Annotated in this window: 58 protein-coding genes (1 of these 58 cut by a window edge); 29 read left to right on the top strand and 29 right to left on the bottom strand. The window is 71.6% G+C overall.

From position 1 onward, the window contains the following. Positions 1–571 carry the 5' end (the start) of a sensor histidine kinase gene (locus KR546_RS19590; protein WP_238443842.1) on the bottom strand. It extends 686 nt beyond the left edge of the window, so the window shows 571 of its 1,257 coding nt (coding positions 1–571); the start codon lies at positions 569–571; the stop codon falls past the left edge of the window. A 245-nt stretch (positions 572–816) separates the two neighbouring features. On the opposite strand from KR546_RS19590, the gene KR546_RS06215 reads away from it, so the two are divergent. The 9 genes from KR546_RS06215 to KR546_RS06175 all read left to right on the top strand — a co-directional run bounded on the left by KR546_RS06215 (position 817) and on the right by KR546_RS06175 (position 7,244). After that, positions 817–3,018, top strand: coding sequence for an MMPL family transporter (locus tag KR546_RS06215; RefSeq protein ID WP_238443841.1), 2,202 nt, complete (start codon positions 817–819; stop codon positions 3,016–3,018). 118 nt (positions 3,019–3,136) lie between these two features. Further along, positions 3,137–4,129, top strand: a complete 993-nt coding sequence (locus tag KR546_RS06210; protein WP_238443840.1) for an NAD(P)-dependent alcohol dehydrogenase — start codon at positions 3,137–3,139, stop codon at positions 4,127–4,129. Positions 4,130–4,179: 50 nt separating this feature from the next. After that, on the top strand, positions 4,180–4,413 hold the full coding sequence (locus tag KR546_RS06205; RefSeq protein ID WP_238443839.1) for a FitA-like ribbon-helix-helix domain-containing protein: 234 nt from the start codon (positions 4,180–4,182) through the stop codon (positions 4,411–4,413). Continuing rightward, positions 4,410–4,811 carry a type II toxin-antitoxin system VapC family toxin gene (locus KR546_RS06200; RefSeq protein ID WP_274387683.1) on the top strand — a complete coding sequence of 134 codons (402 nt, stop codon included), beginning with the start codon at positions 4,410–4,412 and terminating at the stop codon, positions 4,809–4,811. Before KR546_RS06205 ends, KR546_RS06200 begins: the two co-directional genes overlap by 4 nt. A 184-nt stretch (positions 4,812–4,995) precedes the next feature. Further along, complete coding sequence (locus tag KR546_RS06195) at positions 4,996–5,250, top strand: AbrB/MazE/SpoVT family DNA-binding domain-containing protein (RefSeq protein ID WP_238443837.1); 255 nt, start codon at positions 4,996–4,998, stop codon at positions 5,248–5,250. Further along, the gene (locus tag KR546_RS06190; protein WP_238443836.1) at positions 5,247–5,654 is read left to right on the top strand and encodes a type II toxin-antitoxin system VapC family toxin; all 408 of its coding nucleotides are present in this window, start codon (positions 5,247–5,249) and stop codon (positions 5,652–5,654) included. Before KR546_RS06195 ends, KR546_RS06190 begins: the two co-directional genes overlap by 4 nt. Before the next feature lie 101 nt (positions 5,655–5,755). Then, the gene (locus tag KR546_RS06185; RefSeq protein ID WP_238443835.1) at positions 5,756–6,175 is read left to right on the top strand and encodes a hypothetical protein; all 420 of its coding nucleotides are present in this window, start codon (positions 5,756–5,758) and stop codon (positions 6,173–6,175) included. Next, the gene (locus tag KR546_RS06180; protein ID WP_238443834.1) at positions 6,172–6,501 is read left to right on the top strand and encodes a DUF5615 family PIN-like protein; all 330 of its coding nucleotides are present in this window, start codon (positions 6,172–6,174) and stop codon (positions 6,499–6,501) included. The genes KR546_RS06185 and KR546_RS06180 overlap by 4 nt, the downstream gene beginning before the upstream one ends. Continuing rightward, the gene (locus KR546_RS06175; protein WP_238443833.1) at positions 6,498–7,244 is read left to right on the top strand and encodes a DNA alkylation repair protein; all 747 of its coding nucleotides are present in this window, start codon (positions 6,498–6,500) and stop codon (positions 7,242–7,244) included. The genes KR546_RS06180 and KR546_RS06175 overlap by 4 nt, the downstream gene beginning before the upstream one ends. Before the next feature lie 80 nt (positions 7,245–7,324). Here the strand turns inward: KR546_RS06175 and KR546_RS06170 are convergent, their stop codons facing one another. Next, complete coding sequence (locus tag KR546_RS06170) at positions 7,325–7,498, bottom strand: hypothetical protein (RefSeq protein ID WP_238443832.1); 174 nt, start codon at positions 7,496–7,498, stop codon at positions 7,325–7,327. A 293-nt stretch (positions 7,499–7,791) separates the two neighbouring features. On the opposite strand from KR546_RS06170, the gene KR546_RS06165 reads away from it, so the two are divergent. Next, entirely contained in the window at positions 7,792–8,154 is a 363-nt protein-coding gene (locus KR546_RS06165; protein ID WP_238443831.1) for a type II toxin-antitoxin system Phd/YefM family antitoxin, read from the top strand. Next, a complete protein-coding gene (locus tag KR546_RS06160; protein ID WP_238443830.1) occupies positions 8,151–8,579 on the top strand; it encodes a type II toxin-antitoxin system VapC family toxin in 429 nt (142 codons plus the stop codon). Before KR546_RS06165 ends, KR546_RS06160 begins: the two co-directional genes overlap by 4 nt. An 83-nt stretch (positions 8,580–8,662) precedes the next feature. Here the strand turns inward: KR546_RS06160 and KR546_RS06155 are convergent, their stop codons facing one another. The 3 genes from KR546_RS06155 to KR546_RS06145 form a co-directional block, all read right to left on the bottom strand. Next, positions 8,663–9,178, bottom strand: coding sequence for a LysM peptidoglycan-binding domain-containing protein (locus KR546_RS06155; RefSeq protein ID WP_238443829.1), 516 nt, complete (start codon positions 9,176–9,178; stop codon positions 8,663–8,665). 202 nt (positions 9,179–9,380) lie between these two features. Next, positions 9,381–10,055: a phospholipase D family protein gene (locus KR546_RS06150; protein ID WP_238443828.1), complete on the bottom strand. Its 675-nt coding sequence runs from the start codon at positions 10,053–10,055 to the stop codon at positions 9,381–9,383. Positions 10,056–10,353: 298 nt separating this feature from the next. After that, complete coding sequence (locus KR546_RS06145) at positions 10,354–13,581, bottom strand: DEAD/DEAH box helicase (RefSeq protein WP_238443827.1); 3,228 nt, start codon at positions 13,579–13,581, stop codon at positions 10,354–10,356. A gap of 560 nt (positions 13,582–14,141) precedes the next feature. Between KR546_RS06145 and KR546_RS06140 the strand changes: the two genes are divergently transcribed. The 5 genes from KR546_RS06140 (at position 14,142) to KR546_RS06120 (ending at position 19,162) form a co-directional block, all read left to right on the top strand. Continuing rightward, on the top strand, positions 14,142–14,936 hold the full coding sequence (locus tag KR546_RS06140; protein WP_238443826.1) for a lamin tail domain-containing protein: 795 nt from the start codon (positions 14,142–14,144) through the stop codon (positions 14,934–14,936). Positions 14,937–15,069: 133 nt separating this feature from the next. Next, positions 15,070–15,606: an RDD family protein gene (locus tag KR546_RS06135; RefSeq protein ID WP_238443825.1), complete on the top strand. Its 537-nt coding sequence runs from the start codon at positions 15,070–15,072 to the stop codon at positions 15,604–15,606. A 192-nt stretch (positions 15,607–15,798) separates the two neighbouring features. Beyond that, positions 15,799–16,605, top strand: coding sequence for a hypothetical protein (locus KR546_RS06130; protein WP_238443824.1), 807 nt, complete (start codon positions 15,799–15,801; stop codon positions 16,603–16,605). Between the two features lie 267 nt (positions 16,606–16,872). After that, on the top strand, positions 16,873–18,528 hold the full coding sequence (locus KR546_RS06125; RefSeq protein ID WP_238443823.1) for a M14 family zinc carboxypeptidase: 1,656 nt from the start codon (positions 16,873–16,875) through the stop codon (positions 18,526–18,528). A 190-nt stretch (positions 18,529–18,718) separates the two neighbouring features. Next, a complete protein-coding gene (locus tag KR546_RS06120) occupies positions 18,719–19,162 on the top strand; it encodes a hypothetical protein (protein ID WP_238443822.1) in 444 nt (147 codons plus the stop codon). Positions 19,163–19,185: 23 nt separating this feature from the next. Here the strand turns inward: KR546_RS06120 and KR546_RS06115 are convergent, their stop codons facing one another. After that, positions 19,186–19,566, bottom strand: a complete 381-nt coding sequence (locus KR546_RS06115) for a VOC family protein (RefSeq protein ID WP_238443821.1) — start codon at positions 19,564–19,566, stop codon at positions 19,186–19,188. 167 nt (positions 19,567–19,733) lie between these two features. On the opposite strand from KR546_RS06115, the gene KR546_RS06110 reads away from it, so the two are divergent. Further along, a complete protein-coding gene (locus KR546_RS06110; RefSeq protein WP_238443820.1) occupies positions 19,734–20,168 on the top strand; it encodes a hypothetical protein in 435 nt (144 codons plus the stop codon). Between the two features lie 37 nt (positions 20,169–20,205). Further along, positions 20,206–20,733: a hemerythrin domain-containing protein gene (locus KR546_RS06105; protein ID WP_238443819.1), complete on the top strand. Its 528-nt coding sequence runs from the start codon at positions 20,206–20,208 to the stop codon at positions 20,731–20,733. A gap of 62 nt (positions 20,734–20,795) precedes the next feature. On the opposite strand, the gene KR546_RS06100 is transcribed toward KR546_RS06105, so the two are convergent. Continuing rightward, a complete protein-coding gene (locus KR546_RS06100; RefSeq protein WP_238443818.1) occupies positions 20,796–21,167 on the bottom strand; it encodes a VOC family protein in 372 nt (123 codons plus the stop codon). A gap of 67 nt (positions 21,168–21,234) precedes the next feature. Next, positions 21,235–21,879: a TetR/AcrR family transcriptional regulator gene (locus tag KR546_RS06095; protein ID WP_238443817.1), complete on the bottom strand. Its 645-nt coding sequence runs from the start codon at positions 21,877–21,879 to the stop codon at positions 21,235–21,237. A gap of 137 nt (positions 21,880–22,016) precedes the next feature. Between KR546_RS06095 and KR546_RS06090 the strand changes: the two genes are divergently transcribed. Then, entirely contained in the window at positions 22,017–24,746 is a 2,730-nt protein-coding gene (locus KR546_RS06090; RefSeq protein ID WP_238443816.1) for an efflux RND transporter permease subunit, read from the top strand. A 48-nt stretch (positions 24,747–24,794) separates the two neighbouring features. Then, complete coding sequence (locus KR546_RS06085; RefSeq protein ID WP_238443815.1) at positions 24,795–25,496, top strand: DUF8091 domain-containing protein; 702 nt, start codon at positions 24,795–24,797, stop codon at positions 25,494–25,496. A gap of 45 nt (positions 25,497–25,541) precedes the next feature. Here the strand turns inward: KR546_RS06085 and KR546_RS06080 are convergent, their stop codons facing one another. The 9 genes from KR546_RS06080 to KR546_RS06040 form a co-directional block, all read right to left on the bottom strand. Continuing rightward, positions 25,542–25,955: a hypothetical protein gene (locus tag KR546_RS06080; protein ID WP_238443814.1), complete on the bottom strand. Its 414-nt coding sequence runs from the start codon at positions 25,953–25,955 to the stop codon at positions 25,542–25,544. A gap of 205 nt (positions 25,956–26,160) precedes the next feature. After that, positions 26,161–27,090: a hypothetical protein gene (locus KR546_RS06075; protein WP_238443813.1), complete on the bottom strand. Its 930-nt coding sequence runs from the start codon at positions 27,088–27,090 to the stop codon at positions 26,161–26,163. Between the two features lie 90 nt (positions 27,091–27,180). Continuing rightward, complete coding sequence (locus tag KR546_RS06070) at positions 27,181–27,870, bottom strand: DUF6345 domain-containing protein (protein WP_238443812.1); 690 nt, start codon at positions 27,868–27,870, stop codon at positions 27,181–27,183. Between the two features lie 104 nt (positions 27,871–27,974). Beyond that, positions 27,975–28,649 (bottom strand): BON domain-containing protein, encoded by a 675-nt coding sequence (locus tag KR546_RS06065; RefSeq protein WP_238443811.1) that lies wholly within the window; start codon positions 28,647–28,649, stop codon positions 27,975–27,977. A gap of 122 nt (positions 28,650–28,771) precedes the next feature. After that, positions 28,772–29,209 (bottom strand): Hsp20/alpha crystallin family protein, encoded by a 438-nt coding sequence (locus KR546_RS06060; RefSeq protein ID WP_238443810.1) that lies wholly within the window; start codon positions 29,207–29,209, stop codon positions 28,772–28,774. A gap of 110 nt (positions 29,210–29,319) precedes the next feature. Beyond that, entirely contained in the window at positions 29,320–30,162 is an 843-nt protein-coding gene (locus KR546_RS06055; RefSeq protein ID WP_238443809.1) for an ABC transporter permease subunit, read from the bottom strand. Continuing rightward, a complete protein-coding gene (locus KR546_RS06050; RefSeq protein ID WP_238443808.1) occupies positions 30,159–31,151 on the bottom strand; it encodes an ABC transporter ATP-binding protein in 993 nt (330 codons plus the stop codon). The genes KR546_RS06055 and KR546_RS06050 overlap by 4 nt, the downstream gene beginning before the upstream one ends. A 26-nt stretch (positions 31,152–31,177) precedes the next feature. Then, positions 31,178–32,023, bottom strand: a complete 846-nt coding sequence (locus KR546_RS06045; RefSeq protein WP_238443807.1) for an NAD-dependent epimerase/dehydratase family protein — start codon at positions 32,021–32,023, stop codon at positions 31,178–31,180. 110 nt (positions 32,024–32,133) lie between these two features. Beyond that, positions 32,134–33,387, bottom strand: a complete 1,254-nt coding sequence (locus tag KR546_RS06040) for a DUF2231 domain-containing protein (protein ID WP_238443806.1) — start codon at positions 33,385–33,387, stop codon at positions 32,134–32,136. Positions 33,388–33,610: 223 nt separating this feature from the next. On the opposite strand from KR546_RS06040, the gene KR546_RS06035 reads away from it, so the two are divergent. Beyond that, a complete protein-coding gene (locus tag KR546_RS06035) occupies positions 33,611–35,038 on the top strand; it encodes a pyridoxal phosphate-dependent decarboxylase family protein (protein WP_238443805.1) in 1,428 nt (475 codons plus the stop codon). A gap of 40 nt (positions 35,039–35,078) precedes the next feature. On the opposite strand, the gene KR546_RS06030 is transcribed toward KR546_RS06035, so the two are convergent. The 3 genes from KR546_RS06030 to KR546_RS06020 are packed head-to-tail and all read right to left on the bottom strand — an operon-like array spanning position 35,079 to position 36,896. Further along, positions 35,079–35,987, bottom strand: a complete 909-nt coding sequence (locus KR546_RS06030) for an alpha/beta fold hydrolase (protein ID WP_238443804.1) — start codon at positions 35,985–35,987, stop codon at positions 35,079–35,081. Positions 35,988–36,030: 43 nt separating this feature from the next. Next, a complete protein-coding gene (locus KR546_RS06025; RefSeq protein WP_238443803.1) occupies positions 36,031–36,543 on the bottom strand; it encodes an SRPBCC family protein in 513 nt (170 codons plus the stop codon). Beyond that, complete coding sequence (locus tag KR546_RS06020) at positions 36,540–36,896, bottom strand: ArsR/SmtB family transcription factor (RefSeq protein ID WP_238443802.1); 357 nt, start codon at positions 36,894–36,896, stop codon at positions 36,540–36,542. Before KR546_RS06020 ends, KR546_RS06025 begins: the two co-directional genes overlap by 4 nt. Positions 36,897–37,063: 167 nt before the next feature. Between KR546_RS06020 and KR546_RS06015 the strand changes: the two genes are divergently transcribed. Further along, positions 37,064–37,621 carry a dihydrofolate reductase family protein gene (locus tag KR546_RS06015; protein WP_238443801.1) on the top strand — a complete coding sequence of 186 codons (558 nt, stop codon included), beginning with the start codon at positions 37,064–37,066 and terminating at the stop codon, positions 37,619–37,621. 50 nt (positions 37,622–37,671) lie between these two features. Here KR546_RS06015 and KR546_RS06010 read toward each other — a convergent pair whose 3' ends face one another. The 3 genes from KR546_RS06010 to KR546_RS06000 form a co-directional block, all read right to left on the bottom strand. Further along, the gene (locus tag KR546_RS06010) at positions 37,672–38,565 is read right to left on the bottom strand and encodes a YwqG family protein (RefSeq protein ID WP_238443800.1); all 894 of its coding nucleotides are present in this window, start codon (positions 38,563–38,565) and stop codon (positions 37,672–37,674) included. 24 nt (positions 38,566–38,589) lie between these two features. Then, positions 38,590–39,021, bottom strand: a complete 432-nt coding sequence (locus tag KR546_RS06005) for a VOC family protein (protein ID WP_238443799.1) — start codon at positions 39,019–39,021, stop codon at positions 38,590–38,592. An 85-nt stretch (positions 39,022–39,106) separates the two neighbouring features. Then, a complete protein-coding gene (locus KR546_RS06000) occupies positions 39,107–39,544 on the bottom strand; it encodes a VOC family protein (RefSeq protein WP_238443798.1) in 438 nt (145 codons plus the stop codon). 119 nt (positions 39,545–39,663) lie between these two features. On the opposite strand from KR546_RS06000, the gene KR546_RS05995 reads away from it, so the two are divergent. Next, positions 39,664–40,929, top strand: coding sequence for an amidohydrolase family protein (locus tag KR546_RS05995; RefSeq protein ID WP_238443797.1), 1,266 nt, complete (start codon positions 39,664–39,666; stop codon positions 40,927–40,929). 12 nt (positions 40,930–40,941) lie between these two features. Here KR546_RS05995 and KR546_RS05990 read toward each other — a convergent pair whose 3' ends face one another. Beyond that, the gene (locus tag KR546_RS05990) at positions 40,942–41,541 is read right to left on the bottom strand and encodes a GNAT family N-acetyltransferase (protein ID WP_238443796.1); all 600 of its coding nucleotides are present in this window, start codon (positions 41,539–41,541) and stop codon (positions 40,942–40,944) included. Positions 41,542–41,848: 307 nt separating this feature from the next. Between KR546_RS05990 and KR546_RS05985 the strand changes: the two genes are divergently transcribed. Next, the gene (locus KR546_RS05985) at positions 41,849–42,655 is read left to right on the top strand and encodes a DUF6544 family protein (protein WP_238443914.1); all 807 of its coding nucleotides are present in this window, start codon (positions 41,849–41,851) and stop codon (positions 42,653–42,655) included. Positions 42,656–42,704: 49 nt separating this feature from the next. On the opposite strand, the gene KR546_RS05980 is transcribed toward KR546_RS05985, so the two are convergent. After that, a complete protein-coding gene (locus tag KR546_RS05980) occupies positions 42,705–44,096 on the bottom strand; it encodes an MBL fold metallo-hydrolase RNA specificity domain-containing protein (RefSeq protein WP_238443795.1) in 1,392 nt (463 codons plus the stop codon). Between the two features lie 200 nt (positions 44,097–44,296). Between KR546_RS05980 and KR546_RS05975 the strand changes: the two genes are divergently transcribed. The 4 genes from KR546_RS05975 to KR546_RS05960 all read left to right on the top strand — a co-directional run bounded on the left by KR546_RS05975 (position 44,297) and on the right by KR546_RS05960 (position 50,071). Further along, complete coding sequence (locus tag KR546_RS05975) at positions 44,297–46,012, top strand: SulP family inorganic anion transporter (RefSeq protein WP_238443794.1); 1,716 nt, start codon at positions 44,297–44,299, stop codon at positions 46,010–46,012. 27 nt (positions 46,013–46,039) lie between these two features. Continuing rightward, complete coding sequence (locus KR546_RS19585; protein WP_238443793.1) at positions 46,040–48,253, top strand: molybdopterin-dependent oxidoreductase; 2,214 nt, start codon at positions 46,040–46,042, stop codon at positions 48,251–48,253. 143 nt (positions 48,254–48,396) lie between these two features. Next, positions 48,397–48,816: a nuclear transport factor 2 family protein gene (locus KR546_RS05965; RefSeq protein WP_238443792.1), complete on the top strand. Its 420-nt coding sequence runs from the start codon at positions 48,397–48,399 to the stop codon at positions 48,814–48,816. A 412-nt stretch (positions 48,817–49,228) separates the two neighbouring features. Next, the gene (locus tag KR546_RS05960) at positions 49,229–50,071 is read left to right on the top strand and encodes a thermonuclease family protein (RefSeq protein WP_238443791.1); all 843 of its coding nucleotides are present in this window, start codon (positions 49,229–49,231) and stop codon (positions 50,069–50,071) included. 59 nt (positions 50,072–50,130) lie between these two features. Here the strand turns inward: KR546_RS05960 and KR546_RS05955 are convergent, their stop codons facing one another. The 3 genes from KR546_RS05955 to KR546_RS05945 all read right to left on the bottom strand — a co-directional run bounded on the left by KR546_RS05955 (position 50,131) and on the right by KR546_RS05945 (position 53,731). Beyond that, positions 50,131–52,152, bottom strand: coding sequence for a hypothetical protein (locus tag KR546_RS05955; protein WP_238443790.1), 2,022 nt, complete (start codon positions 52,150–52,152; stop codon positions 50,131–50,133). Next, on the bottom strand, positions 52,149–52,511 hold the full coding sequence (locus KR546_RS05950; protein WP_238443789.1) for a hypothetical protein: 363 nt from the start codon (positions 52,509–52,511) through the stop codon (positions 52,149–52,151). Before KR546_RS05950 ends, KR546_RS05955 begins: the two co-directional genes overlap by 4 nt. Before the next feature lie 134 nt (positions 52,512–52,645). Continuing rightward, complete coding sequence (locus tag KR546_RS05945) at positions 52,646–53,731, bottom strand: methyltransferase domain-containing protein (RefSeq protein WP_238443788.1); 1,086 nt, start codon at positions 53,729–53,731, stop codon at positions 52,646–52,648. 279 nt (positions 53,732–54,010) lie between these two features. On the opposite strand from KR546_RS05945, the gene KR546_RS05940 reads away from it, so the two are divergent. Beyond that, on the top strand, positions 54,011–54,718 hold the full coding sequence (locus tag KR546_RS05940; protein WP_238443787.1) for a winged helix-turn-helix transcriptional regulator: 708 nt from the start codon (positions 54,011–54,013) through the stop codon (positions 54,716–54,718). A gap of 42 nt (positions 54,719–54,760) precedes the next feature. On the opposite strand, the gene KR546_RS05935 is transcribed toward KR546_RS05940, so the two are convergent. Beyond that, positions 54,761–55,576 (bottom strand): DUF4097 family beta strand repeat-containing protein (locus tag KR546_RS05935; RefSeq protein WP_238443786.1); only part of this gene is annotated, 816 nt, incomplete at its 5' end.

The following is a 55,576-nucleotide window of genomic DNA, read 5'->3' as shown; positions in this document are numbered from 1 at the left end:
CGACGGCACGACGGGCCTCGGCCTCCTGCTGGCGGAGGAACTGCGCGGCCCGCTCGGCCCGCATCCGGCGCCACCGCCCGACGAACCACGAGGCCAGCATCACGACCACCGCGAAGGCGACCTCGCCCCACGGCAGGTCGTCGGTCAGCCCGTCCAGCACGATCACGATGCTGGCGGCGACCGCGGCGGCCCGGCCCCACAGGTCGGCGTCGTGGTAGCGCCCGACGCTGTACAGCGCGACGATCACGGACAGTCCGGTGTCGGCGTAGCCACTGCCCAGCAGCACCAGCAACGACGCGATCGCCACCGCCACGACCCGCACGGGGTACGCGCGGCGCCAGTAGACGGCCGCCGCGGCGATCGCGAAGACGACCAGCACCGGTACGGGGGTGCCGCCCAGGTCGCGCAGGACCATCGTGTCGCCCGGGCCCTCGGTCAACAGCAGCGAGAACAGGAACAGGACCACGGCGAGCGTGGCGTCCGCGACCCGCGGCCAGCGCGAGAACGGCCCTCGGACCCGCTGCGTCAGCTCGCGCGGCGGGCGGGGTCGGGTCGGGGCGGCGGTGTCCACGGTGCTCCGGGGTCGACGACGGACCGGTCCGGTCACGTGTCGAACCCTACGCCCTGGCCACCGCGGGATCGTCCCACGCACGGCGGATCCTGCCTCCTCCCCAGGACGGAGGTCGACCACGGAGGAATCCCGTCGCGCGACGGGAGCACGACCAACCCGGCGCCGGACGACGTTGGCGACGTCCCGGCCGAGCATGGGGACCAGTGCACGAACCACCCCTGCCACCTCCACTGGGAGCCTCCACCATGTCAACCTTCGTCCGCCGTCTCGGGGCCACCAGCGCCCGCCGACCCTGGGTCACCATCGGCGCCTGGGCGCTGCTGGTCGCCCTGATCCTCGCACTCGCCGGCAGCATCGGTGGCGCGTTCACCGACGACCTGTCCGCACCGGGCAGCCAGTCCGCCCGCGCCATGGAGCTGCTCGAGGAGCGCTTCCCCGAAGCCGCCGGTGGCAGCGCCCTGGCCGTGTTCGCCGCACCCGACGGCACCACCGTCGAGGAAGGGCGCGACGCCATCGACACGGCGCTCGACGAGGTCCGTGCCACCGAGCACGTCACCGCCGTCGCCGACCCGTTCGCGGCCGGCACCGTCTCGGCCGACGGCCGGGTCGCGTTCGCCGAGATCACCTTCGACGAGCCCGCGACCGAGCTCGGCCCCGACCCGCCGGCCGCGGCGTACGACGCGCTCGCGGCCGCCCGTGATGCCGGGCTGCAGGCCGAGCTGGGCGGTGACGCCGCCTTCATCAACGCCGAGGCCGAACCGGCCGCGGCCGAGGCGATCGGCCTGGTCGTCGCCCTGGTCGTGCTGGTCGTGGCGTTCGGCACGGTCGTCGCGGCACTCGTGCCGATCTCGCTGGCACTGGTCGCCGTCGCGTCCGGGCTCGGCGGGATCGCGCTGCTGGCCAACGCCATGGACGTGTCCACGTCGGCACCGACCATCGCCGCGATGATCGGCCTGGGTGTCGGGATCGACTACGCCCTGTTCGTCGTCGCCCGCTACCAGGAGCTGCGCCGGTCCGGGACACCCAACGACGCCGCACTGGTCACCGCGATGTCGACGTCGGGCTCGGCGGTGCTGTTCGCCGGCGGGACGGTCGTCATCGCGATGCTGGCACTGGTCCTGACCGGGCTGGGCTTCCTCGCCTCGATCGGGATCGCCACGTCGCTGGTCGTGCTGCTGGCCGTCGCCGCGGCGCTGACCCTGCTGCCCGCCATCCTCACCCTGCTCGGCGACCGGATCGACCGGCTGCGCGTGCGTGGTCGCCACGCCGGGTACCGCGACGTGCACGACACCGGCTGGTGGCGCTTCGCCCACCGCGTGTCGGCCCGGCCGCTGCCGTACCTGGTGGTCGCCAGCGCCGTGCTGGTCGCGCTGGCCCTGCCGGCGCTGTCGATGGAGACCGGCTTTCCCGACGCCGGGGACGACCCGACCACGATGACCCACCGCCGGGCCTACGACCTGTTGTCCGACGGGTTCGGCCCGGGCTTCAACGCGCCGCTGCTGCTGGTCGCCGACCTGCAGGAGGACGGGGTCGACGAGGCGGGGCTGGACGCGCTGGCCGCCGATGTCGTCGCCGACCCCGGCGTCGCGTTCGTGGGGGCGCCGATGGTGTCGCCGGCCGGTGACACGGTCGTGCTGCCGACCATCCCGACGACCGCCCCGGCCGACCCCGCCACCGCGGACACGCTCGCACGGGTCCGCGCCGACCTCCCCGACAACGTCGCCGTGGCCGGGCTGACCGCGATGACCGACGACCTCACCACCCAGCTGGACGACACCCTGCCGCTGTTCATCGGGGCGATCCTGCTGGTGTCGATCCTGCTGCTGATGATCGTGTTCCGCTCGATCGCGGTGCCGTTGAAGGCCGCGCTGATGAACCTGCTGTCGATCGGCGGCGCGTACGGCGTGGTGGTCGCGGTGTTCCAGTGGGGGTGGGGCGCGAGCCTGCTGGGGCTGGAGGGCACCGTCGTCGTCGCCTCGCCACTGCCGGTGATGTTCTTCGCCGTGCTGTTCGGGCTGTCGATGGACTACGAGGTGTTCCTGCTGTCACGCATCCGCGAGGAGTACACGGCGACCGGCGACAACGCCGAGTCGGTGGCGCGCGGCATCTCGGCGACCGGCCGGGTCATCACCTCGGCCGCGCTGATCATGACGGCGGTGTTCGGCGCGTTCTTCCTCGACCCGTCGCCCCTGGTCCGCATGGTCGGGCTGGGCCTGGCGACCGCGATCCTGCTGGACGCCACGATCGTGCGGATGGTGATCGTGCCGGCGTCGATGGCGCTGATGGGCCGCGCCAACTGGTGGCTGCCCGGCTGGCTCGACCGGATCCTGCCGCACGCGTCGATCGAGGGCGCACCGGTCGACGTCACCGTCCCCGCGACCCCGGCGGGTCTCGGCGGCCCGAGCGAGCCCACCGAACCCGGCGTCCTGACCGGCAGCCGCCGCTGACCCACGTACCCGGCGGTCGGGGACGACCCCGGCCGCCCACACACCTGCAAGGATGACGATGATGAGTACCGACACGACACCCCGCCCGACGATCGAACCGACCTCGAGGAGCGCGACCATGCAGGCGATCGTGCAAGACCGGTACGGGCCACCCGAGCAGGTCATGCACCTCGCGGAGGTGGAGCGTCCCACGCCCGCGGCCGACGAGGTGCTGGTGGAGGTGCGCGCGACCAGCGTCAACACCCCGGACTGGCTGGGCACGGTCGGTGAGCCCTGGGTCTTGCGGGTGCAAGCCGGCCTGCGGCGCCCGAGGACGCCGACCCGTGGCAGCGACCTCGCCGGTGTGGTCGTCGAGGTCGGTCGTGACGTCACCGACCTCGAACCGGGCGACGAGGTGTTCGGCTCGTCCTGGGCCGACTCGCTGGCCACCCCGGGCACCTTCTGCGAGTACGCGGCCGCACCGGCTGACACCCTGGTCCGGAAGCCCGACGGCGTGGGCTGGGTCGACGCCGCCGCCAGCGTGATGTCGGGGCTGACGGCACTGGTCGGCGTCCGCGACGTCGCCGACATCGGGCCCGGGACGACCGTGCTGGTCAACGGGGCGTCCGGCGGGGTCGGCACGTTCATGGTCCAGCTCGCCCACCGGCTGGGTGCCGAGGTGACCGGGGTGTGCTCGGGGCGCAATGTCGAGCTCGTGCGGTCGCTGGGCGCCGACCACGTCATCGACTACACCGAGCAGGACGTGACGGAGGTGGACGCGCGCTACGACGTCGTGTTCGACAACGTGGCGAACCACGCGCCGAAGGCGATGGTGCGGTTGCTGGCCGAGGACGGGCTGTTCGTGCCGAACTCGGTCGGCCAGGGCACGCGGTTGCTGCGTGGCCTGCCACGGATGGCGAGGGCGATGCTGCTCGGCCTGGGCTCGACCAACGTCGCGACGATCCGTGCTGAGGTGAACCGCGTCGACCTCACCGAACTGGCCGACCTGTTGGCGGCGGGGGAGGTGGAGACCGTCATCGACCGGACCTACCGACTGGCCGAGACACCGGCCGCCGTTGCCCAGATGCTGTCCCACCACGCCCGCGGCAACGTCGCCATCGAGGTCCCGTGACCAATGTGACAGTGGCTGCATTCTGCAGCTAACCGCTGTAGGATGCAGCCATGGTTGCCATCACGATCCGTGACGTTCCCGACGCCGCTCGGGACGAGCTCGCCGCCCGCGCTGCCAGGTCCGGCCAGTCACTCCAGGAATATCTCCGAGCCCATTTGGTCGCGGTGTCGGCGCGTCCTGATCCCTCCGAGGTGATTCGTCGTGCCCGTCGACGGGTCGAGTCCACTGGGACCGCGCTTTCCACCCAGGAGATCATCGAGCACCGGGACATCGATCGTCGATGACCGTCGTGGCCGATGCATCGATCGTCGTGGCCGCGCTCGTGGACTCCGGATCCGCTGGGCAGTGGGCGGCTGACGTTGTGGCCGCTGAACCCTTGGTCGCTCCACACCTGTTGCCGGTCGAGGCGGCGAACATCCTGCGTCGGGCCGAACGCCATGGCCAGCTGTCGCCCGATACAGCATCACTGGCCCATGCCGACCTCGTCGAGCTCGCCATGGACCTGCTTCCCTTCGAGCCCTTCGCTGAGCGGGCGTGGGAACTGCGAGCGAACGTCACGTCCTACGACGCCTGGTACGTCGCGATCGCCGAACAACTTGACGTGCCGCTGGCCACGCTCGACCTCCGCCTGGTCGGCGCCCCCGGCACCACCTGCCAGTTCCTGTCCGCCCCGGTTCCCTGACCCCTGGACGACAGTCCGGTGCCTCGTCGACCAGATCCGGGCGTCCCCGGCACGTCCAGGGCCGCTGCCACCGTGGACGGCTCGACGGGCACCGCCTCGTTCGTCACGCGATGATCGGCACGGTCCCATCGGAACCCATCGCAATGGTGTTAGGATGGCATCGACGTGGAAGGAGGGCGCCCCGATGGGAACAACCGTCAAGGTGGACCGCCAAGGCCGGATCGTCATTCCGCAACACGAGCGGGAACGACTCGGGCTGCACGACGGCGGGGTCCTCGAGTTGATCCCGACCCCCGAGGGGATCGCCCTGGAGCACCTGCGCCCGGCGATCGTCAGGCAGGCCCGAGACGGCCTGCCGGTGGTGGCATTCGGGACGTCCGACACGATCCCCAACGACGACGCCGTCGCGGCGATCCACCGGCACCGGGACCAGCGGTGATCGACACCTCGGTCCTGGTGGCCGGTCTGGTCGAGGCCCACGAGTTCCACGACCGCGCTCGGCCGCACGTGGTCGCGGCGTCCACCGGCACCGTCCCGGGCATCGTCGTCGCAGAGGCATGGGCGGTCCTCCGCGCCGGACCGTTCAACCTCGACGTGGACACCGTCCAGCAGGCGCTGGCTCCCTGGGCCGACGTCGAACGCCTGGCCGTCACCCCGGCCGACGCCTACCGCACCGTCCTGCGCAACGGCAGCGCCTGGCAGTTGGGCGGCAACGTCCACGACCTGTTGATCGCGCTGACCTGCCGGTCCCACGGGCTGGAGCTGGCCACGCTGGACCGGCGACAGGCCCACCTGGCGCGTCGCCACCTCGGCCTGGAGGTCACGCTCCTTCTCGATGCGTGAGGCGGAGCGGTCCGATGGCAGCCCGCCACCACGACTGAACGCTCTGCGCCACGTCGGGATGGTGCGCTACGTTGTGGTATCGAGCGCTACGAGGAGCCCGCATGCCGAGCAGCACGTCGTTTCGCTTCGAGGACGCGACGAGGGAGCAGTTGGCGTCGTTGGCCAAGGATCACGGGGTCAGCGCCACGGACGTGCTGTCGCGGCTGATCCACGAGGCACACGCAACCCGTGACCACCCCATGGTGGTGTTTCGTGGCCCCGCTCACCGTCGGCGGGCCGGCCTGGCCGGCGGACCGGATGTCTGGGAGGTCGTGGCCCGCATGCGCGAGTTGTCCGGGTCGGAGGACGAACGGATCGGGCAGCTGACGACCGAGGCTCCACTCCAGCCTGTCCAGGTCGAACAGGCACTTGCCTATGCCGCGGCACATCGCGACGAGGTCATGGCCATGGTCGAGGCCAACGAGGCCGCGGTCGAGGCCAGCCAGCAGTTGGCCGCGGAACGGCGAGCCCTGTACCGGTGAAGGTGCTGTTGGACGAGATGTGGCCCCTGGCGGCTGCAGCACGACTTCGGGACAAACACGCGATCGAGGCCCACCACGTGCAGGAGTTGGGGCTGGGTGGTGCACCCGACAGCCTGGTCGCCGAGCATGCGCGCAGCCACGGGATGGTCGTCGTGACCGAGAACGTCCGAGACTTTGCCGGCGAGCACGAGCTCACCATCGTGTTCGTCCTCACGCGGCAGCTTCCCGTCGGTGGTGCGATGGCGGCGTCGTTGGCGGACCTGCTCGCGCACTGGGCCGAGCGGGTGCCCGAGCCGGCTCGACGCCCCTACTGGCCACGACGATGAGCTCGCGGACCTCCCAAGCTGACCACCACGCCGGCGACACGGCCGTGGCGCGCGAGGTCGTGTCGGCGGTCCGGTCGGGGCTGGCCGACCATGCCGATCCCGAGCGGGCGGCTGGCCAGCAGCGCTACATGAAGTCGACCATGCCGTTCCACGGCGTGACGATGGGGGAGATGCGGCGGATCGTCGGTCCGATCGTGCGCGACCCGGCCCACGAGCTGACGGATCGTGACCAGTGGGAGGTCGCTGTCCTGCGGCTGTGGGACGACGCCACCCATCGCGAGGAGCGCTACGCCGCGATCGAGCTGGCGCTGGCACGGCGCTACCACCGCTGGCACGACCTCGACGTGCTGCCGCTGGCCGCCCACCTGGTGACGACCGGGGCGTGGTGGGACCTGGTCGACGCCACCGCGAAGCTGGTCGGCGAGGTCCTGGCCACCCACCCGGAGGAGGTCGCGCCGACGATCCGCGACTGGGCACGCGCCGACGACCTGTGGCTGCGGCGGGTCGCGATCATCTCGCAACTGGGGGCGAAGGCCGACACGGACCTGGACCTGCTCACCGACGTCATCGACGCCAACCTCGAGGGGTCGACCTTCGGTGACGAGTTCTTCGTCCGCAAGGCGATCGGCTGGGCCCTGCGCCAGTACGCGCGCGTCGACCCCGACTGGGTCCGAACCTTCGTCGCCGACCGCGAGGACCGGCTGTCGGGCCTGTCGCGCCGGGAAGCCCGCAAGCACCTGTGATCCGTGGGGACCGGGCCGTCGTGCCGTGCCCGAGCTCGGTCAGCCGGGCGTGGTCACGAGTCGCAAGAAGTCACCCCTGGTCATCGGGCCGCGTCACGGTCGCGCATGGACTGGATCGTCTCCGTCGTCGAGGCGTCCGCCTCGCGACGTGGGGGTGGCTGCTCCCATCCATTGACGGCTCGCGTGACACGTCCGGCCCGCTCCATCTCGGCCAGGGGGTCGTCGCCGGCGCTCGCCGGCGAAAGCATGGCCACCAGCCGTCCGCGTTTGGTGATCTCGATCCGGTGGCCCTGCTCGGCACGACTCACCCCCAGCGGGAAGCGTGATTCCGCAGTTCACTGATCCCGATGCGTTCGTTGGCCACCAGATCCACCTCCCACGTGGACGGTGTAGCACACGCCTGGCGACCGGTGGGTATGGATCAACCATCTGAAACCGCCTGGGCGTGGGCCGAGCCTGCCTCGCGCTTTCGGTTCGTCGCCACCTGGTTGTCCACACACGGTTGGAACGTCGAGCCGCGGGGCCTCGTCATGGTCCACCATGGGCCGTGGCCTGCAGTCAGGATTCCGAATGCGGTTTCTGTACAGTTGATCAGAAGGTAGATGTACAGGAGGCAACCGTGGGTGAGGTTGGCGTCTCGGCGTTCCGGCGGGACCTGAAGGACTGGCTTCGGCGGCTCGAGGACGGTGAGGAGGTGGTCGTGACAGATCGCGGGCGTCCCGTTGCGAGGCTCGTCGGGGTGGACACGGTGACGCAGCTCGACCGGCTGGTTGCCGACGGTGTGGTCAGCCCACCGACCGGCCAACGTCCGCGAGCGGTGAACGGCCCCCGGGTGGCCCTGACGGGCGATGGGTCCGAGCAGCCCGTCTCGGAGGCCGTCGTCGAGGACCGCGACGACCACCGGACGTGATCGCCTACTTCGATGCGAGTGCACTCGTCAAGCTGTTCGTCGACGAGCAGCGAAGTGACGACGTCGCGGCGCTCTGGGACGGCGCCGACGCGGTCGTTGCCAGCCGCGTGGTCCATCCCGAGGTGTGTGCTGCCCTGGCCTCCGCCACGAGGGCCGGACGCCTCGTCGGGGACGACCACGACCGTGCCCTCCAGCACTGGGACTCGTATCGAGCTGCGCTGCGCCTCGTCGAACTGAACGCCGAGGTCGAACGGCGTGCGGGGATGCTGGCACCGCGTCATGCCCTTGGTGCGCTCGATGCCATCCACCTGGCGAGTGCACTCGTCCTCGGCGCCGACGTCACCGTCATGGCGACCTGGGACCGCCGCCTGCACGCTGGGGCCAGCGAGGTCGGACTCGGGACACTGCCGGCCCAGCTCTGGTGAGCCCGCGATGCTCGACCCGGGTGGCGACGAGGCCGATCCACTTGGCCAGTCACCCGCCGCGGTGACGTCGACACCCGCTCTGCTCAGAAGGCCGAGGGGATGCGCAGCACCATGCCGGGACGGATCTTGTTCGGGTCGTGAATGATGTGGGAGTTGGCGCGGTGGATGGGGTGCCAGCTCTCGCTGTCGTCGAACAGCCCGCCGGCTGCCTCCGAGGCCGCGATGGCGCCGAGGGTGTCACCTGGCTGCACGGTGTAGAGGTAGAAGCCCGAGTACTCGTGCACCAGCGCGATGCCGAAGATCACCGGGATCGAGACCCACGCCGGGACCTCGTCGGCGCCCGTGCCCGGACCGACCTCGACCAGGCCGTTCGCCGTGGCCGGCACGTGCATCAGCCCGACGGTGTCCTGCCACTGGCTGGCGAGGTTGGAGTTCGTCGTGTGCGTCGTGACGATCGCGTCACCGTTGCCGTCGATGACCCGGATGCCGATGTTGGCCTCGAAACCCCCGCCGAGTCCCGCGATCTGGAGCGGGTTGTCCACGATGTCGTGCGGTCGCGGCTGGTCGACGCGGAAGTGCTCGTCCATCAGGCTGGCCATGTGGTGCTCCTCGGGTCGCGTGTGTCGTGTTGGCGTCCGGACGCGCGAGGTCGTCGCGGAGTGGCCGGTCCACCACACGCGAGGCCCTGACGGGTGATCGTGATACGAGGAGCCGGGCCCGGTCTGTGCGACCCGCGGTACGTAAGCGTGTCGCGGAGCTGTCGTGACGACGGTCGCGGCTCTGCTCGACCGCGAAGTGCGGCTACGAGTCTCCGACGTCGTAACCACCATCGAGGTCGGCTGCGACGCCCGGCCATACGGGGTTCGTCCGGGAGACCGCCGTGTCCAGCACAAGCCTGATGGGGCGGCGACTCGCGACCTCCACGCCTGGCAACTCCGACAGGACGGCGCAGACAAACGACGATCGATGCACTCGCAGGTCGTTCAACAGTCGCGTGTTGGAGAGTTCACCGTCTGCCACGAGGGCTGCCCAGGCCACGTCCAGCATCCAGGGCTCCACGAGTTCTGGTTCCCGCCCAAGGCGTCGCGAGCGTTCCGTCTCGACCCACAGCCCGGCGCGGTTGAGCTGGGCGATCCGGTTGGGCTTGCGGCTCGAAACGGTGTGGACGACGGACTCGGGTCGCAGGGCGGCGCGCAGCAGTGCCCACAGCTCCACGCTGATGACGTCCTGCACCTGACCGCCGGGATGCTCCCAGGTCTTGGCCTCAGGACTCTCCCACCAAGACCTGACTCGCTCTTCGACGTCCAACGCGAGGGACCCGCCGACGACGACGTCGGCCTCGACATTCCTGACCAAGCCGGCGGTGATGTTTGCGGATCCGACCATCGCGAAGGCCTCTCCATCCCGGCGCACCAGGGTGACCTTCGGGTGGAAGGTGCCGCGTGAGGGGTTGAAGAGTCGGCAGTCGACGTCCATCTGGGTAGCGGCCTCCATCGCTGCATGGGTCCGGTCGCCCCCGAAGACGGATGTCGCGAGCAACCGACACGAGGAGCCGAGCCGCTCGAGTTCGTCACCGAGGAGGTGGATCCCGCGGGTGTCGACGAAGGCCGAGGCGATCGTGGCTTCGTCGGCGCACCGCAGCATGTCCCGCAGTTCGGGAAGCAGGTCTCCCCGGGGACGGGTGGATACTGCTCGGGGCTCGGTCACTGCCGCTGCCGCCTTCCTGGACGACGCACCGCGGGTGGCCAGGTCAGTCGCGTCTTGGCGCCCGTCATCAGCCGCCGGCCGCCTTGGCGGTCCGGAAGAGCGTCTCGGGCATGGGGGTTTGCAGCTTCCAGGTGATCTGGATCGGTTTCTCGCCCTTGTCGCTGACATGCGAGACCGGACCGAGGAACGTGTACGCCGGCGCCCGTCCGCCCACCTTGTTCGTCCGGCGGACGAACAGCAGGACGGTTGACGAACCATCGAGGTAGCGCTGGCCAGTGGGGGAGGTCCGGGTTTGGTTGGACTGCGACTCCCAGTGGAACAGGTCGCGGGAAATTGCGTAGTCGTGGTAGCGAGTCGTCGGGGAGTAGTCCCGCTCGGACTTCTCCAAGGTCACCATGAACACGTCGATGTTGTACGGCCTGATGTACTTGACGCCCTCGCGGTGCGAGATCCTGTCCCCCAGCGCGCGGTCACCCAGCGCGACGAGGACTTCCTCTCGCCGGTAGGTCCCATGCACGTGCAACGGCACTTCGGCGGGCAGTGGACTTGGCCGAGTGATGTGGTCGGCTCGGGCATCCAGTTCGACGGCGAGTTCCCGCAGTTCCTGCACGATGGCTGGCTCACGCGAAAGTGCCGCTGCAACGCCTTCCAGGGTGTCGGGCGCCTTGCCGTCGTCGAAGAGGGGGAAGGCAACCATGGACGCCAACCGCTGCGCCCGGGCGTCGGCAGGAATCTCGATTCCTTCGGCCAGGAGTTCGATGACTCCGATGCGTTCCCGATCATCGACCTCAAGCAGGCGACGAACGCCCTTGGTGAGTTCGGTCTCGCGAGGACCAGGAGGCGCGAGGTCGTAGCCGGCGAGGCGCTGGACCTGGGTCCAACTGGACTTGGCGTAGAGGTCGTGGAGGTCCAGCGCCGCATGGTCCAGGAAGTCGCGGAGCGTGAGCTCCCGGCCGACCACGTCGGTCAATTCCCGGAGGTCCTTCGACAGGGCCAGGGTCGTCGTCGAGATCACCTGCTCGAGGTTCGCCCTGACCAACTCCTCGGCGACCGCGTCGAGCTGGAGGTGGCAACCCGCCGGGAGCCGCGGGAAGCCATGTTCGAGGTCATCGACCAGCTCGCCCTTCGACCTGCCGGTGAGGGCACGCAGGCGCAGGTCGGAGCGGAAGCGACGGTGCTGTTGTCCGATGAAGTCCAGGACCAGGCAGACGTCCTTGTCCCGGTGAAGTCGGAGTCCCCGGCCGATCTGCTGCAGGAAGACCGTGGCGGACTCGGTGGGACGGAGCAACAGGATGGTGTCCACGCTCGGGACGTCGACGCCTTCGGTCAGGACGTCGACGGCGAAGATGACGCTGAGCTCGCCGGACCGGAGGGCGTGCAGTTGGCGCTCCCGCTCGTCCCGTGGCGTCTCACCGCTCATGGCCTCCGCGGCAATGCCTGCCTGTCGGAAGCGCTCGGCCATGTATGTGGCATGGGCCACGGAGACGCAGAATCCGAAGGCGCGCATCGACGCAACGTCCACCGTGTCATGCAGGGCCGCGAGGACCTTTGACGTGCGCTGTTCGTTCTCGTCCAGGAAGTACACGTTCTCGAGGTCGGACGTCCGATAGCCGCCTCGCTTCCACTCCAGGCTCGAAAGGTCGGTTCCGTCGGCCACGCCGTAGTAGTGGAACGGGACCAACAACTGCTGGTCGAGTGCGTCCCACAGTCGCATCTCGAAGGCGTATCGGTCGTCGAACAACTCCTTGACGTTGATCCCGTCGGCCCGCTCGGGTGTCGCCGTGAGCCCGACGACCTCGCGTGGTTGCAGGTGGTTGAGCAGCCGCTCGTACGTCGGCGCGCTGGCATGGTGGAACTCGTCGACGTAGACGACGTCGAAGTGCCCCGGGTCCAGTTCTTCGACGTCGCGGGCGTTGAGGGACTGGATCGACGCAAAGACGTGCCGCCACGCCTTCGGCCGCTGGCCACCCACGAAGAGTTCACCGAAGTCGCCTCGCTTGAGGACATCACGGAAGGTCTGCAGCGACTGGCTGAGGATCTTCTCGCGGTGTGCGACGAACAGCAGGGTCGGGTCGCGCGGGAGCTCGTTGCCTCCGTCGCCCTCGAGCAGTGCCCGGTAGTCGAGTGCCGCGAACACGGTCTTGCCCGTGCCGGTGGGTGCCACGACGAGGTTGCGGTGCCGATCGAAGCGCAGCCGTTCCGTCACGACGGCTTCGAGCATCTCCCGTTGGTAGGACCACGGCCGGATCTCGAGGCCGGAGACCCCGGTGATCGGGGTGCCGCTCCGCCCGGCGTCGATCGCCTGTGTGAATCGCTCACCATCTCGTTGCGGGTCGTAGGCCTCGAAGGTGTCGTCGTTCCACAGTGACTCGAACGTCGCAGTGAGCTTGTCGAAGACGTCCGGAGCGGCCGCTTGTGCCAGCCGGACGTTCCACTCCAGCCCCTCGACCAGGGCGGAGTGCGACAGGTTCGACGAGCCCACGTACGCCGTGGAGAAGCCGGTGTCACGGTGGATGATCCACGACTTCGCATGGAGCCGTGTCGTCCTGGTGTCGTAGGACACCTGGACCTCGACGCCGTTGTCCGCCAGCCAGTCGATCGCCGCACGTTGGGTCGACCCCGTGTACGTCGTCGTCAGCACCCTGATGGGGACACCGCGATCACGAGCGTCCTTCACGCCGTTGCGGATGAGGTTGAGCCCGGTCCTGCGGATGAAGGCGACGACGGCGTCAATGCGATCCGCCGTGGCGAACTCACTCAGCAGCGCGTTGACGAAGCGAGGCTCGTCGGGCGAGTTCGCCAGCAGGTCATGGTCGAGGAGCGGGATGGATGGAAGCTCCGCCGGCTGGTTGCTCCAGCCTGCTGGCGGGTCAATGGCCCGCAGCACCTGCCCCGGCACTTGGATGGGATCGGCTGCGCTGCCATCCTGGTTGGCGAGCCAGTCGAGGACTTGGTTGGCGAGTTCGACTTGCGCAGTTGTTCGACGGCTCTTGGGGATGCCCTCGAAGGCGGCGACGAGGGCTTGCTCCACGACTCCGGCCAGTCGCCTCGAGGCCTCCGCGGGATCAAGGTCTTCCCTCCGTGCGCGCCCGTCCAGGGTGGCAAGGCGAGCTGCCAGCGAGCGACTGATGAGTCGCTCGTAGGCGCCAACGATCGGATCAGGTGGTGTCGTCATGGTCGCCAGGTTGCCAGGCAAGCCTTGCGAGCGAGTGCGACTGCAGTCGCAAGATTCCGACGGGTCGGCATGCTGGGTACCGAGTCCTACGGTCGAAGGACGGGAGACCCACGCGGGCACACGTCTCCCTTCATCATGCTGGATTCGAGGTGAATGCAATGTCACGAGTCCCGCCAGCCCCCGACATCCGTCGAGGGTGGCCCGTCGTCGCGAGCCGTTCCTGGACGTGGTTCCGTCGCTTGCCGACGTGGGTGCAGGTATTCGCGTGGCTGGTGGGATGGTGGATCCTCCCCGCCTGGTGGCTCATCGCCCGAGCCCGGGGCCCGGTGGGTGTCGGTGCGGCTGCGCTCGCGGCCCTTGTCGGTGTGGGCGTGGCCGGTGCGGCCATGTCCGGCCAAGACCCGCCCCCGCCACCTTCCGCGGTCGAGGCGACCGATTCCATGACGCCGTCGACTTCCATGGAGCGTCCGCCGGAAGCGACCAGACAAGCCGAACCCCCGCAGACGGTGGCTCCTACTCCCTCGATGACGCCGCCGCCGTCGTCGACGGCGGATGGGACGACCACCACTCCATCGCCTCGTGCCAGGTCGCGCTCGCCATTGGCTGAGTCGCCCTCGACGTCGCCCTCCCCGCGCGAGCAGTCCGAACAGCCTCGGGATCGCACGACCGTGGAGCGAATCGTGGACGGGGACACCCTCTACCTCGCCGGACTGCCAGAACGAGCGCGGCTCATCGGGATCGACACACCCGAGACGGTCGCGCCCGGGAGGCCGGTCGAGTGTTTCGGGCCGGAGGCAAGTGCGGCCCTGGCCGAACTGGTGCCGCCCGGCGCGGAGGTTTGGATCGAGTACGACGTCGAACGGACCGACCAGTACGACCGTCCCCTTGTCTACCTCTACCGAGCCTCGGACGACCTGTTCGTCAATGAAGCCATGGTGGCGCGAGGATTCGCCCAGTTGGCCACATTTCCCCCGAACGTGGCGCATGTCGGGGACTTCCGGTCGGCCCAGCGCACGGCCCGGGAGACGTCGCGAGGGCTCTGGGGGCGCGACTGCGAGGACGGCACGAAGGCGGGGGACGACTCGCCGTCGCCGCGCGACCAAGGGAGCACTGGCGGGACCGGCCCGGAGCATGACGCGGAAGTCGTCATTGCCAGGGTTGAATGGGATGGACCCGGAAACGACGTCGAACGCAACACCAGCGAGCACGTGGTGATCCAGAACAACTCCTCGAACGTGGTCGACGTCGGCGGCTGGAGCGTCACGGACCTCAAGGACCATCGCATCACCATCCCGCAGGGCTATCGCATCCCGCCAGGTGGCGCACTCAGGGTTCACACCGGGCCGGGTGACGACAGCGAAGCGGCCTACTTCGAGGGAGCTGGCCAGGCGATCTGGAACAACTCGGGAGGCGACACCGCCACGCTTCGTGATGCTGGTGGGTCGGTGGTCGACGAGTTCAGCTACTCGTCGTGAGGACCTGGCGGTCGGACGGGACACGGATCCGGCGCGACCGGGACGCGGTTCCGGTGAAGACGGGTCGGCTGGCGTCTAGGGTCACGCCGTCGTCCGACGTCGTGTCGGCGCAGCCGGGGCAGAGGAGTCACTCGTGACCAACAGCCAACCGCCCGGTCCTCCGTGGCAGGGCCAGCCCGCGCCCCCACCGCCGGCGTCGGCAACCCAGCCCATGCCGCCGGTGCGCCAGGACGCCGCCGTCGTCCCGGCCCCACGGGCGCCGCTCGTCGCGCCGGCTCCGGCCGACCGAAATGTCGTCGTCCCGGCGGGCACCCACCTCACCTCGGTCGGCAAGAAGTTCGTGTCCTACCTCCTCGACGGCCTGCTGAGCTTCGTCACCCTGGGGATCGGGTGGCTGATCTGGGGTGCGATCGTGGCCGGGGGAGGCCAGACGCCGGCCCGACAGCTGCTGGGGATGCGGGTGATCTCGCAGCAGACCCTCCGCCCGCTCGGCTGGGCCCAGATGGTCTTCATGCGCGGGATCGTTGGCTCGATCATCCAGGGGTTCGCCTTCCTCTTCACGTTCTTCATCCTCGTCTTCATGCCGCTGTGGGACCGGCGCAACCAGACGGTCTGCGACAAGGTCTCGTCGTCGATCGTCGTCGATGACCCCCACGGCGTCCTCCGCTGACGGTCGGGGCAGGGACCACCGTCGGTGCTTGACAGGACGTCGAGGGGATCGATACGCATGGAAGGAGCGGGCAGCGCCGCGTGTCGCAACCCGGCACGCGCAGTCGCCCGCATCCGACCTGGGGCACAACGGGGGTCGTGATCGTTGATCGGTCACCCCTGCGCCTCGACACTCGAAGCAAGGACACACGCTTTGCGCACCAAGACGACATTCACGACCGGCATCGCGGTCGCCGCAACCCTCGCACTGGCCGGAACGGCCAGCGCCGCCACCGTCGAGCAGGTCGACGACATCGGCGCGGAACCCTACGTCGACGCCGGGGAGTGGGCCACGGATGCCACCTCCGACGGCACGCCGGTCATCGACGACGAGTTCGGGGCCCCGGACGGCTTCGGCCAGGACTCGGTCGTGCTGCGGACACCCGAGAGCGGTGACAAGGCAGCGACCCTGTTGAACCTCGCCGAGCCCGTCGACGCGGACGCGATCACCGACATCTCCTACCACGTCTTCCGTGACGCCGACTCGACCGCGGCTGACCACCTCACCCCGTCGATCCAGATGATCGTCGACTTCAACGGCGGCACGCTGGAGGACGGTGGCTTCGCGACGATGGTCTTCGAGCCGACCTACAACGGCTACCCGGTGGCCGACCCGATCGCGTCCGACGAGTGGGTCTTCCTCGACGCCTTCGACGACGGCCAGGCCACGTGGTGGTCCACCCGCGCCGTCGGCAGCGTCGACGCGTACTCGTTCGTGTCGCTGCAGACCTACCTCGACGCGAACCCGGACATGGAGGTGCTGCGCATCGGCATCGGCCAGGGCTCGGGCAACCCGGGACTGACCGCGGCCGTGGACGGCTTCACCTTCAACGACACCACCTACGACTTCGAGGTGACGGCCGAGACGTGCAAGGACGGCGGCTGGGAGACCGCGTTCGCCGAGGGCACCTACCGCAACCAGGGTCAGTGCATCGCGGACCAGGTCAGCGAGGCCAGCTGACCCCGCACGCCTGACCACGCAACACGCCGCCCGCTGCCGTCCGCAGCGGGCGGCGTTCGTGTGCGGAGGACCGTCGAAGACGAGACCTCGGGCCCCGACCAGCCGACGCCCAGGCGCGCAGGGCGCACGACTTCGGACGGGTTCCGGCCAATCCGACTCGGTGTTTGACACGGGCAAACACCACCTGGCTAGCGTCGACAGCGTCGCCACTCCGGCGGCTCCCCGGTGATCGCGCAGATCACACCCCCCACGAGGAGCTCTCCCCCCATGAAGACGACCGTTTCCACCGTGCACCCCACCGTGCCCCGACGAGCCAGGCGCATCGCCATCCCGCTGGTGCTGGCCATGCTGGCCACCCTCGTCACCCTCACCAGTGCCACCGACGCGGTGGCCGACAGTCCCAACTCGGCCTGCGGCAACCTCGACGACCCGTCCGCCGCGGGCTGGACCAGCCACGAAGAGCTCGGCAAGAAGCTCGCGACGCTCGACGCCAACAGCAAGGGCCGGGTCGACGTCGAGGTGATCGGCCACTCCAACCGCGGGCGCGAGATCTGGTCCGCCCGGGTCGGCACCGGTGACCGCGTGATGCTGGTCACCAGCGAGATCCACGGCAACGAGAAGACCGGCACCGAGGCGCTGCTGCAGATGCTGCGGACCGTGGCCTCCGGTGGCAACGCCGAGGTCGAGGAACTGCTCGAGGGCGTCACCATCGTCGCCGTCCCGAAGTTCAACCCCGACGGTGGCGAGCTGAACCGTCGCCAGAGTGACTACCCGTGGTCGGAGGTCATGGAGGACTACGGCTTCGACGCCCAGCCGGACGCCTGGTACTACAGCGCGTTCAACCAGGGCTTCGACGTCAACCGCGACTTCGCCGCGGACCTGACCTACGAGCCCGACCAGGCCGACATGCCCGGTGAGCAGGAGCTGGCCGGCTTCTACATCACCCCCGAGGCCCGTGCCCTGCGCGACCTCTACGTCGACCTGACCGAGGAGTTCGGGATCGTCGACACCTACCTCGACCTGCACCACAAGGGCCCGTGCGACCAGGTCAACGACGAGTTCCCTGCCCTGGTCACCGTCGACGAGCCTTCGTCGGCAGCCGGCATCTACGAGGTCGCCGGTGCGTCGTTCGGACCCGACCCGACCAAGCAGGGGATCAGCGGTGACGCCGTGCTGGCCGACGATGGCAGCGCCGCGCCCACCGAGGCCTGCGGACCGCTGGTCGACTTCCCGGCCGGCTCGATCGCCGTGGTCGACCGCGGGACCTGCGGCTTCACCACCAAGGTCGCCAACGCCCAGGCGGCGGGCGCGATCGGCGTCATCGTCGTCAACGACCGTCCGGGACTGCCCACCAACCTCGGTGGCAACGACGACACCATCACCATCCCGGCCGTGCAGATCGGCCAGGACGCGGGCGAGGCATTGAAGGACGGGCTGCCGGCGACGGTCAGCATCGAGAGCAACCTGGGCCAGTACGTCACGGTCGCGCTGGACCACCCGCCGCTGGGCTCCGACGCCGCGGGCAACCCCCGCTACGCCGAGTACCCACTGCTGGACCAGGACGCCTCGAAGCGTGCCGCACTCGCGGCCGCGCTGGGGATCCAGGACCACGCCGGCCACGGCCAGGCCGAGTCGTCGCCGTTCTACGGTGGCGTCGCGCAGTACCTGCACCCGCAGACCGCGGACGGCTACTCGTTCGACCGGGACTACGCCGGGCAGGCACGATCGGCGTTCGCGCTGAACGGGTCGGCGACCGTGCTGTTCGAGGTGCGGGGCCAGTCGAACTCGTGGGGCCAGAAGAAGATGGGCCAGCTGACCCAGATCGTGGAGGCAGGCCTGTTCGGTGTCGCCGAGCGGATGGCGGACGGGTCGATCGACGACCTGGACCCGGACGACTTCTACCTGCTGCCCAAGTACTGGTGAGGTCGGACTGAAGCGGGCGCGCGGGCGTGACGACGACGTCATGCCCGCGCCGCCCCTCGCAGCCGACGACCCTCCTGCAGAACGGACAGCACCCCGCAACCATTCGCCGTGTCCGCGCGTCGGACGGGGCACGGTCCGCACCACCCCCAGCGGCGGGTGGGAACGGGCTGTCCACGACGGGGAGGCCAGCATGGTCCGACGCCACCGCGCCACGGGCATCGTCGTCGCAGTGCTCCTCGTTGCGGCCTGCGCTTCGACGCCCGATGTGCTGCCGTCACCCACACCCACTTCCTCCATCACAACGGGCACCGAGGGCATCTCGCTCGAGGAGGCGTCCGAACTCGGGGTCCTCACCGGCGACCACGATGCGTTGTTGGACGGCCCGGTCGACGTGCGGGAAGAGGACGGGTGCGTCGTCGCCGACGTCGAACTCCGCAACGTGGGCACCGCCGACGACCACTACGAGATCGAGGTGACGCCCGGCGACGCGACGGTTCAGCCGTCGGCCGTGGCGGTCCCCGCCGGCGAGCAGGCCCTCCTGGAGGTCACGATGTGTGCCGACGAGCCGGTCGTCCTCACCGCCACCAGCCGCGGCCGCGCCGAGCCCGTGGCCCAGCTCGACCTGGATTCCTGACGACGCCGGGCCGGGGTGTCGGGTCAGGGGCCGCTGCCGTAGGGGCGGGTGATGATCTCGAGGACGTGGCCGTCGGGGTCGTCCCAGTAGACGCCGCGGCCACCGTCGTGGCGGTTGATCTGGCCCGGCCGGCGCTTGCCCGGGTCGGCCCAGTGGTCCAGGCCTCGGTCGACGATCCGTCCGAACACCTCGTCGAACTCGTCCTCGCTGACCAGGAAGGCGTAGTGCTGCGCGTGGACCTCGCCGTGGTCGTCGGCGAAGTCCAGCGACACGCCGTTGGCCACCTCGACCACCAGGAACGGGCCGAACGGGACCGGGTCGTCCAGCCCGAGCAGCTCGGTGTAGAACCGCGCCGATGCCTGCTTGTCGCGCACGTGCACGATCGTGTGGTTCAACTCGACCATGGGTCGCCTCCGTCGGTCGCCCTCGCTGCACGATCGCGCGCCCCGGCCCACCTGTCAACGGGGTCGACGTGCCGTGGGATCCGTTCGTCCACACGCGACGGGACGGTGGGCAGGACTCCGGCACGGGCGTGGCACCCTCGGGGCATTCCCGTCAGCAGGGTGGCATCATGGCAGTCGACGAACGGGCTCGGCACGAGCTGTACGGACAGCTCGAACGCACGCTGGGACCCGAGGCCACGGGAACGCTCATGGAGCTGCTGCCACCGGTGGGATGGGCGGACGTCGCCACGAAGCAGGACCTCGACGCCCTCGGTCACCGCGTCGACGCGCAGATCTCCGGTGTCCGCGCCGAGATGGCCGACCTTCGCACCGATCTCCGGACCGGGATGGCCGAACTCCAGACCGAGATGGCTGACTTCTGCACCGATCTCCGGACCGAGATGGCCGACCTCCGAACGGACGTCGGGACCGAGGTGGCCACGCTGGGCGGCGAGCTGCGGCGGGAGATGGCCGACGGACAGCGGCTCCTGATCTTCGCCGTGCTGGGGGCGATGTTCACCCTGACGGGCCTGGTCTGGGCCGTGTTGACGCTCGCACAGTGAGCCCAGCGACTCCTTGGTCCACCCATCCGGTCGCCCCGTGGTGACCGGCCACGCCGACGACCGGGTCCGTCGGTTCGGACGCGAGCTGGTCGAGGTGCACGACGAGTTGCGGGATCGTCTCGACGACCTCCGTGCCGCCGTGCGCGGCGACGGCCCCGCGACGCCGGCGGGCATGACGCCCCGGGCGCACTGCCTCACGTTCTGCCGGGCGCTGCGGGCCCACCACGAGGGCGAGGACGCCGGGATGTTCCGGGTCCTGCTCGACGTCGACCCCGGCCTGGCCGACACGGTCGACAAGCTCGTGCAGGACCACGACTTCATCGCGTCGCTCGTCGTCCGGCTCGAGGCACTCGCGGCCGAATGGGACGCCGACCAGGTCGACGACGTGGCCGCGTTCGAGCGCGAGCTGGACGGGCTCGGTGCCATCCTCACCAGCCATCTCGCGTGGGAGGAACGTGCCTTGGTCGACCTGCTCGACGGGCTCGACCTGGCTGCGGGGTCGATCGAGGAGCAGGCGGTGGCGCAGGCCCTGGACGGCGTGCTGGACCAGCCGCCGGCCACCTGACCGGGTCGGCGTCCCGGCCCGGAGCACGTCGCCGTCGGCCCCGAGCACAGCCCAGGCGCGGATCAGGTGACCTCGAGGACCGACAGGATGTTGCCCGCCGGGTCAGTGAACCAGGCGATCGGCGGCCCCTCGCCACGCGAGATCCCCCGCGCGTCCTGGTCGAAGCCGTCGTAGCGGAGGAACGCCGCCCCCCGCTCGGCAAGCTCGTCCACCGCCCGGTCGATGTCGTCCACCGGGAAGTTCAGGATGGTGAACACGGCCGGCTCGTGGTCCGGCTTCGGATACACCACCACCATGCCGTCCGGCCCCAGGTGCAGGGTCAGCAGGCCGTCCTCCTCGGAAACCTCCACACCCAGCGTCTCGCTGTAGAACCGCTTCGCCGCGGCGAGGTCGGGCACCGCGAATCCGCTGAACGTCCTGGTCGTGTCGAACATGGTTCGTCCCGTCGTCGATGGGTCGTGGTCGTCGTTCACCGGGGCAGACGGACCGGGACCGGCCGACTCATCGGTCCGATGCATCTCGTCCTGCGCCCGCTCCACCCTGCAGCAGCCCGCGGATGACGCCCATCACGCCGTCGAGGACCTCGTCGAAGGTGTGGTCCTCGTAGAAGTGGGGGAGCTTGTCGTCGTTCCACAGCACGGCGATGCCGTGGCAGGTGCCCCACAGCATCGTCGCGACGTAGCGGGCGTTGGCCTCGGTCACCCGGCCGTCGCGCACCAGCGACCCGACGGCCTGGGCCAGGCGCTCGAAGCAGGCGTCGGCCGCGACCGCGAGGTCCGAGCCCATGTACTCGTCGTGGGACTTCTGGTGGTTGAACATCACCGAGTAGTGGGCCGGGTCCTCCACGGCGAACGACAGGTAGGCGCGCCCCAGTGACTCCAGCACCGCGACCGAGTCGACGCGGTCGACCCCGGCGGCGGCACGGTCGAAGCGCTCGGTCAGCAACTCGAAGCCCTCGATCGCGTAGGCGTCGAGCAGGCCGTCCTTGTCCCCGAAGTGGTGCGCCGGGGCCGAGTGCGACACGCCCGCTCGGCGAGCCGCCTCACGCAGGCTGAGGTCCTGGAACCCCTTCTCGGAGACGATCTCGTCCACCGCGCCCAGCAGGGCCCGGTGGAGGTCGCCGTGGTGGTAGGTGTCGGTCGTCATGCGTATCAGCGTAGCCGTTCCGGCCTCCAGACTTGACACCGTCAACATCGTCGGGCAAGATCTGGACACCGTCAACTTGACGATGGCAAGATAGACGCCCGGGCGCTCAGCTCGACGACAGCCGACAGGACCATCCGATGCAGCAGTTCGTGGAACGACTCGACCGCCACCGGGTCGGGGTGCTCGTGCTCCTCGCCGTGATCACCGGGGTGCTGGCGATCCCGATGATCACCATGGCCCCGACCGAGACCGCCTCGACCGAGCCGGGTGGCCCGGTGTTCGACGCCCGCGACGCGGTCGACGAGCGCTTCCCGGCCCCGGTCTACGCGATGAACTTCATCGTGGTCGACCCGGACGGCGACGTGCTGGACGCCGCGAGCCTGCGACGGCTCCACGCCGCCGGTGACGCGGTCCGCACCGACCCGGAGATCGGCCCGACCCTGCTGTCGACGGTCGACCCGGCCACCGGCACGCCGATCGAGGGCCTGCTGACCATCGCCGACCTGGTGGACGCAAACCTCCCCGATGGGATCGACGACACCCCCGACGCGCAGGTCGAGGCCACGGTCGCGACGGTGATCGGCCAGCTCGGCGCCGACGCCCCGGGCCTGGGCCTGTCGACCCAGGCCACCGCGACCGGTGACGGCTGGACCAGCCCCGCGGTCGTCCTGCAGGTCCTCGGTGACAACGACGCGCTGGGCTACGGGGCCAACGCGGTCAACCTCGGTGGGGACACCGCGCCGGAGGAGTACGCCCGCGACGTGCAGTCGGTGCTGGCCGACGCCACCGGGATGGAGGTCAACGGGGTCGCGATCGACGTCAACCTCACCTCCCAGGAGCAGGGCCAGCTGGCCGGCCCGTTCATCGGCCTGACCGTCCTGGCCGTGCTGCTGATCGTCGGGCTGACCTTCCGCAGCTACTGGGTCCTGGCCGTGGTCGGGGTCGCGCTGGGTGCGCTGATGATCTGGCTCAAGGGCCTGACCCACATGGTCGGCTTCGACGACGACCTGGTGCTGTCGCTGATCGTCCCGATCGCGATGATCTCGTTCGGGGTCGACTTCGCCTTCCACGCCGTCGGTCGGTACCGCGAGGAGCGCCTGGCCGGCAACCCGCCCCGCCGCGCGCTGGTCACCGGGATGGCCGCGGTGGGCGCCGCCCTGCTGCTGGCGCTGTCGTCGGACATGGCCGCCTTCCTGTCCAACGTCACCTCGGGGATCGAGTCGATCGTCAACTTCGGCCTGGGTGCCGCGATCGCACTGGCTGCCGCGTTCGTGCTGCTGGGCGTCGCCACCCCGCTCGCGGTGTCGCTGCTGGACGACCGGCTCGGTCGTCCGCCGGAGGGTCGCCGGGCCGGGATCGTGCGGGTCGTCGGCTCCGTGGCTGCCGCGTCGATGGTGATGGGGGCGGTCCTGTTGATGGTGTTCGTCGCCCCGCTGGCGGGCGTGGCGCTGTTCGTGGTGACCGTGCTCGCCACGCTGGTCGGGCCGGCGTGGTGGCGGATGCGGTCCGTCGACGAGCCCGACCGGACGATGCGGGTGTCGACCGGCGACCGGTTGGCCGCCCCCATGGGGAGGTGGATCGCCGCCGTCGCGTCGCGGCCCGTGGTGGTCGTCGTGGTGGCGCTGGCGGTCACGGCCGGCGCCACCGTGCTGGCGCTGCAGGTCCCGACCCGGTTCGACGTCGAGGACTACTTCTCGGCCGACTCCGACTTCGTCGTGGGCCTCGACCGGCTCGACGAGCACGTCGGGTCGCGCCAGGGCGAGCCCACCCTGCTCTACGTCGAGGCCGACCTCACCGACCCGACGGTCCAGGCCCACCTCCACGACGCCGTGGCCGAGATCCGGGCGCTCGACAGCGACGTGCTGGCCCGGTCCACCGATGGGGTCGTGGTGGACGGCGGCTCCGTCGCGGTGGTGGAGGCCACGATGGCGTCGACCACCGCCCGGAGCCTGGTCGCCGAGCGCACCGGGGTGGAGGTCGTCGACGCGGACGGCGACGGCGTGCCCGACGGGCGCGACCAGCTGGAGGCCCTGCTGGACGTGGCGGCCACCGACGGGGTGGCCGGGGACGACCAGCGGCTGGTGCTGCCACCGGAGACCGTGGCCTCGACCGTCGACCTCGACGGGCAGCCGGCCGCGACCGTGCTGGCGATGGGGATGACCAACAGCCGCAGCCAGGAGTCCATCGGCGCGGCCCGGGCCGACCTCCAACCGATCATCGACGACCTCCGCGCGGACCTCGAGGCCGACGGAGCCGCGGTCGTGGTCGAGCTGACCGGCAGCTCGTTCGTGCGCGACGCGTCCCTGCAGGCGACCAGCCGTGCGCTGGCGGTGTCGCTGCCGATCGCGGTGCTGCTGTGCCTGCTGATCGCGGCCGCGTTCCTGCGCAGCATCCGCTACGCGGTCGCGTCGATCCTGCCGATCCTCATGACGGTCGCGTGGCTGTACGCCGTCATGGAGCTGATCGGGGGAGCACTCAACATCGTCACCGCGACGATCGGGGCCGTGTCGATCGGCATCGGCATCGACTTCGCGGTGCACTACATCGTCCGGTTCCGCGAGGAGCTCGGCCGGCGTGGCGACGCCCGTGCCGCCGTGCAGGCCGCGGGGGAGGGGACCGGCACGGCGCTGGTCGCCTCGGCGGTCAGCTCCGCGGTCGGCTTCGGGATCCTGGCGTTCGCACCGATGCCGCTGTTCGCCACCTACGGCCTGCTGACCGCGGTGATGATCGTGCTCGCGCTGGTCGCGACCCTGGTCGTGCTGCCCAGCGTGTTGGTGCTGCTGACCCCGTCCCGTGCCGACGACCAGGAACCGGACCTGGCCACCGAGGACCCGCGGGCGCGTCCGGCCCCGGCACCGGTCGGCTGAGTCGGCTCCCATTAGCCTCGTCGGCGGCGACGACGAGTGGCGGACCCGGTGGCACCCGAGCAGGCGACCCGGTCCCCGCACGTCGGGACGCTGGGGGAGGGGTCGCTCCACCGGGCGTTGAAGCGCTGGTACGCACGACCCGGCGACCGTGTCGAGGTGGCGGTCGACGGGTTCGTGGCCGACCTCGTCCGGGGGGACACCCTGGTCGAGATCCAGACCAGCGGCTTTTCGTCCATGGGACGCAAGTTCGACCACCTGCTGGACCATCATGACGTCCGACTGGTCCACCCGATCCCGGTCGACACCACGATCGTCAAGGTCGGTGACGGGGGCGAGGTCCTGTCGCGACGGCTGTCGCCCAAGCACGGCACCCCGGCCCACGTGTTCGCCGAGCTGGTCAGCTTCCCCAACCTGCTCGACCACCCCAACCTCACCCTCGAGGTCGTCATGACCCGCGAGGACCAGGTCCGCACGCACGACCCGGACCGGGCGTGGCGACGCAGGGGCTGGGTCGTCGAGGAACGACGGCTGGTCGAGGTGGTCGACCACCTGGTGTTCGACACGCCGGCCGACCTGCTCGACCTGCTGCCCGACGACCTCCCGGTCGACTTCACGACCGCGGACCTGGCCGGTGGCCTGGGGTCTCGGCGCCGCCTGGCCCAGCAGATGGCCTACTGCCTGCGCCACCTCGGCCTGGTCCGGATGGTCGACAGGCGGGGCAACACGATCGTCTACCGCCGAACGCCCTGAGCCCGTCCGGTCGTGGCCTCCGGGGTCAGCTGCCGGGGCCGGGAGTCAGGGGCCGACGTACTCGGTGACGCGAACGGACACGGTGTAGGCGTCCGGGGTCGTGTCGGTGACGGTGGCGCGGACGGCGACGTCGTCGCGCCGGGCACGCAGGCTGCAGCCGGCTTCCGGCGCCACCCCGCACCCCTGCAGGGGGGGCTCGGTCACCTCCAGGTCGTCACCCGCCACCAGGACCCGGGACGTGGCCGCGAAGTCGATGTCGCCCGGCACGGAGTAGCTGCGCACGACCCGGGGACAGCTCTCGGTGGGGTCGTCGCAGTCCGCGACCGCCTCGTCGCCGGTCTGGTCCCAGCCGGGTGGGGTGGCGAGGTCCCCGGCCACTGCCTCCAGGTCCGCCAGCGTCGGCCCGCGACACCCGGCCAGCGCAGTCGCGACCAGCACGGAGACCGCGCACACCGCCACGCGGGCCGGTCGCCCCCGTCCGTCTCTGCGTCCGTGGGTCATCCGGCGGCCAGGTCGTGCGCGGGGGCGAACAGGATCGCCATGGCGCTGCGGACCCGGGTGCGCAGGGAGGTGGTCATCGGTCAGCCCCCCGGGGGTGGGGCGAAGCCGTGGACGCGCGTCGACCCGACGGGGCGGCGACCGGGATCGTGCCGTCGCGGCGTGGTCAGGCCACGACGCGGTGGTCGAAGATGCCCTGGTCGCGAAAGCGCTGCGGCGACGCGGCACGGTGGTGGCGAGCGAACTCGAAGTACTCGAGCCGGTCGTCGGGCAGGCTCACCCGGCCCTGCACGTCGACGGTCGGCAGCAGCGTCGCCTGCTGGTCCATCGCCGGCAGCGCGAGGTAGCCGACCTCCAGGTGGGTGATGACGATGTCGCTGCCCGCCTCGTGGTACCGCTGGAGCTCGACGTCGTCGAGCAGCCCGGCCGCGAGCACGTCCTTGATGGTGCCCAGCTCGACGTCGACGGTCTCGGTCGGGCGGCGCCACACGTGCAGCGCCCCCGTGACCCGGAGCCCACGTCGGCCCGCCGGCTCGACCGTGACCCGGGTCTTGGCACCCGCGCCGAGCACGGGGAGCCCCTCGAACTCGTACCCGATGCGGACCGTGGCACGACCGGCGCCGGCCTGCAGCACCGTGCCCTCCTCGTCGAGTTGGGTGACCTGCTCGAGCTCGACCGTCGGGCGCAGCTGGTGGTCCTCCCGCAGGCGGGCTGCCTCGAGCACCTCGCCGACCTGGTCGATCACCTCGCCGGCCGCTCGTCGGCCCAGCGTGAAGGTCGTCGAGCCGTCCTCCCCGCGCTCCTCCTCCAGGTCGTCCCAGCGACGCAACTCGTCGTCGGCGGGGTCCGAGGCGGTCATCGCCAGCACACCGCCGCTCGCGCGGAAGTACTCGACGTGGCCCTGCCCGGTGGCCAGGGCCATGCCGTGCGGCGTCTCCAGCCGGCGGGTCTCGCGCAGCGACAGTCGCTCGGCGAAGGTCTCGAGTGCCGGCCGGCGCTCGTCGAGGTCGACGCGGGCGAGCTTGGCGACCGGCACGGTCGTCGGCAGGTCGGGCAGGTCGGTCTCGAACCTGAGGTCAGTGGTGGAAAGTGCCATGGTGGTTCCCCGTGGTCTCGTGGTGGAATGCGTGGTGGTCGTGCAGGGCAGGTCGGTGGCCCCGATCGGGGGTGCCGAGCCTGCAGCGGCTCAGCAGGAGCCGTGGTTGGTCCAGAAGGTCCGGCCGTGGGTCGGGTCGTTGGGCTCGGAGCTGGTGAGCTTCTCGTTGTAGGTGTTGGCCGAGGCCCCGGACGACGTCGTGCCGGTGGCGCGGAGGTAGGCCCACTCGACGTTGGAGCCCTCGACCAGCTCGTTGGCGATCCGCCACGCGTCGCGGATCGTGTAGTGCGGGAAGAAGCCCAACACCTCGTGCAGCCATGCCCCGTACATCGCGAAGTACTGGCCGCGGGCGTTCTGGCCGCCACCGCTGTAGCTGGAGTTGTGGAACCCGCACATGTAGTGGAGACGCTCGAACGCCGGGATCCACCGGCCGACCGAGTTGGACCCGGTGTGTTCGAGCAGCTTGCAGGCGTGGGTGGCGAAGACCTCGAGGTCGGACTTGCCGAAGTCGACGTCGTCGGCCGTCGTGACCGACCCGTCGGACACCGAGAACCCGTTCGGGTTGCCGTGTGACGACATCATGATCGCGTCGACCGTGTCGGTCTTCTCCGTGTGGTTGGGCGTGTCGACGAAGTCCTTCTCGAGGACGTTGCCGTCACCGTGGTCCTGGGTCCAGGCGAAGCCGCCGAGCGAGCCGAGCGTCGAGCCGAAGCCCTGTGCCTCGATGCGGCGCCCGTCGATGCCGTCCTTGATCCACCACGTGCCGATGTTGCGAGCCATGTCGGTGCCTTCCGGGAGCGCCGGCCCCTCCGGCAGGTCCCGTCAGACCCGAGGGCTGGCACCACCGGGTTGATACGTGGAGGTTCGGGACGGGTCTCGGCCGGTCACGACCCAGGACGGTCTCGCACGGCGAGCTTGTCGACGATCTCGGTCACGCCCTCGGTGTGGCGGGCGGCGTCGAGGACCTGCTCGCGGGTCGTGTCGTCCGCGATCGGACCGCCGACCGTCACCTCGCCGCCGTCGACCGACACGTCGAGGTCGGTCAGGTCCACGTGGCGGTTGCGGCGCAGCGCGTCCACGATCGCCCGCGCGATCTCGGCGTCGCCGCGGTCGGGATCCGGCACCACCACCAGCTCGTTGGTGCAGCCACGGACCCCCGGCAGCGTGGTGGTGACGACCTTCGCGAGCTCGCGTTCCCAGAACGTCGGGACCGTGCCGGACAGCGTGACGTGGCCGTCGACCACGGTCACGTCGACGGCGGTCGCTGCCAGGTCGGGGTCGCTCGACAGCACCTCCTCCAGGGCGTCGCGCAACTGCGCGTCGGTGGGTGTGTCGAGCTCGGCGGAGATCTCCACCTCGACGTGGTTGGCGACCGATCGCACGCCCGTGATCACCCGGGCGTCCTCGCGGGCCGCTGCCCACGAGCGGTAGGTCGTCACCGACCCGGTCAGCCGTACGTGCCCGTCCTCGACGAACACGCCGATCCGGGCCGCGTCCACCCGGACGTCCCAGTACAGGGAGGCGATGATGTCCTGCTTGATGTCCTCGTCGGTCCTCACGGTGCACCTCCGATCGGGTTCGCGCGCCCGGCCCGAGCACGCGGTCGTTCCTTGCAGGGAGCCGAGACGACGGGCGACGGCGCGCCCGACCCGCCACGGGCCGTCGCCCGTGGCGGGAGCCGTCAGGACGCCACGACCGGGACCCGTCGGGGGCGCGACTCCTGGGACTTCGGGATGGTGATCGTCAGGACCCCGTCGGCGAAGCGCGCCGACACGTGCTCACCGTCGAGTCGTGCCGGGAGGCGGACGGCGCGCTGGAACCGGCCCACGTGGCGCTCGATCCGGCGGAACGTGCCGTCCTCGATCTCCGCGCCCGTGGAGCGTTCGCCCCGGATCGCCAGGACGTTCTCCTCGAGGGTGATCTCCACGTCGTCCGGGGACACCCCGGCCAGCTCGACGTGGAGGGTGAAGGCGTCCTCGGTCTCGCGCACGTCCAGCGCCGGTGCGAATGGCCGGACCGTGCCGCCGCGGTCGCCGCGCTCCATCAGCCGCGACCGCGACGTCGTCGTCTCGTCGCGGGTGCCGCTGGACTCGGATCCTTCGATGTCGTGGGTGACCATGGTGATTCCTCCTCCGTGGTGCGTCGGGACAGGTTCGCACCCTCGATCGTGGCGTAGGCGCGGCGGCGCGACAAGGCCCGAGCGGGCCATGCCGCGCAGGAACCTCGCCCCTAGCCGACCTCCTCGCGCTCGAAGCGCCATGCGGTGGCGGCCACGACCGCGACGATCCAGCCCACGGTGGCGACGACCGGGACGACCGACACCAGGCCCGCGCCGGCCGCGACCGCGGTGGCCGAGGTCGTGAGCTCCCACGGGAAGGGCAGCTGGCCGGCCAGGTCGCGGACCAGGGCATGCGCACCGTCGTAGACCATCCCCGCCGCGATCGGCACCCCGATGACCAGGCCACGACTGGTCGTCCACGTACCCAGCAGCAGGGTCAGTGCCACGGTGAACCCCAGCAACAGGCCCACCAGGGCAACCACGACCGCGAACTCGCCGAGCGGCCATGCCGCGCCGGACGCCCACGACAGCACGCCGTAGACCCCGGCCCACGGGACCACCACGACCACCAGCAGGATCGGGAGCACGTGCGCCGTGAACTTCGCCAGCACGATGGCCGTGCGCGACACGGGCTTGGACAGGACCCACTCGAGGGTCCCGTCCCGTCGCTCGTCGAGCATCACCGACTGTGACAGCACGACCACGCCGATGGTCGACAGCAGCACCGCGACCCCGAGGTACTGCGGGAACACCTCCGCCACGCCGACGGCGGGCTGCTCCAGGCGCATGCCGGAGGACCCGGCCTGCTCGGCGATCCACAGCAGGGCCAGCAGCAACCCGTCCAGCAGCACGGTCCACAGCACCGCCTGGACCAACCAGCGCCGCCCCCACCACAGCCGGCCCTCGTGGCGCACCATCGTCGTGAAGCCGGTGCCCCGACCACGGTCCGGCCGAGTACGCAACCCCGCGCCGGGTGACAGGCCTGCGTCGAGTGTCTGGCTCGGGCTGGTCATGACGTCGCCTCCTCCACGATCCGCAGGAACACGTCCTCGAGCTCGAAGGTTCGTCGCCCGAAGTCGGTGACCGACAGGGCCGGATCCTCCAGCACGATGCGCAGCAGGTGGTGGTCGGCCGCTGTCTCGTCGTCGACGGCGACGGCCCAGTCGGCCGCGTGCGGGTCCCCGTGGACCTGCACGTCGCGCACCCAGGACAGTCGCGCCAACCGGTCACGGATCGCGGCGGTCGGGCCCCGCGTCGACAGGCGGTAGACCGCCCCCTCGGTGCCGGCCAGCAACTGGTCGATGGGTGCCTGCGCCACCATGGTCCCGTGCGACACGATCGCCACGGTGTCGGACACGCGCTGGACGTCGTCGAGGATGTGGGTCGAGTACAGCACCGTCGTCCGGTCCCGCAGGCGTTCCATCAGGTCCAGCACGTCCCGACGGCCCAGCGGGTCCAGCCCGGCGGCGGGCTCGTCGAGGATCAGCAGCTCCGGACCGTGCAGCTGGGCCTGGGCCAGGCCGAGGCGCTGGCGCTCCCCGCCGGAGAAGGCCCCGACCGGGCGCTCGGCCCGGTCCTGCAACCCCACCAGCTCGACCAGGTCGTCGATGCGCCGGTCCACGCCGGGCCCGGGACGGAAGAAGAACCCGGCGGTGAACTGCAGGGTCTCGCGTGCGGTCAGGTCGGGGTAGAACCGTGGCTGCTGGGGGAGGTAGCCGATCCGTCGGCGCAGGGCCAGCCCGTCGCCGGCCAGGTCGGCGCCCAGCACCCGGCCGGTGCCGGCCGAGGGCGTCAACAGTCCGACGAGCATCCGCAGGGTCGTGGTCTTGCCGGCCCCGTTGGGTCCCAGGAAGCCGAAGATCGAGTGGGCCGGCACGGCGAGGTCGACCGACCGGACGGCCTCGACGTCGCCGAAGCGCTTGGCCAGGCCGCGGGTCTCGACGACGAGCGCTCGGTCACCGACCGACTCGGTCCGTTCGTCCGCCACGGTCACGGTGTCCATCCGGCGTCACCTCTCGGGGTCGGGAGTCAGGCGGGGATGGGCAGGCGACGGGCGGCACGGCCGGGGTGCCACACGGTGTCGAAGTCGTGCAGTTCGAGCCCGAGGTGGGCGGCCAGCACCCCGGCGTCGGCCGACACGGCGTCGTCGACCATGACGTCGACCAGTGGTCGCGGCAGGGACGGCACGACGGATGCCATCACGCGGGCCAGCCAGCGGGGCAGGTGGCGGATCGTGGCGTCGCCGTCGTTGAGCTCGCGGACGAACGTGTCGAGCGTGAAGGTGTCGGGTCCCACGAGGTCGAAGGTGCCGGTCGGCGCCGTCGGGTCCAGGGCGACGTGGGCCAGGACCTCGACCACGTCGACCAGCGCGACCGGGCTCACCAGCTGGGCCCCGTTCCCGAGCACGCGCACGGGGCGGTCGTCGACCGTCAGCAGGGCCGAGGCGGTCGGACCCGGTGCTTCCGGTGGGCCGTAGACGTGACTCGACCGCACGACGGTGGTGGGGATCCCGGTCGCGGCCAGTTCGCGCTCAGCCCGTCCCTTGTACGCCAGGTAGGGGTTCTCGGCGGACGGGTCGGCGCCGAGGAAGCTCAGGAACACCACCCGGCGGACGTCGGTGTCGGGCAGGGCCGCTGCCAGCCGTGTCGCCGTGTCGAGGTTCGACGAGCGATACGTGTCGGGGTGCTGGGGGAGCAGCGTCCCGGCGAGGTGGACGACCACCTCGGCCGCGGCGAGGTCGTCCGGGTGCCAGTCGCGCTCGAGCGGGATCACCGGGTTCGGCAGGTCGGCCAGCCGCTGCTGCAGCGCACGTCCGACCTGTCCGGACGCGCCGGTGATCGCCACGGGTCCGGTGCGCCAGCCCGCGGTGTCCACGGTCACACCTCCAGGAAGTGGGCGTGGTGCCATGGAACCCGTTCCGGGACCGGCTGCGATCGGAGATGGTCCCGCAAGCTCCCGGACCCTCGGCCCTGCCCGGGTCACGCTCAGCCGGTCACGACGACAAGGCCCTCCATGGACGGGTGGATCGTGCAGACGTAGGCGAACTCGCCCGGCGTGTCGAAGGTGGTCGAGGCGCTCGCGCCGCCCGCCACCGTGCCGGTGTCGAAGTCGTCGCCCGTGGCGGTGTGGGCGGTCGGGTCCTGGTTGGCCCAGGTGACCTCGGTGCCCACCGGCACCGTGACCTCGGGCGGGACGAAGGCGAACGCGCTGATGTCGATCGTGACCGCGCCCGCCGATCGGTCCGGCGCCGGCTCGGCCGGACCCGGAGTCGTGCCGGGGTCCGGGGCGGCCGTGGCCCGGTCGTCGCTGCCCGACGGCGGGGGAGCGGCCGACGTCACCGGCGGCGCGCCCTCGCGCACGGTCAGCACCGCCTCCATGCCCAGGGCGTCGTGCTCCCCGGCCTCGTCCTCGACCGGGCAGTCGACCTCCAGGTCGCCGGTCGGGAGGTCCCACTCGACCTCGACCTGTTCGCCCGGAGCGATCGGGTCCGAGCGCCACTCCTGGCGGTCGCCGCCGCTGCCGGGTGTGCGGATCCGGAAGGCGTGGGTGTGGGTGCCGGCGTTGCGGATCCGGAACCTGGTCGGTCCCGGTGGTGCCTCGTCGACGCTCATCACGATCGTCCACTCGCCCAGCACCACGTCGACCAGTTCCTCGACGGCGACGGAACCGGGCGTTGGTGCGGGGTCGGGCCCCGGCGAGGTCGGGGGAGGGGTGGCCGCGACCGACGGCACCGGGGTCGTCGGTGCCGGGGCGGCGGTCGCGTCGTCGCCGTCCGCGCCCAGCGCCGCGTCGATCTTGTCCTCCCAGGCCAGGGTCGCACCGGAGTGACCGGTCAGCCCGACGCCGACGGTCGCCGCCAGTGCGACCACCGTGACCACGATGCCCGGCAGGCGCGACGTGGCCGCCCACGACTCCGTCGCCCAGCGGTCCACCGCTGCCAGCCCCACGACGCCCAGCGCCATGACGATCGCGACCAGCCGGGTCAGTTCGCCACGCTCCTCGTGGACCTCGACCGCGTCGCCGCGTTGCAGGACCTCGGCCAACTGCTCACCGGTCAGCGTGGCCAGGACGGCCGTCGCGGCGGCGCCGACCGCCAGCGCCGCCAGGACCGGCCCAAGCCACTTTCGCGTCGATGGCCACACCACCCAGGCCACCAGGCCGGTCGCGACCAGCGGGATCAGCACCACCGGGGCGTGCACCACCAGCGGGTGCAGCGGCAGACCGTCGAACAGCCACATGGACGTCTCCGTGAGTGAGAGGTTCCGTCGGCACACGCTACGTGCCGTCACTCCGTGACGTTCATCCGTTCACGAACCAATCGATGGGTCCCGTGCAGGGATCTCACCCTCGACATGAGGGTGAGGGATTGGCCGCTCCGGGGTCGATGAGGCATCGATCGAGCCTCCTCCACCGAACGTGGCTTCATGACGCGTAGAGTCGACGGCGGCCAAAGGTGGGGACATGCAACGACCGGACTGGCAGGGACCGCTGGACCTCGCTGCGACGGCAGCACGACGCTGGCTCGACGGGGTGGGTGACCGGCCGATCCGGCCCGACGCCGACCTGGCGGAACAACTGGCCGCGTTCGACCGACCGCTGCCCAGCGGTCCGTCCGCCGCCTCGACGGTGGTGGCCGACCTCGTCGCCCGGGCCGAGCCGGGACTGCTGGCGATCAACTCGCCCCGGTTCCACGGCTGGGTGATGGGCGGGGTCACCCCCGCGGGGCTGGCCGCCGACTGGCTGGTGTCCACGTGGGACCAGAACGCCGGGATGGCCACGCCGACCCCGACGACCACGGCCATCGAGCACGTCGCGGCCCGCTGGATCCGCGAACTGCTGGGGTTCGACGAGGACGCGAGTGTCGGGTTCGTGACCGGCGGGACGATGGCCAACCTGGTGTGCCTGGCTGCGGCCCGCGATGCGGTGCTGCAGGCCCACGGCTGGGACGTCGAGTCACGTGGCCTCGTCGGGGGGCCGGCCGTGCGGGTGATCGGCAGTGACCACACCCACACGGCCGTCGGCAAGGCGCTGCGGATCCTCGGCCTCGGCCAGGATCGCCTCGTGCGCGTGAACACGGACGCGAACGCACGGATCGACCCCGACGCGCTCGCGACGGCGGTGGCCGGTGCGCCGGGCCCGTTGATCGTCACCGTGCAGGCGGGCGACGTCCACACGGGGGGCATCGACCACTTCGACGCGATCGCCGACGTCCTCGACGACGTCCGTGAGCACCATCCGCCGGGTGGGGTGTGGCTGCACGTCGACGGGGCGGTCGGGCTGTGGGCGATGGCGTCGCCGAGGCTGCGGCCGTCGTTCGCCGGCGTCGAACGGGCGGACTCGTGGTCCACCGATGCCCACAAGTGGCTCAACACGCCCTACGACTGCGGGATCGCGATCACCCGGCACGCGGCCGCGCACCGCCGGGCCTTCTCGATGGCGGGCGACTACCTCGTCATCGACGAGGCCATGGCCAACCCGGGGGACTGGGCACCGGAGATGAGCCGCCGCGCGCGGGGCGTGCCGGTGTGGGCGACGCTGGCGTCGCTCGGCCGGGCCGGGGTCGTGGAGGTCGTCGAGCGCACGCACCACATGGCTGTCCGCTGTGCCCGCCTGCTGGATGCCCAGGACGGCGTGGAGGTCCTCAACGAGGTCGAGCTCAACCAGGTCCTCGTGCGCTTCGTCGACGACGCGGGCGAGGCCACGACCCACACCCCGGCAGTGCTGGCGGCCGTCCAGGCCGACGGTGTGGCCTACCCGACCCATGCGGCGTGGGGCGGGGGACCGGCCGTGCGGATCTCGGTCAGCCACTGGGCGACCGACACCGACGACGTCGACCGGACCGTGGCCGCCCTCCTCCAGGCCCACGCGCGACTCCGCGCCGTCGACTGATCCGAGGGACCGATCGACGGCGCGGAGCGAGTGAGCCGGGTCAGGCCGTGGCGTCGAGTGCGGCACGCAGGGCCGCGGCGAACGCATCGGGTTCGCCCATCTGGCCGTACTCGCCACCGAGGAACCCACCGTGGCCACCCGGGAACTCGACCGCCTCGGTGCCCAGCCGGGCGGCGACCGCCCGACTCGTGCGCCCGGTCATCGTGTCGCCGGTCTCGGCCCCGACCGCGATGACGACCCGGGTGGGCGCGGCCGCGACGGCGTCGAGGTCCAGCTCATGGCTGGGGATCCCGGTCTCGTCCTGGGACAGCAGCGGGTCGCCCCGCGAACCGTCGTCGGCGGTCGGCATCCCGAACATCTCCGGATCGGGGACGGGCTCGTCGGACCAGTCGTCGGGGAACTCGCCCTCCTGGCTGGTCAGTGCGATGAAGTGGGCCATCCCGTGGCCCCAGCCCCGGGCCATGTAGGTGTCGTGGACGGCGGCCCAGGCGGCGTTGGCGGCGTCGGCGTCGTCGAGGACGCCCAGGGTCGGTGGTTCGTGGGCCACCAGGGTGCGGACGTCGTCGGGGTGGGCCGCCACCAGGGCGAGCGCGTTGACGGCCCCGCCACTGCTGGCGAAGACGTCCACCGGTCGGTCGCCGACCTGGTCGCGCACGGCGCCCAGCAGGGCGTGCAGGTCGGCCACGCACCGCTCGACCAGCGGCAGGTCCGAGGGCTCGGCGGTGCTGCGTTCCACCCCGCGCGGGTCGTGGGTGATGACGGTCCGGTCGGTGAAGTGGGACGCCTGGGTCCCGAACCCGCCCGCGCCCATGGGGTGACCGGTCATCAGGAGGATCGGTGCGTCCGGGTCGGTTCCCGGGCGCAGGTCCCACGCCAGGGTCGCGCCGGGCACGTCCAGTTCGTGGCTGGTGGTCCCGGCCTGCGGATCGTTGGTGGTGGTGTCGCTCATCGTGGTCTCGTCCGTGTGTGGGGGTTCCGCCGTGGCGGTGGGGTCAGGCGCCGGTGGGCGCCGCGACGTCCTCGGCGAGGAGGTCGTCGATCTGGCCGATCGCTGCGGTGAGGCCTTCCTCCATGCCCATGGCCAGGACCTGCTCCATGGACGCCAGGTCGGGGAAGTCGGTGACGATGGTCATCCGGGTCCGGTCGTCGTCGACCGCGGTGATGGCCAGGTGCATCCGGTTGCGGGGGAAGTCGTCGTTGGGCCGTCCGTCGTCGTGGGCGAACCCGTCGTACACGACCAGGTGGGTGGGCGCGTCGACCTCCTCGACGTCCCAGTAGGCGTGGAACTGGTCGCCCTCGGGTCCGGTCATGTGGTAGTCGACCCGTCCACCGGGTCGCAGGTCGTGGGTGGTCATCGTGGCCGGGTAGGTGGGCGGTCCCCACCAGCGCTCGAGCTGGCGTGGGTCGGCCCACAGCTGCCAGACGCGTTCGGGCGGCGCGGGGAACTCGGCCTCGACGCGCATGGTCAGGGCGTCGAGGTCCTTGTGGACGGCGGTGACGGTCATGTCGGGGGCTCCTCGTGGGGGTCTTCGGCCAGGAGGGCGGACATGCGGTCGACCCGCGCGGTCCACTGCTCCTGGTAGCGGTCGAGCAGGCGACGCGCGACGCGCAGCCCCTCGCGGTTGGTGCGGACCACCTTGCGGCGACCCTGGCGTTGCTTGGTGACGAGCCCGGCGTCGGTGAGGATCGCGACGTGCTTCTGCACGGCGGCGAAGCTCATGGGGTAGTGGGCTGCCAGTTCGCTGATGCCCTCCTGGCCGTCGACGGCGCGACGGACGATGTCCCGGCGGGTGGCGTCTGCCAGTGCACCGAAGATGCGGTCGTAGTCCGGGGGAGCAATCTGCATATCTACAACCATATGGTTGTAGGGGGGAAAGTCAAGCGGGGTGAGACGTCAGAAGATGGGTCGACGTGGCCCCGTCGGACCCGGCCTGGCCCGCGCGGGCCACCCCTCGCGCGCCTATCGTCGCGTCGAGGTGGTCCGCGCTCGATCGACGCGGACCGCGCAGAGACGTGGAGGTTGGGATGGGCCGGCTCGTCTACTCGATGCACGTGTCGCTGGACGGCTTCATCGCCGACGCCGAGGGCTCGATCGACTTCTCCTCGCCACCTGACGACGTCCACGCGGCGGCCAACGCCGAGACGCGTGCGTCGGCTGGCCTCCTGTACGGCCGGCGGCTCCACGAGATGATGGAGCCGTACTGGACCGACATCGCCACGCGCGACGACGTGCCGGCCATCGCCGCCGACTTCGCCCGGGCCTACGTCGAGACTCCACGCTGGGTCTTCTCCGACACCGTGGCCGAGGCCCCCGACGGCGTGACCCTGGTGCGTCGTGCCGACGCCCGTGCCACGGTCGTCCGGCTGCTCGACGAGGTCGACGGCCCGTTGCACGTCGGGGGAGCGGACCTCGCCGCCTCGCTGGTCGACCTCGTCGACGAGTTCGCGCCGGTGGTGTTCCCGGTCGTGGTCGGTGGCGGCCGCCGGTTCTGGCCCGAGCGGGTGCCGTTCCGCCTGCGACTGGCCGACCAGCACGTCTTCGACTCCGGGATCGTGCGCCAGTCCTGGCGCCGCGTCGACTGACCGGGACGTGGTCGGCGGGATCGGCTCGGGCGGGTCGGCGGGGTCGACCGCTACGAGCAGTCCCAGTGGTAGGTGATGGACGAGGTGTCGCCGTGGGCCAGGGCCCCTGGGTCACCGAACAGGTGCGCGATGCCGAGGTCGCCCCAGCCACCGAACTCGTCGGCGTCGAGCTGGACGAGCTGTCGACCGGCCGGATCGTCCGCGGCGGCGTAGGCCCCCGTGCCACGGGGATCGAACTGCGTGAACGCCGCGGCGCCGCCCAGCATCGAGCCGCGCCCGACGTCCAGTGGGCTGGACGGCCCGGCCACGTACTCCTCCCAGACGAAGTCGAGGTCGTCCGGGTCCTCGCCCAGCTGGGTCGCGTACCGACGCAGGAGCGGATGCCGATCGTCGGGGACCGCGACGAAGCGTGGCAGGCAGCGAGCCGCGACGCCTGCCACGGCGATCGGCCCGTCCGCGCCGACCTCCATGGGGAACAGGTCCCAGCCGGCGTCGGGGTCGGTCCGGTCCGGCACCGGATCGGACGGGGCGGCCGAGGAGTCGCCGGACGTCTCGGAGAACCACCGGACGGCGAACCCCACGCGTCCGGCCTGGTCGTCGAACGTCAGGCCGTGGGTGTCGTCGGCCCGCACGAACCACTGGAGGAGGCCCGTGTCGGGGAAGTCCGGGAGCCTGGGGAGGTCGCCGAGGTCGAACTGTCCGACGAACACCAGCGGCCGGCCTGCGGGGTCGGTCGGCCAGGCCGAGCCGGGCGGCATCCACGGGTGCCCGCCGACGTGGGATCCCGACGCGCGTGACGGCGCCTCGCCGGTCGGGCGCAGCAGGACGCACGGCTGCCACAGGTCCGCGACCGCGGCCTCGAGTGTCGCGGCGTCGAACGCGTCCTCGTCGTGGTGACCGGACGACTCGTCCGGTCGACGACGGAACCTGTCCAGCAGTCCCACGACCGCTCCTCACGTCACGGTGGCTCAGTCGTCGGCGGATGTCCCGGGGGCAGCGTTGCCCAGCAGGGGCTGGTCCGCGCGGACCTTCATCTCCTGGACGGCCCAGGTGTTGCCGTCGGGGTCGGCGAACCCGAAGAACGTGCCGCCGTCCCGTGGGTCGATGACCTGGATGTCGTCCACCTCCACGCCCCGCCCCGCCAGCTCGTCGTGGGCCTGCTGGGCATCGGACACGACCAACTGCAGGCCGCGCAGTGACCCGGGCTCCATGTCCTGGTGGGCCGGCAGGTCGCCGAGCACGATCGAGCAGCCCGAGCCGGGTGGGGTGAGCTGGCAGACGTGCATGTGCTCGGTCACCGTGTCGTGGTCGAGGTGGAACCCGACCTGGTCGCGGTAGAAGGCGATCGAGCGTTCGATGTCGCTCACCGGCAGGACGACGACTTCCAGGCTCCACAGCATCGTGTTCTCCTCAGGAGGTTGGCTCACGGGTCTGCCGAGGTGGACGTTGCACGGGTCGTCGACTCATCGGACGCATGGCAGCCGGTCAGCTGACGCAGAACTCGTTGCCCTCCGGGTCCTGCATCACGACGTAGTAGAACGGGTCGTCCGGGTCGTCGTCGCGGTCGCGACGGACGACGGTCGCCCCGAGTGCGACCAGTTCCTCGACCGTCGCGTCGACCACTTCGACCCGGCGTTCCTGGGACAGGCGGTCGTCGCGCTCGGTGGGGTACAGGTCGAGGTGGACCCGGTTCTTGCCGGCCTTGGACTCCGGGACCTGCTGGAACCAGATCGGCGGTCGACGACCGTCGGGGTCGAAGATTCGGTCGGTGAACGCGTCGGCCTCGCCGAGCCGGCCCCGGTAGTGGTCCCACCAGGGCGTGGACGGTTCGGTCGGGACCCGGGGCTCGTAGCCCAGGGCTGCCGACCAGAACCGGGCGAGCCGGGCCGGTTCGTTCGCGTCGATCGTCACCTGCCAGAACATGGAATGGACCCTAGACCGCCGGTCGGCTCGACGCGCGGTCGTCCGCGGGCGCGTACGCGCTCTGGAGGATGTCGCAACCTGGAGTCAGTAGGTTCGCGCCATCCATGAGCGGAGGCAGCATGGCAGCACTGGTCGTCCGGGCAGCACGACTGCGCGACGGGCGCGTGGTCGACCTCGTGGTGGACGAGGGACGCGTGACCGCGATCGCCGACGCGGGGGTGGTCGACGTCGGGGCCGTCGACGGTGCGGCGGTGCTGGAGGCGGACGGGCGGCTGGTCACCGAGTCGTTCGTCAACGGGCACATGCACCTCGACAAGGTCCATTCGCTGGACCGCGTGGGCGACGGCGCACTCGGTGCCTACACCGCTGGCTCGATGGGGTCCGCCATGACCGCCATCGAGGTGGCCCGCACGGTCAAGGAGGACTACGACCGTGCGTGGATCACGCCCAACGTCCGCCGTGCCCTGGTCGAGGCGGTCCGCCACGGCACCCTCCACCTCCAGGCGTTCGTCGACGTCGACACGACCGGTGGCCTGGAGGGGCTGCACGGCGTGCTCGACGCCGTCGCCGAGTTTGCCGACGTCCTGGACGTCCAGGTCGTCGCCTTCCCGCAGGACGGCGTCGTGCGCGACCCCGGTGCGGCCGAGCTGGGCGAGCAGGCGATCGAGCTCGGCGCGGACGTGGTCGGGGGCATCCCGTGGATCGAGCACTCGGTCCGGGACCAGCAGCGCCACGTCGACTGGGCCTGCGAACTTGCCGCCCGCACCGGCCGGCGGGTCGCGATGCTGACCGACGACGCCGGCGACCCGGCGTTGCGCACCACCGAGATGTTGGCCGTGGGCATGCTCGACCACGACCTGGTGGGACTCGGCGTGGCCTGCCACGCCCGCGCGGTCGGCACCTACGAACGGCCATCGCAACTGCAGCTCGCGGGACTGGCCGGGAAAGCCGGGCTGGCCTTCGTGTCGGATCCCCAGACTGGGCCGCTGCACCTCCCCGTCGACCTGTTCGACTCGCTGGACGTCCCGGTCGCGCTCGGCCAGGACGACATCTCCGACGCCTACTACCCGTTCGGCCGTCACAGCATGCTGGAGATCGCCTTCCTGTGCGCCCACGCACTGGGCTGGCTCTCCGGGCCGCAGCAGGAGCGCTTGCTCGACCTGGTCACGACCCGGGCAGCCGACGTGCTCGGGATCTCCGGCCACGTCCTTGCCGAGGGGCGACCCGCCAACCTCGTCGTGCACCAGCACGAGCGCGTGCTCGACGTGTTGCGGCACCACGAGGCCCCGCGGTGGGTGGTCAGCCGGGGTCGCGTCGTGGCCGAGACGGTCGCCACGACCACCTTCCCGGGGATCGCAGGCGCCGAGGGCGACCACGGGCGGTGAGGCCAGCGGCCGTCACGTGACGGGCCCGGTGTTCCCGTCGGCCCGGTCGATGGCGTACTCCACGTCGCCGTGCTCGTCACCGGGGATCCGCACCGGCCAGTCGGCGTCGAAGACCCGGACCAGGTGCATGCCGACCTTCTCCATGACCCGCCGCGAGGCGGTGTGGACCACCATCGTCTCGGCGCGGACCCGGGCGGCGTCGGTGGTGGCGAACGCGCGGTCGACCAACGCTCGGGAGCCCTCGGCGGCCAGACCAAGACCCCAGGCGTCGCGGCGCAGCCGGTAACCCAGTTCGAGCGTGTCCGTGGCCGGCGGGTCGTCGCGGAACAGGTGGAACCAGCCGACGAAGCGTCCCGACGACCGGTCGACGGCCGCCCAGCAGCCGGTGTCGAGATCGCGGTGCGCAACCTCCACCCAGTGGTCGAGCCACGCGGCCACCTCGTCGGGGTCCTCGGCCACGCCGTTGGTGATGTGGTGCATGACCTCGGGGTCGGCGTGCAGTGCGACGACCTCCGGCAGGTCGTCGGCGCGGAAGGCCCGGACCACCAGGCGATCGGTGACCACGACGACACCGTCGTCGGCCGGCGCGTGGTTTCCCGTGTCGCCGGCCATGGCGGCCCCCGTGAACAGGCGGCCGATCCGGAACGGTCGCTGTTCCCGGAGCCTACGCCGACGGAGCCGTTCCGATGACGTTCGACCCGCACGTGGTCCGGGGGGAACGCCAGCATGGCAGGGACAAGGGGCCGGTGTGGCGTTGGACCCGTGCAGGACGCGGGTGGAACGCCAGCACGGCGGCGACGAAGGCCCCGGACAGGGCGCGATGGTCCTTCCGAGGTGGGGACTCTCGGCACCTGTCCCGGCACGTCCGGGCGTCCATGCTGGGCACAGTCTTCGAACCGCGCTGGCACCGGAGGTCGAGATGCACGGGCACGACGTGACGACGTGGCAGGCCTGGCACGAGCTGACCACGCTGACACCGGCGGTGGGCCGCTTCGACCCGGCCGACGTGGCCGACCTGCCGGCGCCCGCTCGACGGCTGCTCGAGTTCGCCCTGGAACCGGGGGTGGCGCTGTCGCCGATCGTGGTGCTCGCGATGGAAGGCCGGATCCGACTCCGGGCCTGGATGTCGTTCACGGCCCGCCAGGTGCTGCACGTCGGTCGCGGGATGGTGTGGGCGGCCCGCGTCGGGCCCCGGCCCCTGACCGTCTCTGGTTCCGACCTGCTGTGGCGTGGCCGCGCGGGGCTGGACTTCTGGCTGTGGGGGCGGGTGCCCGTTGCCCACGCGGTGGGTCCCGACGTGGACCTGAGCACGATCGGGCGCATGGCCGCCGAGACCGTGGCGTGGGCGCCCCAGGGACTGCTCCCGGCGCTGGGGGCGACCTGGCTGGGGCTGGACGATCGGCGCGCGGTGGTCGTCCTGACCATCGAGGGCCACGAGGTTCACGTCGTGGTGACGGTCGACGACACCGGACGGCTGCGCGAGCTGGAGCTCGACCGCTGGGGCGACCCCGAAACGGGGGTCTTCGGGTGGCACGTCTTCGGGGGCACGTTCACCGACCACGCCACCTTCGACGGGGTCACGATCCCGACGGCCGGGCGGGTCGGGTGGGACCACGGCACCCGCGGCCAGGCCGCTGGCGAGTTCCTCGAGTTCGCGATCACCGACGCCCGCTTCCCGAACCTGGCCGTCGACCTCGACCGCCCGCCGGTCCTGCTCGACACCTGAGCGCCGCAGTGGCCCGCCTGCCCGCCGGCAGCCGGAACGCCGTCCGCGGTCAGCCCAGCAGGACGCGTTCGTCGTCGCGGGCGACGACCGCCGTCCAGTCCAGCTCCTCCTCGATGCGGTCGTGCAGTGCCGTCGCCGCATCGGCCTCGCCATGCACGACGAACACCCCGCGCGGTGCCCGCGACGACGTGGCGACCCAGTCCATGAGTTCGTCGGCGTCGGCATGCACCGAGAACGCCGCGACGTCGACCACCTCGGCGCGGACGCGGACGTAGCGTCCCATCATCTTCAGCTCGGTCGAGCCGTCCAGCAGGGACCGACCACGGGTCCCCTGGGGCTGGAAGCCGACCAGCACCACGCTGCTGGCCGGGTCGGGGAGGAACGCGGCCAGGTGGTGGACGACCCGCCCGCCGGTCGCCATGCCCGACGCCGACACGACGACCTTGGGCTCCCGCGACCGGGTGATCGCCTTCGAGCCCTCCGGGTCGAGCACCTCGGTGACCCGCTCGTCCAGGAACGGGGTCGGATCGGCCAGGACGGAGGGGCGGAACTCCTCCGACCGGGCCGCGATGGCGTCGCGGTACACCCGCAGGGCGGCCAGGGCCATCGGGCTGTCCACGTAGATCGGCGCGTCCGGGAGCTCCCCGCGATCGTGCAGCCGACCCAGGTGGTGCAGCAGCACCTCGGTGCGGTCGACCGCGAACGCCGGGATGACGACCGTGCCGCCACGGTCGATCGTCCGGGTGATGACGTCACGCAGGGCCTCGACCGCGCCGGCGTCGTCGTGGGTGCGGTCGCCGTAGGTGGACTCCACGACCAGCCAGTCGGTGTCGCCGACGGGTTCGGGCGCCCGCAGCAGGGGATGGGTCGGACGCCCGAGGTCGCCACTGAACGTGACGGACGTCCCACCGAGCTGGACCCGGACGATGCTCGAGCCGAGGATGTGGCCGGCCCGTGCGAGTTCGACGACGATCCCGGGCGCGACCTCGCGGCGCACGTTGTGCGGCAACGGCACGAACAGCTCGAGGGCGTTGCGTGCGTCCTGCTCGGTGTACAGGGCCAGGGCGGGGTCGTGCCTGGACCAGCCATGGCGGTTGGCGTGGGTGGCCTGCTCCTCCTGGAGGTGGCCCGAGTCGGGCAGGACGATGCCGGCCAGGTCGATGGTTCCCGGGCTGGCGTGCACCGGCCCACGGAAGCCCTGCCGGTACAGCCGCGGGAGGTGGCCGCAGTGGTCGAGGTGGCCGTGGCTGAGCACCACGGCGTCGAGGTCGGCGACGTGGCCGGGAAGGGGCTGCCAGTTCCGCCGGCGCAGGTGCTTGAGCCCCTGGAAGAGTCCGCAGTCCACCAGGACCCGGTGGCCGTCGAACTCCAGCAGGAACTTGCTGCCGGTGACCGTGCCGGCCGCACCCAGGAAGGTCAGAGTCGGGACGCAGCGGACCATTGGCGACTCCTCCCTGCACGGCCGACGTGGACCAGTGGACGGGGTCGCGCGATGGAACGTCAGGGCAGAAGGTCCCGACACACCATGGTCCTCGGGCCGCTGTCGTGGCCCGGCGACGACCTATCGTGGGAACCCGGCGGACCGCACCTGCCTCCGCCCCGGCTCGACCTGCGCTCGGCGCGAACCGCGAGGAGCCCCGGATGGGCACGCCGGCCCCCTCCATGCGCGATGACGACCGGACCTGGCTTCGCGGCGACGTCGTCGCCGGGATCACGGTCGCCGCCTATGCCGTGCCCCAGGTCATGGCCTACGCCGAACTGGCCGGGCTTCCGGTCGCCTCGGGGCTGTACGCGCTGCTGGTCCCGCTCGCCATCTACGCCGTGCTGGGGTCGTCGCGTCAGCTGTCGGTCGGGCCGGAATCCACGACCGCGTTGATGACCGCGGTCGCGATCGGCCCGCTCGCCCGGGGCGACCCGACGCGGGCCGTCGCGCTGGCGGCGTTGCTCGCCGGGCTCATGGGCCTGTGGTGCCTGGTCGCCTGGGTGATGCGCTTCGGTGTCATCGCCGACCTGCTGTCCCATCCCGTGCTGGTGGGCTACATGTCGGGCGTGGCGATCACGATGATCGTCAGCCAACTCGGCACCCTGACCGGCGCGGACGTCACCGGCGGGTCCGTGCTCGATCGGCTCGTGTCGTTCGTGGGGGCCATGGACACGATCGATCCCGTGACCACCGGACTGTCGCTGGCCGTGCTTGCGCTGCTGGCCGGGATTTCACGCTGGTGGCCGCGTGCCCCCGGGTCACTGTTGGTCGTGCTCGGGGCATCGGCGCTGGTCGCCGCCGCCGGGTGGGCCGATCGGCTGGACGTCGTCGGCCAGATCCCGTCCGGCCTGCCCCTGCCCCGGGTGCCCGACGTGTCGACCACCGACGTCGGCATGCTGGTCTGGCCCGCACTGGGGCTGATGATGGTCGGGTACACGGACAACGTCCTGACTGCCCGCTCGTTCGCGGTCCGACGGCGCGAGGAGGTCGACGCCAACCGTGAGTTGGCCGCCCTGGGGGTGTCCAACCTCGGCGTGGCGCTCACCCAGGGAATGCCGATCAGCTCGAGCGGGTCGCGGACCGCCCTGGGCGACGACGCCGGCAGCCGGACCCAGCTGTACTCGGTGGTCGCCCTGGCCGCGGTGGTCGCCACCCTGTTCCTGTTCCGCCCCGTGCTCGCGACGTTCCCGCTCGCCGCGCTGGGGGCCCTTGTCGTCCACGCCGCCTGGCGGTTGATCGACCGGCAGGCGTTCGTGCGGCTGGCCCGGTTCCGACGCGCAGAGGTGCTGCTGGCGCTGGCCACCACGGTGTCCGTGCTGGTGCTCGACATCCTCGTCGGCGTGGTCGTGGCCGTCGTCCTGTCGGTCGCCGAGTTGCTGGTCCGGGTGGCGCGGCCGCACGACGCAATCCAGGGACTGGTGCCGGGCCTGGCCGGGATGCACGACGTCGACGACTACCCCGAGGCCGAGACGCTGCCGGGGCTGGTCGTGTACCGCTACGACTCCCCGCTCTTCTTCGCCAACGCGGCGGACTTCCGCCGGCGCGCCATCGCGGCGATCGACCAGGTCGAGGCCGTCGACGGGCCCGTCCGCTGGCTGGTGCTCAACGTCGAGGCGAACGTGGAGGTCGACAGCACCGCCGTCGACGGGCTCAAGGCCCTGCGCCTCCAGCTCGTCGACCGGGGGATCGTGCTGGCACTCGCCCGGGTCAAGCAGGACCTCGCCGTCCAGCTGGACCGGGCCGGGTTCCTCGCCGAGCTGGGCCGGGATCGCGTGTTCCCGACGTTGCCGACGGCGCTGGACGGCTACCGGACCTGGCTCGCCGAGCAGGTCGACGACACCCCCCGCCATGAGGGCCGCGACGGGGCGACCTAGGCTGGGCGCACGGGACCGGGAGTGGACGTGACGACGACGGCGCGACGGATCTGTCCACTGTGCGAGGCCACCTGCGGGCTGGTGCTCGAGCTCGACGGCGACACGATCGTCGGGGTCCGCGGGGACGACGACCACGTCCTGTCGCGCGGCTACGTCTGCCCGAAGGGTGCGGCACTGCGCGAGCTCGACCACGACCCCGACCGGCTCACCACGCCACGGATCCGCGACGGCGACACCTGGCGCGACGTGACCTGGGACGAGGCGTTCGCCCACGTCGACGCACACCTCCGCCCGATCCTCGACACCCACGGCCGCGATGCCGTCGCGCTCTACCAGGGCAACCCGAACGTGCACACGCTGGCCGGACAGCTCTACGGACGGGTCCTGCGCCAGGCCCTCGGCACGCGCAACGTCGCGACCGCCAGCACCGTCGACCAGATGCCCAAGCACCGGTCCTGCGCCGAGCTGTTCGGCGATCCGCTCGCGATCCCGGTGCCCGACATCGACCGGACCGACCTGCTGGTCGCGTTCGGTGCGAACCCGCTGATGTCCAACGGGAGCCTGTGGACCGTCCCGGACGTCGGCCGTCGCATCCGCGACCTGCAGGCCCGCGGCGGGCAGCTGATGGTGATCGACCCCCGGCGGTCGCGCACGGCCGCCAAGGCCGACCAGCACGTCGCGATCCGCCCCGGCACCGATGCCCTGCTGCTGGCCGGGATGGTGCGCACGCTGTTCGACGAGGGCCTGGTCGACCTGGGTGACCTGGCCGACCACGTCGACGGGGTCGAGGAGGTGGACCACGCGCTGGCCGGGTTCGACGCCGACGTCGTCGCGCCGGCCTGCGGGGTCGACGCCGACGTGGTCCGCGACCTCGCCCGGGCGGTGGCGAAGGCGGACCGGGCCGTGGTGTACGGACGCATCGGCACGACCACGACCACCGTCGGCACGCTGGCGTCGTGGCTGGTCGACGTCTGCAACGTCCTGACCGGCAACCTCGACCGGGCGGGTGGCGCGATGTTCCCCAACCCGGCCCACGAGGACCGCACCGGGCGTCCGCCGACGAGGTTCGGACGGTGGAGGTCACGGGTGTCCGGCCATCCCGAGGTTCTGGGTGAGCTTCCCGCCGCCGCGCTGGCCGAGGAGATGACCACGCCGGGGGAAGGCCAGGTCCGGGCCTTCGTGTGCGTGGCCGGCAATCCGGTGCTGTCGACGCCCGACGGCGGCGCCCTGGACGCTGCCCTGGCCGAGCTGGACTTCATGGTCGCGGTCGACCCGTACGTCACCGCGACCTCGCGGCGTGCCGACGTGATCCTGCCACCACCGGCCAGCCGGTACCGGGCCCACTACGACCTCGCCTTCGCCGCGCTGGCGATCCGGGACGCCGCGGTCTACACGCGGGCGCCGCTGCCGTTGCCGGACGACGCGATGGCCGAGGAGGACATCCTGCTGCGGCTGGCCGCGATCGCGCAGGGCGCCGGCCCCGACGTCCCCGCGGCCGATGCCGACGACCTGGTCGCCCACCGGCTGGCGAGCCAGTTGGCGTCGCGGCCGGCCGCACGCACCGGCGAGCGGACCGCCGAGGACCTGCTGGCGGCAGTCGCCCCACGCCGAGGTCCCGAGCGTCTGCTCGACCTGATGCTCCGCTCGGGTCCGTACGGCGACGGGTTCGGCGACGCGCCGGACGGGTTGAGCATGGCCGCGGTGGAGGCGGCTCCGTCCGGGATCGACCTCGGCGCGCTCGAGCCTCGGATCCCCGACGTCCTGACCACGGCGTCGGGGCGGGTGGAGCTCGCACCGGCCGCCATCATGGCGGACGTCGCGCGGCTGGTGGCCCTGCGCGACGCCCAGTCCGATGGTCCGCTGCTCGTCGGGCGCCGCCACCTCCGCACGAACAACTCGTGGATGCACAACCTGCCCCACCTGCGTGGGACCAGGGACCTCTGCACGCTGCAGGTCCACCCCGACGACGCGATCGCCTGGGGGTTGTCGGACGGCGGGCACGCGCTCGTGTCGACCGACGACGGTGCCGTGACCGTGCCGGTCGAGGTGACCGACGACATCCGCCCCGGCGTGGTCTCGCTGCCACACGGGTTCGGCCACGACCTGGACGGGATCGAGCTGGACGTCGCCGGCGACCGCCCCGGCGCCAACGTCAACCTGCTGATGTCGTCGACGACCCTGGACCCGTTGTCGGGCACGGCCGCGCTGACCGCCGTGCCCGTGTCCGTCACGGCGGCCTGACCGGCCCGACGCTCGGGCGCCCACCGGCTCCAGCAACGGGGGCCGGGACCGCGGCCGACGACCACTGGCAGCATGCGCGACCAGCGACCAGACTGCTCCTCCAGGACCCGGCATCGGCCGGGCAGGACCGTGGGAGACCAGGCATGGAGGCCGATCGGCACCCGATCGATCGTTGGCACGACCTCGTGGAGCACCGGGACCCGTCGGGACTCGACGACCTGCTCGCCGACGACGTCGTGTTCCGGTCACCGGTCGTGCACACGCCACAGGAGGGACGTGCGGTGACCGCGGGCTATCTGCGGGCGGCCTTCGACGTCCTCCTCTCCGGTGACTTCCGTTACGTCCGCGACATCCGGGGTGCCCACGACGTCGCCCTGGAGTTCGTCGTCGAACTGGACGGAACGCACGTCAACGGGGTCGACCTGGTCCACTTCGACGACGACGGACGCATCGACGAGTTCACGGTGATGCTGCGGCCGCTGCAGGCCGTCGAACTGGTCCACCGGCTGATGGGAGCGCAGCTCGAGCGGGCCGCGCGACCGGATCCGGGAACCGGCCCGTAGCAGATCGTGGGACCCGGGTTTCGGGCGTTCGGTGGGGTCCCGCAACCACCGGGTCGGCGATCCGTTCGACGGTGTGACCCCGGTCCCGGAGATCGAGGACCGGGGCCGCCCACGTGGGCCACGGGGCGGTGCGTAGCGTTGGCATCACCAACCCCCGGCACCCGACCGACGCCGCCCCGTCACGTCGAGCCGGGGGTTGGCTTTTCTCCGGGGTTGGCTTTTCTCCGGGGTTGGCTCTTCTCCAGGACCGTGTCGCCCTCGCCAAACAACGTCGAGTGTGCCGATCGCGGCCACGGACGGCCCGGATCCGCACACTCGACGCGTCGGCGTCCACATTGCAGCACGCACCGCGGGCCGCGCGGTCGAGGTGGCACCCTGTGCGGTCCACGCGGTGACCGGCCAGGGGGAGTAGATGTCGAGCGACCAGCGTCCGGGGCCACCCGGGCGGTCACGCGACGAGCCCACGCCACTGTGGCCCCGGTTCGTCACCTGGCCCCTGGCGGTGCGGGTGGTCCTGTGGCTCGTCGGGTGGCCGTTCATCCTCGCGAGCCGGGCTCGCAACCAGCCCGGCACCCCGCAGGCGGTGCAGTGGGCCGCGGTCGTGCTGGCGGCGGTGGTCGGCGTCCCGTGGTTGCTGGCGGTGGCCGCGCTGCTGGCATCGCTCGCGCCGGCCGACCTCGACGACGAGATGTTCGGCGAGACCGACGTGCTGTTCGCGCCCCTGGACCCGGAGACGACCCCGCCAGCGGAGACGACGGCGCCGCAGACGGGAGCCGACGACGCCGACAGCCCGGCATCGCCCGCGCCCACCGAGGACCGCTCGGCCACCGGCCGGGTGACGACGGTCGAGCGGATCGTCGACGGCGACACGCTGTGGCTGGACGGTCTCGACGAGCGGGCTCGACTGATCGGGATCGACACGCCGGAACTGTCGGCCCCGGAGGGTCCGGAGTGCCTGGCGCAGGCCGCGACGGACCGCCTGGCCGAGCTGGTGCCGCCCGGCTCCCGGGTCCGGGTGACGACCGACGTCGAGGAGCTCGACCGGTACGGCCGTCCGCTGGTCTACCTCCACCGGGCCGACGACGACCTGTTCGTCAACGAGGACCTGGTGGCGGCGGGGCTGGCGGTCGTGTCGACCCATCCACCCAACGTCGCCCACGTCGAGGAGTTCACCGCGGCGCAACAGTCCGCCCGCGACGCCGAGCTGGGGGTGTGGTCCGACACCTGCGACGACGTGGCCGACCAGGCGTCGTAGCCCGGCGACGTCCACACCTCCTCGATCGCGCACCGTCGGTGCACGCCCAGGCGTCGCCCTCAGTCGTCCGCCGCCGCGGGCGGGCCGTTCGTCACCACGGCGTGTGCGACCACCTGGGCAGACACCATGGCGTCGGCCGCGGCCGGGTCGTGGACCGGCCAGCTGGCGAACGCCCCGCTGCCGTGACGGAACCCGACCACGAGACCGTCGGCGTCGCGGCGCACGGCCGCGTCCGGCACGACGCGGAACACCCCCTCCACGAGCATGTGGTCGAGCAGGCCGAGGCGGAGCCGCTCGGCCAGCTCCGTGGACCGTCCGGCGTAGTCCTCGGGGACGGCTGACTCGTGCACGATGAGGTCGTGCTGCGCCACCTGCTGCATCGCGACACCGGCGGCGGAGACGGCGGGGACCGGCAGGAGGCCGAGGACCGCTCCCACGTTCGACAGCCCCGTGCGGTGCCGCTCGGCCGCGCGATGGTCGACGACCACCCCCGCGTGCCCGGCACCGAGGATCACACCGACGGCCCGACCGACGGGTGCGGCGGTCGTGGCCATGGTCTCGACGTCACCGGTCGCACCGGCCGCGCCGGTGAACACCGGCAACGTGGCCATCGCCGAACGGGTCAGCCGTTCGATCGCCTCGAGGTCCGACCCCAGCCGTTCGACGACCACCTCCACGTCGGCGGCGGCCAGGCGTGGCTGCACGGGCAGGCCGCCCGGATGCACGCCGGCATCGCGGTAGGTCCACGGATCGGGCGTCTGCGCGACCCAGTCGGCCGGGTCCACGCCGGCCATCGTCGGGACGACCGCGTGCATGGTGTCGTCCAGCAGCGCCGTCATGCCCGGGCGCAGCGGAGCGGGCAGGGCGCCGGTCCGACGGATGCGGGTCGCTGCCAGGGTCGTCGCCTGGGCTGCCACCCCGGCCGCGGCCAGTCCCGTGTCGCCACGTCCCCGGTTGGCCGTCACCGCCGTCGTCAGCACCGCGGAGAGCCGGTCCCAGCCGACCTCGTCGAAGGCGTGGTCGAGCAGGAGGTGGGACAGGGTGGCGTCCACGCGTCCCGGTGCGCCGAGTGGGCCCGGCACGGTCGGGCCGACCCGGAACAGGGCCAGCGCCTGGTCGGGCGTGTCGGCCGCGGCCAGCAGTGACGAGGTCACGTCGGTGGCGACCTGTCCGTCCCGGTCGCGCAGGGCCCGTGGCCACGGTGCCGTGTCGGCCCCCGCCGCACGACGGGCCCAGGCCGCCATGCCGCCGTCGGACTGCTCGACCGCGACCGCCGTGGCGAGCAGGTTGGCCAGGACCGGCGGCGCCATCTGTCCCGCCCCGGCCAGGATCCCGACGGCAGCCGCCCTCCCCGGGGCGAAGTCCTCGTCGCCCGGCGCAGCCCGCAGGAGACCGGACAGTGTGGCCGTGTCGCGATCCGTCCAGTCGCCCGACCGGGTGGACGCGCCCAGCGTGCCCCCGAGCAGCCGGACGACGCGGTCGAGCTCGATGGGCAGGGGAGCGGCGTCGCCGATCCGGCCCGGGTCGGCACCGGGCAGGTCGGGCCCCGCGACCCCTGGTGCGAGCCGGTGGTGGGCCGCCAGCAGTGCGTCGACGAGCCCCGGCACACCGCCGATCGCCAGGAGGGCGGCGGCGGCGAAGGTCGGGTCGTCGGCCAGGAGCAGCCACCTGCCCCACACCACCTCGGTGGGCGGAGTGTGGAGGTGTCCCGTTGCCCACCGGCCGAACTGAGCACCGGCGGTGATGCGCTCGCGGGTGTCGAACAGCAGTCCGCTGCGCAGCGAGTCCGCCCACCCCGGCGTTGCCTGGACGAGCCCGTCGGCGTTCACGTCCAGGGTGGCCGCGCGCTCGGCCAGCCAGGACGTGAACGCGCCGAGCTGACCGAGTCGACGGGGCAGGTCCTGGTGGTCGGTCGGCCGGAACCACCCCGGGGCCCAGGAACCGACGTGGCCCGACGCCTGCGCGTCGTCGAGTGCGCCATCGACGTCACGGACCGCACGACGCAGCTCGTCCACGGCGTCGGCCACGCCGTCGCCGTGACCGGCCAGGGCGTCGGGGTCGAAGACGACGTGGTCGCTCATCCGGCCACCCGTCGGGCGTCGTGTCGTCGCGCATCCCACGCCCACCAGTCCTCCCGGCCACGTTCGCGACGTGCCTGCTCCTCACCGGCGGCTTCCGCGGCCTCGTCGAGGCCAGATGCACACCGCAGGAGGTCGTCGGCCGCCACGGCCATGTGCTCCACCAGGATCCGGTCCTCGTTGGCGAACAGGACGGCCAGGTTCCCCTGCCACGTGTCCAGGAGTGCGGAGGTCGAGCCGTGGTGCCAGGTGGCGACCCGGTCGAGGAGGCGCGCGAGTCGTCGGCAGGCCCGGGCGGCCTCCCGCGCTGCCGCACGGTCGAACGCCACGTCCTCCCAGTCGACGATCGGCGGATCGATCATGCCCCGCTCCGGGTCGGCGAACTCCACCTCTGGAACGATACAGCATGAAAGACATCGAAGATGGATTCACCTGTGGACGGCTCGGGGTTCCGCCGGACCACGCGCCGTGGCCGTCGGACCCCGCGCCCACCGCGTCAGTCCGCCGGCGTGGCGCCCCAGGTCAGGGCGTGGACCGGGGTCAGCTCGGCCGCGCCCAGGTCGACGAACCCGTGGCGTTGCAGCAGTTCGTCGTAGAACGACCGCGGGAGGAGCTGGTCGTCGATCTGGGCCTCGTAGTACTGGATGCCGCTCATGATCCGTCCGGCCGCCGTGCGCAGTCCCTCGTCGGTCGTCGGGAAAGGCAGGTCCGAGATCACGAACCAGCCACCCGGTTCGAGGGCCGCGACCACCCGCGACATGACGGCGTCAATGTCGCGGCACTCGTGCATCGAGATGTTGTTGACGACCAGCGTGGCCGGACGGTCCGACGTGAAGGTCTCCAGTGGGCTGTGCACGAACGTGACCCGGTCGCCCACGCCGGCGGACTCGGCACGGCCCCGCGCGACCTCCAGGGACCGGGCGTCCCCGTCCACCCCCACGACCTCGCAGTCGGGCCACGTCGCGGCGAGCCGCAGGACGCCAGCCCCGGTCCCGCAGGCCATGTCCAGTACGCGGCACCCGTCCTCGAGTCGATCCACCAGGCCGGGCACGTGGGCGAGCCCGTCCGGGACCAACCGGGTGTAGAACGGACGTCCGGTCCCGCCCACCGCCTCGATCCACTCGTCGCTGGTCTGGTCCCACCAGGTCCGGTCCCCGGTGGCGAGTCGTTCGTCGAAGGCGTCGAACACCTCGGGCCGCGCGAACACCTCGAACACCCCGCCGACGTAGGCGGGCGAGTCCTCGTCCAGCAACAGGCTGGCCATGTGCGGGGCGAGTCGCAGCCCCTCGCCGTCCCGCTCGATCAAGCCCGTGGCGATCGCGCCACGGCACCACACCGACGTGTAGAAGTCGTCGAGGTCGAGCCGGTCGGCGAGCTCGTCCGAGGTCGCCCCCGGGTGGTCCGCCAGCGTGGCCAGGAGGTCGTGGCGCAGTCCGGTCAGGACGGTGCGATGGCCGACGTGGCCCGCCAGGTGGCCGAGGACGACCGGTGCCTGCTCGGCCAGCGTCGGTCGGGCGTCGGCGTCACCGGCGAAGGGCTGGCCGGTCGACGTGGTGGTCGTGGGTGCGGTCGTGGTGCTCATCAGGATCTCCGTGTTCGTGGGTCCGACCGGCGGTGTCCGGTCCTCGTGCGTGCACCCACGATGCGGGGCGGGGACGTCGGGTCGCCAGTGCGCGATCTGGACCCACCCGCTCCAGGATCTGTACCACCCCTGTGCAGGACCACCGCCGACTCCTACCGTGCCTGGTGGGCCGACGAGGATCTCGGGCGACGCACCCCGCCGTGCCCACGGACCCGGCGCCGCTCGACGTGCCCGGCGCGCCCGCTGGCCGAACGACGATCCCGGTCGGAGGTGGACCGCATGGCGAGCAGCTACGGGCAGTTCTGCCCCGTCGCCAAGGCGATGGAACTGCTGGACGAACGCTGGACGATGTTGGTGGTCCGGGAGATGATCGCCGGCAGCCAACACTTCAACGACATCCGACGGGGCGTGCCCAACATGTCGCCCACCCTGCTGTCCAAGCGACTGCGGACCCTGGGCCGAGCCGGCGTCGTGGAGCGCTGGGAGCACGGCAACCGGGTCACCTACCAGCTGACCCAGGCGGGTCGCGAGCTGGTCCCGATCGTCGAGGCGCTCGGCCAGTGGGGCATCCGCTGGATCGGTGAGCTGGGGGAGGAGGACCTCGACCCGCACCTGTTGATGTGGGACCTGCGACGCAACATCGCGGTCGATCGGATGCCGCCGGGCCGGACAGTCATCGGGTTCACCTTCCCGGACCTCGAGCCCGCCGCCCGTGACTGGTGGGCGGTCGTGACCGACGAGGTCGACATCTGCGACCACGATCCCGGGTTCGAGGTGCACGTCCGCGTCCTCGCCCCATTGCGGACGATGGTGCAGGTCTGGCGGGGCGACATCGGCTGGGCCGACGCCACGCGGAGTGGCGACCTGGTCGTCGAGGGGCCGTCGCGACTGCGCTCGGCCCTGCCCGAGTGGTTCCTCCTGTCGGACTTCGCGGCGACCCCGCGGCCCGGCCCCGAGGCCGTGACGTCGATCTCCGTGGGGGGCTGACCTCGCCCCCGGTCCCGTCCGACCCGGCAGGGCATCGGGTGATCAGCGGGCGCGGACCGTCACGTCGCCGTTGGAGGTGTGCAGCCGCATCTGGCGTGGCGACGACGGATCGGTGGGCACCGACGTCGTCACGTCGCCGTTGGACGTGTCCGTGTCGAGCGCGAAGGCGCTCCCGTCGTCGGGCACGACCACCTCGATGGCGCCGTTGGAGGTGTCCACGCCGACCCGGTCCGGGGCCACCGCGAAGCCCAGCACGACGCTGCCGTTGCTGGTCGACGCGTCGAGCTGGGAGGTGGCCAGGTCGGTCCCCACGATCCGCCCGTTGGAGGTGTGGACCTCGACCCGGCCGGTGGCCTCGGCCAGGTGGACCTGGCCGTTGCTGGTGCGCAGCGTGACCGGCCCGCTCGTGCCGGTCACGCGGACGTCGCCGTTGCCCGTGGCGCCGTCGACGACCATGCCGGGTGGCACGACGATCCGGTACTCGCCCGAGCAGCCCAGCCCGAACCCCAGGCCCGCGAAGAGCCGGCACTCGTAGGAGACCCGCAGGCGCCCGTCGACGACCTCGGTGCTGGCCGTGCCACCGAGGCGTCCCGTTCGCACCTCGCTGTGGACGGTGACCGCGTCGCCGACGACCAGTTCGACGTCGGCGGTGCGGAGGTCGAGTGTCACGGCCTCGACGTCGGGGAAGGTGTCGGTGCGCTCCTCGCCGGCGCCGTCCAGGGCCACGGCCAGCACGCCCGCCGCCACCACGACGATGACGGCCAGGACCACGCCGGCGATCACGCCGGCCCGCGACGACCGGGGCGGGGTCGACCAGTCGGGCCCGGTCGGTGTCGACGGCGCCGGTGGCGGGCCGGA

It is taken from the genome of Salsipaludibacter albus, assembly GCF_019798055.1.
In the GTDB taxonomy this organism is placed as follows: Bacteria; Actinomycetota; Nitriliruptoria; order Nitriliruptorales; family Nitriliruptoraceae; genus Salsipaludibacter; species Salsipaludibacter albus.
The sequence above is the reverse complement of the archived record's forward strand: the minus strand, read 5'-3'. Positions and strand labels throughout refer to the sequence as shown.

Excerpts from the sequence above, each read along its gene's own strand:
- KR546_RS06215 (WP_238443841.1), top strand. The coding sequence starts at position 817 with ATGTCAACCTTCGTCCGCCGTCTCGGGGCCACCAGCGCCCGCCGACCC.
- KR546_RS06210 (WP_238443840.1), top strand. The coding sequence starts at position 3,137 with ATGCAGGCGATCGTGCAAGACCGGTACGGGCCACCCGAGCAGGTCATG.
- KR546_RS06205 (WP_238443839.1), top strand. The coding sequence starts at position 4,180 with ATGGTTGCCATCACGATCCGTGACGTTCCCGACGCCGCTCGGGACGAG.
- KR546_RS06200 (WP_274387683.1), top strand. The coding sequence starts at position 4,410 with ATGACCGTCGTGGCCGATGCATCGATCGTCGTGGCCGCGCTCGTGGAC.
- KR546_RS06195 (WP_238443837.1), top strand. The coding sequence starts at position 4,996 with ATGGGAACAACCGTCAAGGTGGACCGCCAAGGCCGGATCGTCATTCCG.
- KR546_RS06185 (WP_238443835.1), top strand. The coding sequence starts at position 5,756 with ATGCCGAGCAGCACGTCGTTTCGCTTCGAGGACGCGACGAGGGAGCAG.
- KR546_RS06175 (WP_238443833.1), top strand. The coding sequence starts at position 6,498 with ATGAGCTCGCGGACCTCCCAAGCTGACCACCACGCCGGCGACACGGCC.
- KR546_RS06155 (WP_238443829.1), bottom strand. The coding sequence starts at position 9,178 with ATGGCCAGCCTGATGGACGAGCACTTCCGCGTCGACCAGCCGCGACCG.
- KR546_RS06150 (WP_238443828.1), bottom strand. The coding sequence starts at position 10,055 with ATGGACGTCGACTGCCGACTCTTCAACCCCTCACGCGGCACCTTCCAC.
- KR546_RS06125 (WP_238443823.1), top strand. The coding sequence starts at position 16,873 with ATGAAGACGACCGTTTCCACCGTGCACCCCACCGTGCCCCGACGAGCC.
- KR546_RS06120 (WP_238443822.1), top strand. The coding sequence starts at position 18,719 with ATGGTCCGACGCCACCGCGCCACGGGCATCGTCGTCGCAGTGCTCCTC.
- KR546_RS06115 (WP_238443821.1), bottom strand. The coding sequence starts at position 19,566 with ATGGTCGAGTTGAACCACACGATCGTGCACGTGCGCGACAAGCAGGCA.
- KR546_RS06110 (WP_238443820.1), top strand. The coding sequence starts at position 19,734 with ATGGCAGTCGACGAACGGGCTCGGCACGAGCTGTACGGACAGCTCGAA.
- KR546_RS06100 (WP_238443818.1), bottom strand. The coding sequence starts at position 21,167 with ATGTTCGACACGACCAGGACGTTCAGCGGATTCGCGGTGCCCGACCTC.
- KR546_RS06095 (WP_238443817.1), bottom strand. The coding sequence starts at position 21,879 with ATGACGACCGACACCTACCACCACGGCGACCTCCACCGGGCCCTGCTG.
- KR546_RS06090 (WP_238443816.1), top strand. The coding sequence starts at position 22,017 with ATGCAGCAGTTCGTGGAACGACTCGACCGCCACCGGGTCGGGGTGCTC.
- KR546_RS06075 (WP_238443813.1), bottom strand. The coding sequence starts at position 27,090 with ATGGCACTTTCCACCACTGACCTCAGGTTCGAGACCGACCTGCCCGAC.
- KR546_RS06070 (WP_238443812.1), bottom strand. The coding sequence starts at position 27,870 with ATGGCTCGCAACATCGGCACGTGGTGGATCAAGGACGGCATCGACGGG.
- KR546_RS06060 (WP_238443810.1), bottom strand. The coding sequence starts at position 29,209 with ATGGTCACCCACGACATCGAAGGATCCGAGTCCAGCGGCACCCGCGAC.
- KR546_RS06055 (WP_238443809.1), bottom strand. The coding sequence starts at position 30,162 with ATGACCAGCCCGAGCCAGACACTCGACGCAGGCCTGTCACCCGGCGCG.
- KR546_RS06050 (WP_238443808.1), bottom strand. The coding sequence starts at position 31,151 with ATGGACACCGTGACCGTGGCGGACGAACGGACCGAGTCGGTCGGTGAC.
- KR546_RS06040 (WP_238443806.1), bottom strand. The coding sequence starts at position 33,387 with ATGTGGCTGTTCGACGGTCTGCCGCTGCACCCGCTGGTGGTGCACGCC.
- KR546_RS06035 (WP_238443805.1), top strand. The coding sequence starts at position 33,611 with ATGCAACGACCGGACTGGCAGGGACCGCTGGACCTCGCTGCGACGGCA.
- KR546_RS06030 (WP_238443804.1), bottom strand. The coding sequence starts at position 35,987 with ATGAGCGACACCACCACCAACGATCCGCAGGCCGGGACCACCAGCCAC.
- KR546_RS06025 (WP_238443803.1), bottom strand. The coding sequence starts at position 36,543 with ATGACCGTCACCGCCGTCCACAAGGACCTCGACGCCCTGACCATGCGC.
- KR546_RS06020 (WP_238443802.1), bottom strand. The coding sequence starts at position 36,896 with ATGGTTGTAGATATGCAGATTGCTCCCCCGGACTACGACCGCATCTTC.
- KR546_RS06015 (WP_238443801.1), top strand. The coding sequence starts at position 37,064 with ATGGGCCGGCTCGTCTACTCGATGCACGTGTCGCTGGACGGCTTCATC.
- KR546_RS06005 (WP_238443799.1), bottom strand. The coding sequence starts at position 39,021 with ATGCTGTGGAGCCTGGAAGTCGTCGTCCTGCCGGTGAGCGACATCGAA.
- KR546_RS06000 (WP_238443798.1), bottom strand. The coding sequence starts at position 39,544 with ATGTTCTGGCAGGTGACGATCGACGCGAACGAACCGGCCCGGCTCGCC.
- KR546_RS05995 (WP_238443797.1), top strand. The coding sequence starts at position 39,664 with ATGGCAGCACTGGTCGTCCGGGCAGCACGACTGCGCGACGGGCGCGTG.
- KR546_RS05990 (WP_238443796.1), bottom strand. The coding sequence starts at position 41,541 with ATGGCCGGCGACACGGGAAACCACGCGCCGGCCGACGACGGTGTCGTC.
- KR546_RS05985 (WP_238443914.1), top strand. The coding sequence starts at position 41,849 with ATGCACGGGCACGACGTGACGACGTGGCAGGCCTGGCACGAGCTGACC.
- KR546_RS05980 (WP_238443795.1), bottom strand. The coding sequence starts at position 44,096 with ATGGTCCGCTGCGTCCCGACTCTGACCTTCCTGGGTGCGGCCGGCACG.
- KR546_RS05975 (WP_238443794.1), top strand. The coding sequence starts at position 44,297 with ATGGGCACGCCGGCCCCCTCCATGCGCGATGACGACCGGACCTGGCTT.
- KR546_RS05965 (WP_238443792.1), top strand. The coding sequence starts at position 48,397 with ATGGAGGCCGATCGGCACCCGATCGATCGTTGGCACGACCTCGTGGAG.
- KR546_RS05960 (WP_238443791.1), top strand. The coding sequence starts at position 49,229 with ATGTCGAGCGACCAGCGTCCGGGGCCACCCGGGCGGTCACGCGACGAG.
- KR546_RS05955 (WP_238443790.1), bottom strand. The coding sequence starts at position 52,152 with ATGAGCGACCACGTCGTCTTCGACCCCGACGCCCTGGCCGGTCACGGC.
- KR546_RS05950 (WP_238443789.1), bottom strand. The coding sequence starts at position 52,511 with ATGATCGATCCGCCGATCGTCGACTGGGAGGACGTGGCGTTCGACCGT.
- KR546_RS05945 (WP_238443788.1), bottom strand. The coding sequence starts at position 53,731 with ATGAGCACCACGACCGCACCCACGACCACCACGTCGACCGGCCAGCCC.
- KR546_RS05940 (WP_238443787.1), top strand. The coding sequence starts at position 54,011 with ATGGCGAGCAGCTACGGGCAGTTCTGCCCCGTCGCCAAGGCGATGGAA.